Source organism: Bradyrhizobium sp. Ce-3 (assembly GCF_022835695.1).
In the GTDB taxonomy this organism is placed as follows: domain Bacteria; phylum Pseudomonadota; class Alphaproteobacteria; order Rhizobiales; family Xanthobacteraceae; genus Bradyrhizobium.
In genome coordinates, this window is sequence record NZ_BQUV01000007.1 from 1 (window position 1) to 55,330 (window position 55,330).

The following is a 55,330-nucleotide window of genomic DNA, read 5'->3' on the forward strand; positions in this document are numbered from 1 at the left end:
GCTCGCGGTACTGCACCATGTAGCGGCCGTTCGAGAGCTCGATCTTGTCGGTTGCGATCTCCTCCAGCCGGGTGACGAGGCCGAGCGGCACCGCCTTGGGCTGCGATGAACCGGCGCGGAACACCAAGAGCGAGGTGAGCTGCTCGCCGCTGTTGGCGTGGGCGCTCGCGCTGTCGTCGGCCATGTCATGGGCCGAGGAGCCGGACGCGCCCAAGGCTTTTGCGATGCCGTTGGGATCGATGATCATGATCACGGCGCCATCGCCCAGGATGGTGTTGCCGGAGAACATGTCGATGTGCCGCAGTTTTGTGGACATCGGCTTGACCACGATCTCCTCGGTGTGGAACACGCCGTCGACCACGATGCCAAAAGTCTGGCTGCCGACCTGCGTCACCACGATGAAGCCGTTCTCGGCATCCGTGGTGGTCGCGCCGTCGTCGATCTTCAAGAGCTTCTTGAGATGGATCAGCGGCAAGAGCTTGTTGCGCAGCCGCAGCACCGCGGTGTCCTTGATCCGCTCGATGCGGTGCTCGGAGTTGGCGCGGGCCCGCACCAGCTCGACCACGGACAATTGGGGAATCGCAAAACGGTCGCCGCCGGCTTCGACGATCAGCGCGGAGACGATCGCCAGTGTCAGCGGGATCTTGATGGTGACCGAAGCGCCCTCGCCGGCCACGCTCTTGATGTCGATGGTGCCGCCGATCTGGTCGATATTGGTGCGCACCACGTCCATGCCGACGCCGCGGCCGGACACCGAGGTGACTTGCGCTGCGGTCGAGAAGCCCGGCGCGAAGATGAACTTGTGGATCTGGGCCTCGGTCATCTTCTCGAGCTCGGCCTCGGTGACGAGACCGTTCTGGAGTGCCTTGGCCTTGATCCGCTCGGTGTTGAGCCCGCGGCCATTGTCGGCGATGCAGATGATGATGTGGCCGCCTTCGTGATAGGCTGATAGCCGTATGGTGCCCTGCTCGGGCTTGCCGCTAGCGACGCGCTCGGCGGTGGTCTCCAGGCCATGATCGGCGGAGTTGCGCACCATGTGCGTCAGCGGATCCTTGATCAGGTCGAGCACCTGGCGATCGAGCTCGGTGTCGGCGCCGTGCATCTCGAGTTCAATCTGCTTGCCGAGTTCGCCGGAGAGGTCGCGGACGATGCGCGGCAGCTTCTGCCAGGCATTGCCGATCGGCTGCATCCGCGTCTTCATGACGCCTTCCTGCAGCTCGGCGGTGACGTTGGAGAGCCGCTGCAGCGGCACCTTGAACTCGGTGTCCTCGTTGCGGCGGGAGATCTCGAGCAGCTGGTTGCGGGTCAGCACCAGCTCGGAGACCATGGTCATCAGGTGTTCGAGGGTGTCGACATTGACCCGGATCGACTGGTTGGCGATCTTGTCGCCTTCCTGGACGTCCTCAGTGGCGGCCTTGCGGGCCGGCTTCTTCGCGACCTCAGACGCTTCGGCTGCGGGCGCCACAGCGGCGGCCGGCTTCGCGACCGGTGCGGGTGCGGCGACTTCGATCTCGGTCTCGCGGAAGGCGCGCTCGAGCTCGTCGAGCGAGACCTCGCCCGGACGCAGCGGACGCTCCAGCGTCTGCACCACCAGCGTGCCCTCGGTCATATCAGCCTGCACGGACGGAGCCTCAACGACCGGCACATCCTCTTCAGCAACATCAGCAGCCGCCATTGCAGCCATGCCGCGCTCGACCATCGCTTCCAGCTGATCGATCAGGTCGCGGTCATTGCCCTCAGGCTCGGCTTCGGTGGCCTCGAGCCCGCCCAGGATCTCCTTGATGCGGTCGATCGAGGACAGGATCAGCGTCACGGCTTCCGCCTTCACCGGCATGCCGTCGCGGAACTTGCCCATCAACGTCTCGCCGGCATGCGCCAGCGCTTCCAGCCGCGGCAGCCCGAGGAAGCCGCAGGTGCCCTTGATGGTGTGCACAAGCCGGAAAATATTATCCAGGATCTTCGCGTTGTTCGGGTCCTGCTCGAACTGCACCAGCTGGTTGTCGACCGTATCCAGGCTCTCGCTGCTCTCCGTCAGGAACTCGCGCAACAGATCGTCCATCGGAAAAGGCCCCCTCAAAGTGCTACGGAACGCTCGCCTCGCATCGATAACTTGGCCGGCTTCACAGCGACGTTAATTTTGCCGTCCGTGCAAATACGGACGATGAAGCCCATCAAGCACGACGCAGCACGACATCACGGCCAGTCTCACTGGGACAGGCCCTTACCACCCCGACGGGAAAGAGGCCGTTCCATCGGTCATCGCAATTTGAAGCAAATCAGATCGAGCGGCCGTTAAGTCCGGCGAAACGCTCACGACCATGGTATCGGCCCGCGCCAGCGCGCGATCGCCCATGGGTTGAAGACGGCAGAGGGGCTCGGCGCATCCAAAGCAAAGGCGGCGGAGTTTCCTCCGCCGCCTCGATATCAGATGTGTGTTGCGGCTACGCTTAGCGGAGCAGCTGCAGAACGCTCTGCTGCGACTGGTTGGCCAGCGCCAGCGCGGACACCGCGATCGACTGGCGGGTCGACAGCGCCTGGCTGTTGGCCGCTTCCTCGTTGGTGTCGGCCAGCGTCAGGTTGGACGAGCCGGTCTGCAGCACGTTGATCAGGTTCTTCGAGAAGTCCTGGCGGATCTGCACGATCGACAGGTTCGAACCGAGGGTCGAAGCCTGGGTGCGCAGCAGGCCGCTCGCCGAGTTCAGCGTCTTCAGCGTGGCGTTGGCCGAAGCGTTGTCGATGAAGTCCGTGCCGGCAGTCAGCTTGGTGAGGTTGAGGCCGGCGGAATCGAAGGTCACGCCCTGGATCTTCAGCGTCGAGGTGCCCGTCTCGTTGAAGGTCAGCTTGAGCTGATCGCCATTGAGCAGGTTGATGCCGTTGTACGACGCGTCCTGGGCGGTCGTGGTGATCTGGTCCAGGATGTTGTTGTACTGGTTGACCAGGTTGGAGCGGTTCGCCAGCGCGGTCGGGTCCTGCACCGGCGCGCCGCCCGCAAGGCCGTTGAACAGCTTGCCGGCACCAGCCGCGGTGCCGCCGATCGTACCGATGGTCGCCGAAGCGGCATCGTTGGTGGTGCTGATGGTGAGCGCACCACCCGCGCTGAGCGAGGCCTGCAGGTTGTTGGCCGCCAGTGCGGTATTGAGGTCGTTGAGCGACTTCACCTGGCCGGCACCGGTGCCGAAGGTGATGCTGGTGGCAGTGCCGTTGCCGGTCGCGCCGATGGTCAGCGTGAGGCCGCTCAGCGGGCTGCCGGCGGCGGTGCCGTTGGCGGTCGCGGTCGCAGCCGCGAAGCCGAGCTGCGTTGCATCGCCGGTGCTGAAGGTGTCGACGGTGACGGCATCCGAAGCGCCGGCGGTGTTGGTGCTGGTCACGACCAGATCGCCGCTGCCGTTGAGCGTGGCGTTGACCTTGGCGCTGGTGCCGACCTGGGTGTTGATCGCGCTGGTGATCTGGGCCGCGGTGTAGGACGAGCCCTTGGTCAGCGTGACGGTCTGGCTGTTGACCTTGAAGGTCAGGTCAGCCGCAGCAGCCGTCAGGTCGATCGTCGGGAGCGCAGACGTGCCGGTGACGGCGGCGTTGGTCGCAGCGGCGCTGCCGAGGATGTTGTCGGTGGTCGCGCCGGGGATCGCGGCGGTGGTCACCTGCGACTTCGAGGAATAGCCGACCGCGGCCTGCAGGGCCTGGTTGGCAACCGACTTGGCGCTGTCGACGAGCTTCTGCAGCGAGGTGATGCCGGTGTTGGCGGCCTGCAGCACCTGCACGCCGTTGCCGATGCCATCGAGCAGGTTGTTGATGTCGCTGGCGCGGTTGTCGAGCGATTGCGCCGTGAAGAAGTTGGTCGGGTTGTCGAGCGCAGTGTTGACCTTCTTGCCGGTGGACAAGCGGTTCTGCGTGGTGGCGAGCAGGTCGGCCGTCGACTGCAGCGAAAGCAGGTTCTGACGGACCGATGACGAAAGGACGATGCCGGACATACTGTTACCCTTCTGGATGAACACGATTGACGCGACGCCGTAAATTTCACACGGCGACCGGTGCCACACTCGTCCGTCCGCGCTACCCGTTCGTTAAAGGGCTGCTCCGTACAAATACCCAGAGCCGCTTTGCCGGTTATCCTAGAACCGGCGATGCTGCTGCCCGGCCGGCGGCGCATGGCCGTCGCCGGATCAATCTCGCGACAGCGATTTTGTCCTCGCATTTGCGGAACTTGCCGCATCCCGATGCGGCCGATCGGCTGCCTAAAAGCCCGCGACAGCAACCACGACACGGACGGTTAGGCGCGCATTAGAGTTAATGGAAATCAATAAATGCGCGACAATGCCGCAACCGTATCGCCCGCGATGTTCGGCGCTCGAATCGGCATCGATCGCCGCGCAGGCCAGACGCGATGCCGACCGTCTGCCCCCTAGAGGGTATAAGGTTCGCACCACAACCCTTGTGCAATTGGACAGGCAAGCTATGTTCGCACTCCACACGCCAAGAGTAGGTGATGCGAGACCGTAGTGCTCCCGCCCTCGGCAGGAGCTCCAATGTCCGCGGTAACGCGCCCGCCCAATCGATTGTTGCAAGCACTTCCCGCCACGGAATACGCGCAACTTCATCCCCTTCTCGAAACCGTCGACCTGACCAAGGAAACGGCGCTCGCCGATGCCGGCGCACCGGTGCAGCGGGTCTATTTCCCGCACGGCGGCGTGGTCTCGATGATGATCAATCTGTCTGACGGGCAATCTGTCGAGATTGCAACCATCGGTCGCGACGGCGTCGTGGGCGCGGCCGCCGCCTTGCATGAGCGACCGCTGCTGGCCGACGCGATCGTGGTGGTGCCGGGCACGGCATCGATGGTGCGGGCGGAGGATTTCCGCGAGGCGGCGAATCGCAGCACGGCATTCCGGACCCTGGTTGCACTCTACGAGCAGGCGCTGATGGCGCAGACGCAACAATCCGTTGCCTGCAACGTTTCCCATCCGGTGGAGGCGCGGCTGTCACGCTGGCTGCTGCGTGCCCGCGATTTGTGCGGCAGCGAGGCATTGCCGCTGACCCAGGAAATGCTGGCGCAGATGATCGGCGTCCGGCGCAACGCGGTTTCGATCGTCGCGCATGGGTTTCAGCAGGCCGGCATCCTGCGCTACAGCCGCGGTCATATCGAAATCACCGATATCGACGGCCTGCGCAGGGCGGCGTGTGAATGCTATGCGACAGTCAAGGCGCACGCCGAACAATTGATCGGGCCGGAAGAAGATTGATCCGCCCGGACATCACAAACCGAACCGTGCGGCTTATCGGCCTATTCCTATTGGAACCAAGACGTGTTTCCATTGGAACCCGGACGTGCCAGAATAAGTTGTAAGGACGTCCAGCTGCACGCGTCAGCCCTGATGCCCAGAGACAAGCTTTGCCGGCAGGCAGGAGGTTGCTTTGGATACGGTTCCGCGATCACCCAACGGATTCCTGGCGTCGCTCTCGGCGAGCGATTTTGAGCTGATCCGGCCGCATCTGCGGACGGTCGACCTCACGGCCGATTCGGTCCTGGTCGAGACCGACGAGATGCTCAAGCGGATATACATGCCACACAAGGGCGTGATCTCGCTGGTGGTCAAGCTGGCAAGGGGCGAGCGCGTCCAGGTCGCGATGGTCGGCCGCGACAGCATCTATGGCGCCTTCGCCCCGCTCGTCGAAGGGCCCGTGCTGAACAACGCCACCGTGCTGGTCCCCGGCCTGGCCTCGACGATCGAGCGCGAGCCGTTGCGCGCGGCGGCCGGCCAGAGCCCGACGCTTCGCGCCCGACTGATCCGGCACGGGCTCGCCGTCTATGCCCAGATCCAGCAGACGGCCGGCTGCAACGCCGCGCACACCGTGGAATCGCGGCTGGCACGCTGCCTGCTGCACACGCGCGATCTCTCGGGCAGCAACAAGATCGTTCTGACCCAGGAGGTGATGGCGCAGATGATCGGCGCACGGCGCAACAGCGTGTCGCTGGTCGCGCATACCCTGCAACAGGCCAATTTCATCCACTACAGCCGCGGCCACATCGAGATCACCAACGCCGATGGGCTGATCAAGACCGCGTGCGAATGCTACGCCGCGGTGAAGGCGCAGTATGCGGGGCTGTTGAGTTGCCAGGAAGTCGGCGGCTAGAGCCCGTCGTCTCGACGTGTCTTCTTCACGTGCGAATGGCGACGCCGTACTTCTACGGCATACGATTTTCACCGTCGGATAACGCTGTTTCCCCCACATTCACGCGGACGCACGGGGGAGCCGATGTTCACGTACCAAACGACCGACCGGAAGGAAGCCCGGCGCTTCCGCATGGCCCAGTTCAACGGCCGGACCGCCACGGTCCGCTCGGCCGGCGCGACCGTCACGGGGCGCGTGCGTGCGATCGTCGAAAGCAAATCTGGCGCGACGGCGGCATGGGTGGTGACGATCGTGCCGGACGAACCGAAAACGGCTGCCTCGGCCGCGCGGCACGCGCCGCGGCTGTGCTTTGCATCGGAAGATGAGTTCTGAGCACCGGTTTCTGACGAGCCGGTCCCAGCGAACCGGGTTCACCGGTCAGGCGGAATGCAACAAGGCCTTGCGGACGAGATCGGCGGTGTTGCGGGCACCGAGCTTGCGCATGGCCTCGGCACGATGGCTCTCGAACGTGCGCGGGCTGATGTTCATCCGCAGCGCACCCTGCTTGTTTGAATAGCCGTCGCTGATCAGGCTGAGCACTTCACGCTCGCGCTTGGTCAGCGGCTTGCGGCCGGCTTCCGGCGCGAACATGATTTCGGGCGATCGGGAGCCCGCCGGCTTGTCGTCGATCGCCGGCTTGAGATCGGTGGCCGGGACGGCATTCGGATAGAGATCGGAAATCTGCTTGAGCATCGCCGACACCCGCTCGGTCTGCTCGAGGGCGTTTTCGATCACCTGCCGCAGATAGACGCCGTTGCCGGGCGCGTGGGCGAATTGCTGACTGTGCTGCTTGAGCTCATTCATATAGAGCAGCAGCGCCGTCACCGGCCCGTTGAACTGACGGACAATCGCGGCGCCGGCGTCCGCGGCGGCCTGCGGTCGCGACGGGGCGGCGGCCTGGAGCTCAAGCGGCGGGGTCTCGAGCGGCGCGGTTCCACCCATCCATGTCGGAAGGCGCGCTTCGGCCCGATTGTCATGTTGCGTCATAAGTATGGTTTACCAAAGGTGAACTTGTGGCCGCGTTAACACGGGACTCCGTAAAACTACGGGTGACGCAACTGTGACCTCGGGCCCCGACCTGCCAAGGAGGCGCAGATTACCGCTGATTTGGCAACGAATCTCGGATATTTGAGTCGAATTACAGTATTCTTACGGGACCAGCGGGTGACTCGGTCCCCGTGGTCGCGCAGCTGGAAATTTACCGTCCCCGGCTCTCCAGGACCGCCTCGCAGCGCGGATTCCAGATTGGAAATCGCCGGGATGCGGGCCGCGGCCGGGAGTCCCTCGGGGCGTCAGCGGCGGCGGAGCCGAAGGAATTTCTGCAGGAACCGGCCCGAAAGAACGAACCTGAACCACCAATACGCCATTCGCCGGGTCGTCATCGATCCCTCCGGGCATCGGGATGGCATCGGCATACTGCACGCGGGCGGAGAGGCGTATGAGGCGTTTCACACCGTGCCAACCGCATCGATCGATGTCGCGCGTCGGTCACGTCAGGCGAATGTCAATTTACAGCCCCGGCACGTGCCGCAATGATCGCCTCCTCTCGATCACAACAACAAGGGCGCGACAATGCAACGAGGGCGGAACGGGCGGAATCGATCCTGGATGACGATGGCGGCACTCGCCGCGGCACTGCTGTTCGGCGCCGGCGCGCGGGCCCAGACCGCGCCGGCCGGCGATGCGGCGCCGACGTCGGACAACGCGGTCATGATCACGATCTTCTTCAAGCACGATCAGTCGCGCCCGCTCGGCGAACTCAATGCGCAGCTCGAGCGACAGGGTTTCTACAAGGCGTTTCCGCCCGAAGGTGTCGAGGTCGTCAGCTGGTACGTGATGATGGGCGTGGGACAGGTGGTGACCCTGCGGCTGCCGGCATCGCGGCTGCGCGAGGTCAACCGCATCATCGAGAACAGCGCCTGGGGTGCCTACCGCACCGAGTTCTACCCGACTTACGACTACAAGGCGGTCGGGATCGGCAATCATGAGAAGGCGAAGCAGTAGCGATCGCGTCGTGAAGACGAAGCCGCAGGCCGGAGTTGCCGGCTCTGATTCAGTCAGAACCGGCTCACCATTGGACCCGATCCGCCGGCTAGGCGTGCGCCCGCGTGCGCTGGCTCAGCCGCTTGGCCAGGATCCGCAAATCCTCGGCGCGCCCGCTGCACAGCAGGCGACTGAATTCGTCGGGATCGATGGAGGCAGGCGGCAAATCGGCTGAGTTGCGTGCGACGCGACGTAGCCAGGTCAATCGGAAGAGACGCTTGAGCATCTTCATGGTTGTTAGCCCCGATGAGCGTCAGTGTTAAATCGCGGCAATGAAATTTGGTTCCGCTCCTTGTGGTCGCGCGGCGCAAAATTTGGTTCAACGCGATCAGGCGAGCAGCGCCTTGCGCTTTTGCACTCGCGCAATCGAGCGCTGCACCGCGGCCCGATCCAGCGATCCGTCCTGCACTGCACCCGCGACAACAGCGGCGATGCCGGCCATCTCCTGCTCCTGGTCGAACAGATTGTTGCCGATGCAGATCATGTCCATGCCGGCGGCAATCGCCTGCAGGCTGGCCGCGCTGGTGCCGAGCGCCTTCTGCAGCCCCTGCATCTGCATGTCGTCGGTGATCAGCAGCGTCTCGGGCAGCCGCCGCCGAAGCCGGCCGATTCCGGCCGATGACAGTGTCATCGGATGCTGCGCGTCCCATTGGCGGACAATGGCGTGGCTGACCAGCACCGCATCGCCAAAAATCTGCGGCGCCAGTGTGTAGAACAGCTCTTCCTGATCCGGCCGCAGCGCATCGGAGATGTCCATGTACTCCAGGTGTGAATCGACGCGTGCGCCGCCGATGCCCGGATAATGCTTCAGGCAGAGCCCGACGCCGGCCTGGCGCGCCGCGGCATCGACCAGGCGGGCATTGGCCGCGACCTCGCCGATATCGGACGAATAGGACCGCTTGATCTTGCCGATGTTGGGATTGTCAGAATTGAAGTCGACGTCGATGACCGGTGCGAAATTGTAGCGGATGCCGAGCCGGCGCAACTCGCCATAGCTTGCAGCCAGGATCGTCTGCTTGTCCGGATGCGCGAGCCGGTTGAAATCCTTCGCGCTCGGCAGCGGCTGAAAGCCGAGGCCCTCCTTGAGCCGGCGCACCAGGCCGCCTTCCTGATCGATGAAGACCAGCGGCTGGGACGGCAGCGCCGCGATCTCGGCGCAGAGCGACCGCACCTGCGCGGGCGACGCGATGTTGTTGTCGTATTGCCGGGTCTGGCACGAATAATCGAACAGGATCACCCCGCCGAGCCCGAATTGCGCGGCAAACTGCTTCAGCCAGGGCGGAATGACCTTGCCGTAGAAGCCGAGGATGAAAAGTTCGCCGACGGTCATGGCCGCTCGCTATCGGATAGGCATGGAATCAGCCCCGCACCCGAAGCAATAGCACGCGACATCGGCGGTAAGAATATGACGCAAGCTTGCGGCGCGACTGCGTTCCCCGCCCGCGCATCGCTGTGTTAAGACACGACCGCACGCCTCGATCGCGCATGCCACAACACAAGAGATTCCGGAAACGCCCATGACAGCACCTTACGTCCCGCAAATGGCCCTTTACCGCCAATGGCTGAAGGACACACGCGGTCTTGAATTCGCGGATTTCGAGGCGATGCGGCGCTGGTCGGTCACCGATATCGACGGCTTCTGGCAGAGTGTCTGGGACTATTTCGATCTGCGCTCGCCGACGCCGCATTCGGCGGTGCTGGCGAAACGCAAGATGCCGGGCGCGGTGTGGTTTCCCGGCGCATCGGTGAATTATGCCCGCCAGGTGTTCCGCCATGTCGCACCAGCGCATGCCGCCGGCCTGCCGGCGCTGATCGCGAGCGGCGAGGACGGCAAGCTCTCGGAGACCAGCTGGCCCGAACTGCAGCGCAAATCGGCGGCGCTGGCGCTGCATCTGAAGGCCAACGGCGTCCGCGCCGGCGATCGGGTCGCGGCCTACCTGCCGAACATTCCGGAGACGATCATTGCGTTTCTGGCGACCGCGAGCCTGGGTGCGATCTGGAGCGTCTGCGCGCCCGACATGGCGGCGCCCGCGGTGATCGACCGCTTCAAGCAGATCGAGCCGAAAGTGCTGATCGCCTGCGACGCCGTGACCTATGCGGGCAGGCGTCATGACCGGCAAGGCGTGATCGAGGAATTGCGGCGCGCGCTGCCGACGGTCGAGCATGTCATCCTGCACAGCGATGCCGCGCCGGCCGAGACGCAACTGTCGTCCATCCACGCGGGCGAGAGCGCGGAGATCGCCGCCTTCGAGCCGGAATGGCTGCCGTTCGACCATCCGCTCTGGATCGTCTATTCCTCGGGCACCACGGGATTGCCGAAGCCGATCCTGCACAGCCATGGCGGCATCATCGTCGTGGCGCTGCCGCTGTCGACGCTGCACAACGACGTCGGCTGCAGCTACCACCCGAATTCGTTGGGCGAACGTTTCCACTGGTACTCGTCGACCGGCTGGATCATGTGGAATTGCCAGGCCAACGGCCTGCTCAACGGCACCACCTGCTGCATCTTCGACGGCAGCCCCGGTGGCACCAAGGACAAGCCGGACTGGACCACGCTGTGGCGTTTCGTTGCGGATGCCAAGGCGACCTTCTTCGGCGCCGGTGCGGCGTTCTTCGCTAATTGCACCAAGGCCGAAATCGATCTCGCAGAGGTCGGCGACCTCTCGGGCCTGCGCGCACTCGGCTCGACCGGCTCGCCGCTCTCGGCCGACACCCAGGCCTGGTTCAACGAACGCTTCGCCGCGCTGTCTGCACGCAACGGCAACGCCGCGCAGGCCGACATCTGGTGGGCCAACATTTCCGGCGGCACCGACTTCGCCGGCGCCTTCATCGGCGGCAACCGCGAACTGCCGCAGACCCCGGGCATCATGCAATGTCGCCTGCTCGGCTGCGCGGTGGACGCGTTCGACGAGCAGGGCCGCGCCGTGATCGACGAGGTCGGCGAGCTGGTCTGCACCGAGCCGCTGCCCTCGATGCCGCTGCGGTTCTGGAACGATCCCGGCGATGCGCGCTATCTGTCGAGCTATTTCGAGAGCTATCCCGACAATTTCGACGGCACCGGCCGCGGCCCGGTGTGGCGGCATGGCGACTGGCTCAAGATCAACCCCGACGGCTCCTGCGTGATCTATGGCCGCAGCGACGCCACCATCAACCGCCACGGCCTGCGGATGGGCACCAGCGAACTCTATTCGGCGATCGAGGCGCTGCCGGAGGTGCTGGATTCGATGGTCGTCGACCTCGAATATCTCGGCCGCGACAGCTACATGCCGCTGTTCGTGGTGCTGCGCGAGGGCGTTGTCCTCGATGCCGCGATGAAGGCGAAGATCAACAAGGCGGTGGAAGCCGGGCTGTCGCGCCGCTTCCTGCCCAACGACATCTTCGTGGTGGCGGAGATTCCGCGCACGCTGTCCGGCAAGAAGCAGGAGCTGCCGGTCAAGAAGCTGCTGCTCGGCCACGCGATCGAGAAGGTCATCAACCGCGACGCGATGGCCAATCCCGGCTGCCTCGACTGGTATCTCGACTTTGCCAAGGGCTATCTGAGCAGGCAGGCAGGCGCGGCGTAAGCGGTCGCGCCGCCGGTCAGCGCGGCCTGCCGCGCCACGGCGGCGGTGCGAGCGCGGCGCGCAGGTGCTCCACGAAAGCCTGCGTGCGCCGGGCCCGGCCGCCACGGCCCGGATTGAGCAGTGCGACGATGTCGGCCGGCGGCAGGCGGAAGTTCGGCAGCACCCGCACCAGCCGGCCGGCGGCGAGATCCTCGGCGACGTCCCACTCCGATCGCACGATCAGGCCGTGATCCATCAACGCCCAGGCCTTCACGACCTCGCCGTCATTGCTCGACAGCATCGGCTCGATCCTGACGACGTCAGGCTCCGCCGCGGCACGCCGGCGCGCGAACCGCCACAGCGTCACGTCCTCCTCGTTCTCGCGCAACGCGATGCATTGATGCCCGCGCAGCTCCTGCGGGGCCGCCGGCGTTCCGCGGCGCTTCAGATAGGCCAGCGAGGCGCAGAGCAAGCGTTCGTTGGGCGCAAGGCGCAGCAGCCGAAGCGTGGAATCCTTCAATGCGCCGATATGGATCATGACATCCCACGCGCTCGCAGCGGCACGTCCCGGTCGATCGGACAGTTCGAGCTCGACCGACACGTCGGGATGGCGGGATCGGAAGCTGGCAACGACCGGCGCGACGTAGCGGCGTCCGAACCCCAGCGGCGCAAGAATTTTCAGATGGCCGGCGATCGTGCCGCGACGCGCCTGCAGCGCCTCCGTCAACTCCGTCGCCTCGTCGAGCAGCGTGCCGCCGCGCAGCACCAGCAGTTCGCCCTCATCCGTCAGCGTCAACCGCCGGGCCGAACGGCTGACCAGTTGAACGCCCAGGCGCTGCTCGAGGCTCTGCAGCCGCTGCGACACCGCCGATGGCGTGACGTCGAGCGCCCGCGCCGCGGCCGCCAGCGACCGGGCGGCGGCGATGGCCAGGAAGAAGCGGATGTCGTCGGTCGAGAGCATTAAGGCTATCCTTAATATAGGAATGACCTTCGGTAAATTGTACTTAGCATGGAAACGGCTAGTCTTGCCGCATGTCATCAGCCCCCGCCTTGAACGCACCGCATCGGCTTGCCGCCATCGAGACGCCCTGCCTCGTGCTCGACGAAGACCGCATGCTGCACAACATCGCCCGCCTGAAGACGCGGCTGAGGCGGCTCGGCGTGCCGTTGCGCCCACATCTGAAGACCGCGAAATCGATTCCGGCGGCCCGCGCCGTGATGGACGGCCCGGCCGGCCCGGCCGCGGTCTCCACGCTGCGGGAAGCCGAAATGTTTGCCGCGGCAGGCGTCAGGGACATCCTCTATGCCGTCGGCATCGCGCCGCAGAAGCTCGATCGCGTCGCCGCCCTGCGGCGGCAGGGCGTCGACCTCTCGGTGGTGCTCGACAGCCCCGAGCAGGCCGCGGCCATCACCGCGATGGCCCGCACAACCAACGACCGCATCCCCGTGCTGATCGAGATCGATTGCGACGGCCATCGCGCCGGAGTGGGCGCGCACGACCCGCTGCTCGTCGAGATCGGCCGCGCGCTCCATGCCGGCGGCGCCGAGCTGCGCGGCGTCATGACGCATGCCGGCGAATCCTATTCCTGCCGCAGCGTGGCGGCGCTCGAGCAGGCGGCCGAGCAGGAGCGCGCCGCGGCCGTCGCCTGCGCCGAGGCGTTGCGCGCGGCTGGACTGCCCTGCCCCGTCGTCAGCGTCGGCTCGACGCCGACGGCGCATTTCGCGCGCTGGCTCGATGGCGTCACCGAGGTGCGCGCCGGCGTCTTCGTGATGTTCGACCTAGTGATGGCCGGGATCGGGGTCTGCGCGGTCGAGGACATCGCGCTGTCGGTGCTCGCGACGGTGATCGGCCATCGCCCCGACCGCGGCTGGACCTTCATCGACGCCGGCTGGATGGCGCTGTCGCGCGATCGCGGCACCGCGAAGCAGCCGATCGACCAGGGCTACGGCATCGTTTGCGACATCGATGGGCGGCCCTATCCCGATCTGATCGTGACCGAGACCAATCAGGAGCACGGCATCATCGCGCTCCGTCCCGGCAGCACCGCGCCGCAGGTGACGCTGCCGGTCGGCACCAAGGTACGGATCCTGCCGAACCATGCCTGCGCGACCGGGGCCCAGCACGACCGCTACCATGTCGTCGCCGCCGGCTCCGGCGCCGTCAGGCAATGGGAGCGGTTTCGCGGATGGTAGCAGACGGAGCCCAGCCCATGACCCGAGCCTATGACGCCGTTCTGTTCGATCTGCTGACCGCGCTGCTCGACAGCTGGACGCTCTGGAACAAGGTCGCGGGCTCCGATGAGGCCGGGCTGCGTTGGCGCGCCGAGTATCTCAGGAACACCTATGCCACCGGACGCTATCGGCCCTATGAGGATCTGGTGGGCGAGGCGGCGCGCAATGTCGCCCTGCCATTCGAGCGGGCGGCGGAGCTCGGCGCACGCTATGCGGAGCTCGATCCCTGGCCCGAAGTGCGCGAGGTCCTGCAAAGCTTGCACGGTGCCGGCGTCGCACTCGGCGTCGTGACCAACTGCTCGGAGCGGCTCGGCCGCATCGCGGCCGATCGCCTTGGCGTTCCCCTCGCCGTGTTCGTGACGGCCGAGCGCGCCGGCTATTACAAGCCGCAGCCGCAACCCTATCAGCTCGCGCTCGACGAATTGTCGGTCGCGGCCGATCGATGCCTGTTCGTCGCGGGATCGGGCTATGATCTGTTCGGCACGGCACGTGTGCATCTGCCGACTTGGTGGCATAATCGGGCCGCAATGAACCTGCCGGACGGGGCGCCCGCCCCGATCATGGTTCGTGACACCCTTGCGGCCTTGCCGGCTTTCGTGCTCGGCCGCGACGTGCCCGGCCGGACCGCGCCTTGAGGACTGAATAGCGATGCCTTCACCCAGTTACATCGATCCGCTCAACGGAAAGCTCTATCCGCTGGAGGCACCGCGGTGGTGCTCCGACGACGGCAAGCCGTTGCTCATCACGCCGCTACCGGGCATCTCCCGCGACGAGATCGAACGCGGCACCCGCTCGCTGTGGCGCTATCGGGCGGCGCTGCCGGTCGAGATCAGACAGCCGATCACGATGGGCGAAGGCTGCACGCCCGCGGTCGAGAAGGCGTGGGACGATCTGCGTCCGCATTTCAAGCTCGAATGGTTCAATCCGACCGCGAGCTTCAAGGATCGCGGCACCACGGTGATGCTGTCGTTGCTGCGGCAGCTCGGCGTCGACGCGGTGCTGGAGGACTCATCCGGCAATGGCGGCGCGTCGGTCTCGGCCTATGGCGCGGCCGGCGGCATGCGGGTCAAAATCCTCGCGCCGGCGACGACGTCGCCGATGAAGGTGGCGCAGATGCACGCCTTCGGCGCCGAGGTGCAGCTGGTCGAAGGCCCGCGCGAGGAATCCGAGGCGGAGGCGATCCGCCAGTCGAAGCAGATCTTCTACTCCAGTCACAACTGGCAGCCGTTCTTTCTGCAAGGCACCAAGTCGCTGGCCTACGAGATCTGGGAAGATTTCGGCTTCACCGCGCCCGACAACGTCATCATGCCGGTCGGCGCCGGCAGCAGCCTGCTCGGCTGCTACATCGGCTTCAAGGAACTGCTCGCGGCCGGTCAGATCACGAAGCTGCCGCAGCTGTTTGCGGCGCAACCACTCAATTGCTCGCCGGTCGATGCCAGCTTCGCCGCCGGCGTCGACACGCCAATCGATCGCGCGGTCCGCAAGACCATCGCCGAGGGCACCGCGATCAAGCATCCGCTGCGCCTGAAGCAGATGATCGCGGCGCTGAGGGAGAGCGGCGGCGGCACGGTCGCTATACCCGAGGACGGCATCGTCGCCGCATTGAAGCGGCTGGCGCGCAGTGGCCTGTTCGTCGAGCCGACCTCGGCCTCAGCCGCCGCCGCGCTCGACGTGCTGAAGGCACGCGGCGCGATCCAGCCGGCGGAGCGCACCGTCGTCATCATCAGCGGCACCGGGATCAAGGCGGCCGGGCTGATCACGGAGTTGCTGGGCAGCTAGTCAGGCAATCGCTTCCGAGACGGCTGCGCCTGCCGGCATCGCGTGCGCCCGCCCGATATTGTCGAGGAACTGCCGCACGCTCTCCTGCCAGGTAAAGGTCAGGGCGTGGGCGCGGCATTTCTCGCGCGGCACATGGAGCGCACCGAGCGCCGCGCGACGCAGATCGTGATCGAGACAGCCGCAGCCTGACTTGCCGATCACGTCGAGCGGCCCCATCACCGGAAAGGCCGCAACCGGCAGGCCGCTTGCCAGCGCCTCGAGGATCACCATCCCGAACGTATCGGTCAGACTCGGAAACACCATGACGTCGGCGGATGCATAGACATCGGCGAGCGCGCGGCCGGTCCGCGTGCCGAGAAAATGGACCTGCGGAAACCGGGCCTGCAAACTGCTGCGCAGCGGCCCGTCGCCGACCACGACTTTCGAGCCCGGCAGGTCGAGACCGAGAAAGGCGTCGAGGTTCTTCTCGACCGCGACGCGGCCGACATAGAGAAACACCGGTGCCTGGAAGGCAATCGGCCGCTCTGTACGCGGACAAAACAGCTCGGCGTCGACACCGCGCGACCACGGCATCAACTTGCGGAAGCCATGTGCCTTCAACGCCTGCTCGAGCGACGGCGAGCCGACCATGATGCCGTCGCCACTGTTGTGGAAACGGCGCAACGCCGCGTAGCTCCACCGCAGCGGGACCGGCAGCCGCGCGGCGAGATATTCGGGAAAGCGCGTGTGATAGCTGGTGGTGAACGGATAGCCGCGTGTCCGGCAGACATGCCGACTGATCCAGCCGATCGGCCCCTCGGTCGCGATGTGCACCGAGTCCGGGCGCGCCGCCGCGATGGCGCGCGCGATCTGCCCGATCGTCGGCAGCGCGAGCCGGATTTCCGGATAGCCGGGCAACGGCACGGTGCGGAAATCGGCCGGCGTGAGAAATGTAATCTCCGCGCCGAGCGACGGCGCTTCACTGGCGAGATACTCGAGCGAGCGGACCACACCGTTGATCTGCGGCCGCCAGGCGTCGGTTGCCACCAGCACGCGCATCAGGCGACCGCCCGCGCGAGCGGCGCGAGGTCTGCCGCATCCGACGCGCTCCGCGTGTCCGTCCATCGGACGATTTCAAACTGCCCGTTATAGCGTTCGACCACGCCGGTGCAGGATTCCACCCAATCCCCGGTGTTGATATAGCGGACGCCGAAATCGTCGTGCAGTGCCGCATGGTGGATGTGGCCGCAGATCACGCCCTGAACGTTACTGCGCGCGGCCTCCGACGACAGCACCTCCTCGAACCGGCCGATGTAATTGACCGCATTCTTGACCCGCAACTTCGCCCAGGACGAGAACGACCAATAGCCGAAGCCAAATCGGCGCCTGATCCGGTTGAGCCAGACGTTGCAGGCCAATGCGGCCCGATAGCCGACATCGCCGACCAGCGCGAGCCAGCGTGCATGCCGCACCACGAGATCGAAATGATCGCCGTGAACGACGAGATAGTCGCGGCCGTCGATACCGCGATGGATCGCCCGCTCGGCAATCTCGACGCCGCCGAACGCCGCGCCGGCATAGTCGCGCAGGAACTCGTCGTGATTGCCGGGAATGTAGACCAGCCGACGGCCCTGTTGCGCGAGCTCGATCAACTCCCGCACCACCGCATTGTGCGCCGTGGGCCAATACCAGCTCGAGCGCAGACACCAGCCATCGACGATGTCGCCGACCAGGAACACGGTTTCGGCATCATGGTGACGAAGGAAGTCGATCAACCGCTCGGCCTGGCATCCCCGGGTCCCGAGATGGACGTCCGAGATGAACAGGCTCCTGACCTTGACGACATCCCACGGCGCGGCCCGTCGCCCATCCGCGCGATCGCCAGCTGCATGCATCGCAAATTGGGAGCTGGCTTTGCCGCCGTCCGGCCGAAACGCCGCCGCCATGGCCTCGGCCAATCCCGCGAGAACTTTCGTGACATCACGGCTGGCGCATCGCCTGAAAATCGAGCGATGCCAATAGATGCCTGCAATGAGGACCAGTAGCGCGAACTCGGCCGCGCGATATCGCCCGCCGGAAGCAGCGTGACCGAACTGATAGCTTGCGGCCAGCACCAGCAGCGTCGCGGCGGCGCGCTCGAGCGTATCCGAGCCCGGCCGCAGGCGGGACAACAGGGCTCTCATGCGCCTTCCTCCATCGGCAAGCGCGAGGGCAGCGCGCGCGGCTTCCCAAGAGGGCGCGGCGCGAGCGAGCGCTTGTAGAAGCGAAATCCCAGGAAGAGCGCGACCTCCACGGCGATCAGGATGACCACCACCCAGAAGCCGAGGCTGATCGGATCGTGGCCGCTGCCGCGCAGGATATAGCCCAGCGTGAGGAACGGCATGTTCCAGATCACGGTGCCGATCGCCGTCGCCATCACGAAGGCGCGCGGCTCCAGGTGCAACACACCGGCCGGGAGGGCGAGGTAAATCCGCACGGTGGGCAGCGTCTGACCGATCAGCGTCACCCAGAAATGATTGCCGCGATAGGCGTCGGAGAGCTGCCGGTAGAGCGAGGGCCGCAGCAACACGAACTTGCCATAGCGCGTCACCAGCTCTTCGATGCGCCGCGAGCCGAGCGCGCGCCCGAGCCCGTACCAGCCGACGGCACCGACGACGGATCCGGCGCTGGTCGCCAGGATGGTCATCGCGAGCATCGTGCCGTCGGAGACCGTCAATCCGAGCAGCATCAGCAGCACGTAGGACGGCAGCAGCGGAATGAACTTCTCGGCAACGGCGAGGCAGCCGACGCCCACCAGGCCGAAGTGCAGAAACATCGCGATCGTGCTCGACGTGTCCATGGCGCCTCGATCAAGCGTGGGAATGGCGGCGGCTGATCCGGTACACGGAAGCCGGCGGCAGGTTGAAGAACGTCTGTCCGATGCAGCTCGCCTGCAGATCGAGGCGATCCAGGACCGCGTCTGCGATAGGACAACGCGGGCCATAGGTGATCTGGTAGAACGCCCCGCCGGCGCGGAGATAGCCGAAGGCGCCGTGCAGGATGGTGATGACCTTCTCCGGCGGCATCATGAGAAGCCCGAGGCCGCTAACGACCGCACCGACCGGCGCCCCGTCGAACAGCCTCTCCCTGCGCAACCAGGCCGCGTCCATCCAGAGCACCCGCGCGCCCGGGAAGCGCCGCTGCAGCAGCGGGATGAACTCGGAGCCATACTCCACCAGCGTCAGGTCCTGCTGCCTCACACCGCGCTTCAGCAAGGCGCGGGTGAAGACGCCCGTGCCGGGGCCGAGCTCGAGCACGGGGCCGGTATCCGCGGTGATCTCCTGTGCCATGAGCGACGAGATTGCCGGCCCCGACGGCGCGACCGCGGCAACACGCAACGGATTGCGCACCCAGGCGCGGACGAACGGCAGGATGTCAGCGGCCGACATGCCGGAGCTCCCGCACGATAAGCGCATCGCCGATGCCGCGGCGGAAGTTCGTTAACAATGCCATTCACGTGTCTTTCGCATTGCGGGGACCCGCCGTCGTGTGTGGAAGGCTCCCGCCGGTTGAGCAGTGGCGGTCGGTGTCGAGACGATTCGACCGTCCCGATGCACGCCTCTGTCTCATGCGAAGCTTGCGCGAGCCTGTCGTGAGTCCGCGCGCGCGCGATTTTTCACTCCACGACGCATTCAGATTGAGCAAGCCGCAAGGTTGCCGCAATGAACCGGACATAAAACCGGCAAATCGAACGACGAACCGAGGCAGACAACGAAATGCGGGTGCTGTTGGTGGAAGACCAGCCGGACATGGTCGCGGCGCTACGTGCGGCACTCGCGCGCCACGACATGCTGGTCGATCACGCGCCGGACCTTCTGGAGGCCGAGGCGATTGCCGCAGCGGGAAGTTACGATGCGATCGTGCTGGATCGCCAGTTGCCGGATGGCGACGGGTTGTCGCTGATCCCGAAATTGCGCGCGAGCGGCAACACCGTGCCGGTGCTGGTGCTGACCGCCCGCGGCGAGCTCGCAGACCGGGTCTCGGGCCTCGACAGCGGTGCCGACGATTATCTCGGCAAGCCGTTTGCGTTCGAGGAGCTGCTGGCACGGTTGCGGGCGCTGCTGCGCCGGCCCGCCAATGTGCAGCAGCATGCCGCGCGGATCGGCCGCCTGTCGTTCGACTTCACCCATCGCGAGGCCAGCGTCGACGGACGCCCCCTGGAGATGCCGCGTCGCGAACGGCTGGTGCTCGAAACACTGATGCATCGGATGGGACGCATGGTGCAGCGCTCCGCGCTGATGGAGGCGGTCTACGGCCTCGACGACGACGTGCAGCCCAATGCGCTGGACAGTCATGTGTCGCGCTTGCGCCGCAGGCTCACGGAAGCCGACGCCGGCGTCACCATCAACGGCGTTCGTGGCCTCGGCTATATGCTGCGAGAGACACCGTGAGCGTGCTGCGACCGCGATCCCTCACCTGGCGCCTGGTCGGGCGCCTCGCCGGTCTGCAGGCCGTTGCATTGACCCTCCTGATTCTGCTGATCGGGGCCGCCGCGATCGGGCTGCTGTGGGCAGGGCTCCTGATCGGCGAGTACCAGGGCAGCACCCTCGACACGCTGAGGGACGCCATCACACGCGATGAAGCGGGCGGACTGACACTGCGCCAGACACCGGAATTGGGCACCCTGCGCGCCGAGCACGCCGATCTCTGGTTCGTCATCCGCGACGCCGGCGGTCACCAAATCTCCGAGGGCACCGTGCCCGCGCAATTCGCACCGATCGCGTCAAGCCTCGAACATGTCAGCGAGGCGGTGCTCAAGTGGAACGACGCCGAGGCGGCGCGTCCCGCTGGACTCGTCAAATCGGTCGACACGTCGGCTGGATCGGTCCAGATCCTGACCGGAACATACGGCGAGCTCTCGATGTGGCGAGCGCTGCAGATCACACCGCAGCTGTTCCTCAACATGATCCTGCCGATCGTCGTGCTGATGACGCTGGCGACGCTGGTCGCGACCCCGTTCGTGGTGCGCCGGGCCATGAGAGGCCTCGCGCAGGTCGCAGCGCAGGCCGAACGCATCGACATCGACCAGCGCGGCGTGCAGTTGCCGCTCGACGAGGTTCCGGTCGAGATCACCCCGCTGGTCAAGGCCATCAACGCCGCGCTCGACCGCCTCGACAAGGGTTACGAACGCCACCGCCGCTTCCTTGCCGATGCCGCGCACGAGCTTCGCACGCCGATCGCAATTCTCTCGACCCGGATAGCTTCGCTCGACGCCGGTCCGGAGAAGACCCATCTGCTCGAGGATGCAACCCGCCTCAGCGTCATGGCCGGCCAGCTGCTGGACCTGCAGCGGCTCGATCAGCGCGCCGACACCTTCGGCCCCGTCAATCTCGTCGGCAGCGCGCGGCAGGTCGTGCTCGACCTCGCGCCGCTCGCTTTCGCCGCGGGATATGAAATGTCGTTTGAGCACGAGGGCGAGACGGTCATGGTGACCGGCGACCAGACCGCGCTCGAACGTGCCCTCACCAATCTCGTGCAGAACGCCGTCGACCACGGGCAGCGACGCGGCACGATCCTGATTCGGGTGACGAAGGCCGGCCGGATCGAGGTCTGCGACGATGGCGACGGCATTCCGCCCGACGAGCGCGAGCAGATCTTCGAGCCATTCCGCCGGCTGCATCCGGGCGGACGTGGCGCCGGCCTCGGCCTCGATCTCGTGCAATCCATCATGCGCCTGCACGGCGGCCGGATCGAAGTCGATCAGGCGCCGTCCGGCGGCGCCTGCATGCGCATGGTGTTTCCGAAGGTTCAGGGGTGAACTTAGACGACCGGCGGATTCAATCGCGCAAAGCCTTGCTGGATGCGGTAGGGGTAGTACGGATAGGCCGGCATGACCGCGCTTGCCTTGTCGAGACGTGCAATCTGCCCTGCCGTCAGCGACCAGCCGACTGCGCCGAGATTGTCGCGGAGCTGGCCCTCGTCGCGCGCGCCCATGATGACCGACGACACGCTGGGACGCGTCAGCAGCCAGGCGATGGCGACCTGCGCCACGCTGCGGCCGGTCTCGGCGGCCACCGCGTCCAATGCGTCGACGATCGCATAGAGCTTCTCGTCGTCGACCGCCGGCCCGAACTGCGCGGTCTCGTGCAGGCGGCTGTTCGCCGGCAACGGCTGCCCGCGCCTGATCTTGCCGGTGAGCCGGCCCCAGCCGAGCGGGCTCCAGACCAGCGCGCCGACGCCCTGATCGAGCGCGAGCGGCATCAGCTCGGATTCATAGTCGCGGCCGACCAGCGAGTAGTAGACCTGGTGCGCGACATAGCGCGGCCAGCCGTGCCGCTCGGCGATACCGAGCGATTTCATCAGGTGCCAGCCGGAAAAATTCGAGGCGCCGACATAGCGCAGCTTGCCGGCGCGCACCAGCGTATCGAGCGTCGAGAGCACCTCGTCGATCGGCGTGAAGGCGTCGAAAGCATGAAGCTGCAGCAAGTCGATATAGTCGGTGCCGAGCCGGCGCAGTGCGGCGTCGACTGCGGCGACGAGACGATAGCGCGACGTGCCGGCATCGAGCGGGCCGTCGCCCATCGGCAGGCCGGTCTTGGTCGAGATCAGGACCTTGTCGCGGCGGCCCTTGATCGCGGCGCCGAGGATCTCCTCCGATGCGCCGTTGGAATAGACATCGGCGGTATCGAACAGGTTGACGCCGGCCTCCAGACAGATGTCGATCAGCCGCCGCGCCTCGCCGGCGTCGCTCCGTCCCCAGGCCGAGAACAAAGGTCCCTGACCGCCGAAGGTGCCGGTGCCGAAACTGAGCACCGGGACCTTCAGGCCGGATGCACCGAGATTGCGATATTCCATGGTGATACTCCTTCGATTCATTCCGCCGCGCACTGCGTGGCGAGCACGACCGGCCGGTCGAGGCGCAGGCTCCACAGTGCGAGCAGCAGCCCGACCGCGGTGATGATTGCGGCGACCAGCGGCAGTGCACCGAGGCCGAGGCCGCGGTCGATGGTGACGCCGCCGGCCCAGGCGCCGAGCGCGTTGCCGAGATTGAACGCCGCGATGTTCAGGCTGGAGGCCAGCGTCCGCCCTTCGACGCCGGCGGCTTCCAGCACGCGCAGCTGCAGCGGCGCGACGGTTGCAAACGACGCGATGCCGAGCACGAACAGCAGCACCACCGCCAGCGCCTTGATCGAGACCACCGCCGCCAGCACGACGAGCACGGCGGCGAGACCACCGAGCGACACCAGCAGCGCCCGCGCGAGCCCCTTGTCGGCGAGCCGCCCGCCCGCGACGTTGCCGATCGCAAGGCCCGCACCGAACAGCAGCAGGATCGGCGACACCGCGGCGTCGGAGAAACCGGTGAGCCGGGTCAGGATCGGCTGCACATAGGTGAAGACCGCGAACAGTCCGCCGAAGCCGAACACCGTCATGGCAAGCCCGAGCAGCACCTGCGGGCGGCCGAGCACGGCGAGCTCTTCGCGTAGCGGCGCCGGCTTGTCCTTGGCGCCGACATGACCGGGCACCAGCACCGCCAGCACGATGAATGCGATCACGCCGATCACGGCCACCGCCCAGAACGCCGCGCGCCAGCCGAGCATCAGGCCGAACCAGGCGCCGAAGGGAACGCCGAGCAGGGTCGCGACCGTGAGACCGATGAACATCGTGGCGATCGCCGACGCCCGCTTGTCCTCAGGCACGAGGCTGGTCGCCACCACCGAGCCGACGCCGAAGAAGGTGCCGTGCGCCAGCGAGGTCAGGATGCGCGCCGCCATCAGCAGTTCGTAGTTCGGCGCCAGCGCGCAGGCGGCGTTGCCGAGCGTGAAGATCGCCATCAGCGCCAGCAGCACCGCCTTGCGAGGCATCCGCCGCGTCCCGAGCGTCAGGATCGGCGCACCGACGAACACGCCGAGCGCATAACCGGAGATCAAGAGGCCTGCCGCGGAGACCGACACCTGCATGTCGGCGGCGACCTGCAGCAACAGCCCCATGATGAGGAATTCGGTGGTGCCGATGCCAAAGGCACCGGCGGTCAAGGCGAGAACTGCAACAGGCATATGTCGCTCCGGAAGGTAAGGATTCTGCAATGCGAGATAGCGGTCCGGGCGGGGAAGGATTAGAATGGCCGCAATCCAATCATTTGTGACTTGAATTCAAGATGTCCCGATCAGACACCAACCGCTCCGGCGAGATGGATGTGTTCGTCCGTGTCGTCGATCTCGGCGGCTTCACGGCGGCCGCGAACAGCCTGCGCCAGACCCCGTCCGGCGTCAGCAAGCTGGTCTCCCGGCTGGAGACGCGGCTCGGCACGCGGCTGGTCAACCGCACCACGCGCAAGCTCCAGCTCACCGAGGAAGGCCAGGCGTTCTACCAGCGTGCCCAGCGCATCCTCGCCGATATCGACGAGGCCGAGCGCGAGGCCGCCTCCTGCGTGCCGCGCGGCCATCTCACCGTGAACAGCAACATCCCGTTCGGCATGCTGCATGTGATGCCACTGCTGCCGCGCTTCATGCGCGAGCACCCGGACATCACGCTCGACATCGTGCTGACCGACACGCTGGTCGATCTGATGCAGGCGCGCGCCGACGTCGCGATCCGTGCCGGCCCGCTCGGCGCCTCGCGGCTGATCGCGCGCAAGCTCGGCACCAGCCGCATGGCGGTGGTGGCCGCGCCCTCCTATCTCGCTCGCTTCGGTACGCCGAAGACACCGGCCGATCTCGCCGCGCATCGCGGCATCGGCTGGACCTTTCCGCGCAGCATCCGCGGCTGGCCGTTCCGTCGCGCCGAAAAGATCGAGGAGGCGCTGCCGCCGCCGGTGGCGCGCGCCAGCGACGGCGAAACCGCGCGCCAGCTCACGCTTGGCGGCATCGGGGTGGCGCGGCTGGCGTTGTTTCACATCGGCCCCGACATCGAGGCCGGGCGCCTGGTGCCGGTGCTGCAAAATCTCAATCCGGGCGACCGTGAGGACATCCACGCGGTCTATGTCGGTCACGCCGGTCCGCTGCCGGCGCGGGTGCGGGCCTTCATCGATTTCCTGGCGCAACACATCCGGATCGGCGACCCGGCGCTGCGGCGTGGTGCGGACGGGAAATGGAAGATCGTGGGCGCCAAATGAGGATTCGATGACTGACGAACCCCTCGCCTTGCAGACTGTCACAGAAACGATCCGCATCGCCGCGGAGCCGAAGCAGGTGTGGGACGCGATCATGGATCCCAACGCCGGCGAGACATGGCGCAACGCGCATTTCGACACCGATTGGCAGATCGGCGCGCCGATCGAGATCGCGGCGGAGATCGGCGCGAAGCGCTATCGCGACAAGGGCCGTGTGCTCCATGTCGAGCCGCCGTCGCGGCTCGCTTACTCCTACTGGTCGCGGGTTTCCGGCCTGCCGGATGTCCCGCAATCCTATGCGACGATCACGATGACGCTCGCGGCCGAGGCCGGCGAGACGCTGCTGACCGTCACCCAGCAGGTGCCGCCATCGCCGGTCCGCCGCGGCCAGGGGTGGGAGATCGGCGCAGAGTCCGGTGCAAAGCATGTCGCGTTCTACTGGCGCATGACGCTGCCGCGCTTGAAACAGGTCGTCGAGCAAGGACGCTTCGCGCAGTAACCGGTCTAGACCCGCTTCAGCAAGAAGAGCTGCGTGACGTAAGGAAACACCACCTCGTCGGCCTCGCCGAGCCCGGCCTCACGCAGGATGGCGTCGGTCCTGTCGCGAATGGCGGCCTTCTCCGCATCGGGAAGGTTGGCGACGTAGCTGGTCGACACGACGCGCTCATAGACGCCCTGGCGCGGCATCCGATGCGGATGCTCCCGCACGATTTCCTTCTCGAGCACGAAGCGGGAATCCTGCAAGATCCAGCGCCAGTGCCCCGAGCGTTGCCGAGGCGTGTCTTCCGCGTACTTCTCGATCATCACCGACAACGCGTCGACCCACGGCGCGCGGTCATCCCTGTTGTTCCAGACCAGCGCCAGCGTCGCTTCGGGATGCAGCAGCCGCGCGATCTCGGCGACCGAGGCCTCGTTGTCGAACCAGTGGAACGCCTGCGCGCAGGTGACGAGATCGACACTGCCGGTTTCGAGATTGATCGCGTCGGCGCGGCTGTTGATGACCTCGATCCCGGCTTCGTTCGCGAGTTTCGCCGACATCTCGGCGACGGGCTCGATCGCGACCAGGCGAGCCGTCTCGGACAGATGCGGCAGCAGCAGGCGGGTGAATTTGCCGGTTCCGGCTCCGAGATCGACGACACAGCGCGCGTCCCTAAGCGGCAGCGCCGCGACGATCTCCGCCGGATAGCTGGGGCGGCCGGCCTCGTAGGCGGCGACCGCGACACGATAGTTCCTGGCCGTAGGGTTCAGTGTCATGTGTGCTTCTCCTGCGAGCCGGCTCTCTGCGATGAAATCGGGCTGACGCTATAGAGCAGCGCCTGCGCAGAACTGGAAGGGCGCGTCGATTCAAAATTCGCTGAAGCCCGTCACCTTTGCGTCAGCGCCGGGCGCCGGCGCTGCTCCTTCTTGAACGAGGCGCGCGCAGTTTGAAGGATCCTGCTTTGGAAAAGATGCGCAACTTTGCACGCCTGTGTTGCATCGGCCTTGCAGTTCCCGGTTGCAAGTTGCGGTTGATTGAACCACAGTTCTTGAAAGCGGACGCGGTCTGTTGCGCTTGCGCGGGACAAGCCCGGTGCCTCTTCCGCACTGGTGCAGCCATGCAGCGATCCGGCGCCGTCTTTGTCACGGGTATCGTCTACGCCTTGATCGGCCTGGTCCTCGCCGGCGGCGGCATCTGGCTCGCCGCCCTGGGTGGATCGATCTCCTACATCGTCATCGGCGTCGGCATTCTCGCGACAGCTGCGCTGTTGCTGGCGCAGCGCCGTTCCGCGCTCCGGCTGTTTGCGATCGTGCTGGTCGGCACGCTGGCATGGGCGGTCTACGAGGTACGATTCGACTGGTGGCCGCTCGCAGCGCGCGGCGACATCATCTTCCCGATGGCGCTCTGGCTGCTGACGCCGGTGATCGTCCGCGGCCTCTCGCGCAACGAGCCGGTGTCGTATGCGCGCGCGACCGCGCCGCTCTGGGTCGGCGTCGTGGCGGCGGCAGTCGTCCTCGTCGCCGGGCTGCTGTCGAGCTATCACGACATCAACGGCACGATTGCCGAATCCGGCCCTGCCGTGCCGCAAAGCGAAGCCGACCCGCAACCCGACGGCGATTGGCGCGCCTACGGACGCACGCAATTCGGACAGCGCTATTCGCCGTTGAAGCAGATCACGCCGGACAACGTCGGCAAGCTCAAGGTCGCCTGGACCTTCCGCACCGGCGACGTGAAGACGCCGGAGGATTCCGGCGAAACCACCTTCGAGGTCACCCCGATCAAGGTGCGCGATACGCTCTATCTCTGCTCGCAGCATCAGGTGCTGTTCGCGCTCGACGCCAGGACCGGCACCGAGCGCTGGCGCTACGACCCCAAGCTCGTGCACAACAAGACGTTCCAGCACATGACCTGCCGCGGCGTCTCCTATCACGAAGCCGCGCAGGGCGCCGTCGACTCCGGCGGCAATCCGGCGCCGACCGAATGCCCGCGCCGCATCTTCCTGCCGGTCAATGACGGCCGCATGATCGCGCTCGATGCCGACAGCGGCAAGCTGTGCGACGGTTTTGCCGACCACGGCATCCTCGACCTGCAGCAAGGCATGGGGATCACGACCGCAGGATTCTTCGAGCCGACGTCGCCGCCTGTGGTCAGCGACAAGATCCTGGTCGTGGCCGCCGCGGTGATCGACAATTACGCGGTCGAGGTGCCGTCGGGCGTGATCCGTGGCTTCGATGTCTACACCGGCAAGCTGGTCTGGGCCTGGGACTCCGCCGCCGCCGACGAGAACGCGCTGCCGTCGCCGACGCGGCATTACACCAACGGCTCGCCGAATTCCTGGATCACGGCCTCGTTCGATCCGAAATTGAATCTGGTCTACATCCCGACCGGCAACAACGGACCCGATATCTGGGGCGGCAATCGCGACGCACTGGTCGAGCGCTATTCCAGCTCGATCGTCGCGCTCGACGTCAACACCGGCAAGCGCGCCTGGTCGTACCAGACCGTGCATCACGATCTCTGGGACATGGACATCCCCTCGCAGCCGAGCCTGGTCGACGTGACGACCGCCAAGGGCGTCGTTCCCGCGATCATCCAGCCGACCAAGGTCGGCAACATCTTCGTGCTCGACCGCAGGACCGGCGAGTTGATCGTGCCGGCGCCGGAACGTCCGGTACCGCAGGGGCCCGCGCCCGGCGACCGAACCGCGCCGACCCAGCCGTTCTCCGAACTGACGTTCCGGCCGGAAGCAAAGCTGACCGGCGCCGACATGTGGGGCGGCACGATCTTCGACCAGCTGCTGTGCCGGATCATGTTCCACCGGTTGCGCTACGAGGGCACGTTCACGCCGCCGTCGTTGCAGGGCACGCTGGTGTTCCCGGGCAATCTCGGCATGTTCGAGTGGGGTGGCATCGCGATCGATCCGGTCAGGCAGATCGCGATCGCCAATCCGATGTCGCTGCCGTTTGCGTCACGGCTGATTCCGCGCGGCCCGCAGAATCCACCGGCGCCGACCGCCGAGAAGCCGGTCGGCAGCGAGGTCGGAACGCAACCGATGTACGGCACGCCGTTCGGGGTGGATATTTCGAGCTTCCTGTCGCCGCTGTCAGTGCCGTGCTACCGGCCGCCATGGGGCTCGATGGCCGCGATCGATCTGAAGACGATGAAGATCGTCTGGCAGCATCCCAACGGCACCATCCGTGACACCACGCCGCTGCCGCTGCCGTTCAAGATGGGCGTGCCGATGCTGGGCGGGCCGATCACGACCGCCGGCGGCGTCGCGTTCTACACCGGGACCTATGAGTACGTGATCCGCGCCTATGACGTACGCGACGGCAAGGTGCTCTGGGAAGATCGTCTGCCCGCGGGCGCGCAATCGACCCCGATGAGCTACGAGGCCGGCGGCAAGCAATACATCGTCACCGCGGCCGGCGGCCACGGCTCGTTCGGCACCAAGCGCGGCGACTACGTCATCGCTTACGCATTGAAGGATTGAACCGCTCATCGGGGCCATCAACGTCCTTCTCCTTCCCCCTGAAAGGGGGAAGGTCGGGATGGGGGTCAGCCGCAGGCGACGCTCTGCGGAGGGAGCGGATCCCCACCCGCTTTGCTCTGGCGAGCAAAGCGACCTCCCCTTTTCAAGGGGAGGTGGAACCGGGCCAACTCGGATAGCGTCAGCAAGGGTTGGCAAGTCAGGCCAAAGCCGCTAAAGGTCCGCCCCCTTTCACATCATATCCGAGCAGAACATGTCGAGCGCCCCGCCCGCCGTCTCGATTGGCGTCGATTTCGGCACCAGCAACACCGTGGTCGCGCTGTCCGATGCCGACGGCCGCGTCGAGGCCATCAGGTTCGACCATGGCGGCCGCACGCATAGCGTCTATGTGTCCGCGCTGTGCTTCTGGGAGGACCGGCCGGGCGCCGGTCTGCATCCGCGCGCCGAGGGCGGCCCGTGGGCGATCGAGCAGTTCCTCGAAGGGCGCACGATCCATCGCTTCATCCAGTCGTTCAAGACGTTTGCGGCGAGCTCGGCCTTCAACACCACCCAGATCTTCCGGCAGCGCTACAAGTTCGAGGATTTGCTGGCGGCATTCCTGCGCACGCTGACGCGCCATGCCGGCGAGGGTTTCGATCTGGGCGCACCGACCATCATGGTCGGCCGCCCGGTGAAATTTGCCGGCGGCAATCCCAATGACGAGCTCGCGATGCAGCGCTACCGGGCGGCATTCGAACGGCTCGGCGCCGGCCACGCGCGCTATGTCTACGAGCCGGTCGGCGCGGCGTTCTCCTTTGCGCGCAGCCTCGACCACGACGCCACCGTGCTGGTCGCCGATTTCGGCGGCGGCACCAGCGACTTCTCCGTGATGCGGTTCTCGCGCAAGGGCGGCGTGCTGCGCGCCGAGCCGCTCGGACATTCCGGCATCGGCATCGCCGGCGACACCTTCGACTACCGCATCGTCGACCACATCGTCTCGCCGCGGCTCGGCAAGGGCACCAACTACCGCTCGTTCGACAAGGTGCTGCCGATCCCCAACCACTATTATTCGAGCCTGGCGCGCTGGCATCAGCTCGCGATGATGCGGGGCAATGGCGATCTCCGCGAGTTGCAGCAGCTGGCGCGCACCGCGATCGATCCGGCGCCGCTGAACGATTTCATCGCCATCGTCGACCACGATCTCGGCTTCGCGCTGTACCGCGCCGTCTCCGATACCAAGGTCGCGCTGTCGAGCCGCGACCGCGTCGAATTCCGCTTCGCCCGCGCAGGCATCGATATCGGCGCGACCGTGACGCGCGACGATTTCGAATCCTGGATCGCCGACGACATCGAGCGGCTCGGCGCGACGGTGGACGAGGCGCTGGCCAAGTCCGGCATCACCGCGCGCGACGTGGAGAAGGTGTTCTTGACCGGCGGCACCTCGTTCGTGCCGGCGGTGCAGCGCCTGTTCGCCGAGCGGTTCGGCGAGAGCCGGCTGACCTCGGCGGACCAGTTCGAATCGATCGCCTACGGTCTCGCTCTGATCGGCCACACGCCGGATCCGGACCGCTGGACCTTCGCCGAAGCGGCGTGACGAGAAACTGCGCGCCTTGATCCCGGCTCATTACGGGATTACATCGGTTCAATCATCAATCCCTGAGGATGCCGACGACCATGGATTTCACTCTGACCGCAATGCCCGTTAGCCTTGCCCTCGGGGATATCCATGCCTGCATCGATCACGCTCTCCCATCTGACCCTGTCCGCGCCTGACGGCCGGGTTCTCCTTTCCAACATCGACCTCAATTTCGGACCCGAGCGCACCGGCCTGGTCGGCAGGAACGGCGTCGGCAAGACGACGCTGCTCTCTCTGATCGCAGGCCACCGCGCGCCGCAATCCGGCGCGGTCTCGGTTCAGGGCCGCGTCGCGATGCTGCATCAGACGGTTCAGGTGCAGCCGGACGCATGCGTCGTCGATCTGTTCGGCGCGCGGCAGGCGCTGGCCGCATTGCGCCGCGCCGAACAGGGCGTTGCGAGCACCGAAGAGCTTGCGGACATCGACTGGACGCTCGATACGCGCATCGCGTCGGCGCTGGCGGACGTCGGACTGAACGATGTGCTCGACGCGCCGCTGACGATGCTGTCGGGCGGACAGGCCACAGGGGCGCGCCTCGCCGCGCTGACTTTCGCGCAGCCGGACTTTCTGCTGCTCGACGAGCCCACCAACAATCTCGACCGCGCGGGACGCCTGGCGGTGATCGACCTGCTCGCCGGCTGGCGGCATGGCGCCATCATCGTCAGCCACGACCGCGCGCTGCTGGAGACCATGGATGCGATCGTCGAGCTGACCTCGCTGGAAGCCAGGCGCTATGGCGGCAATTGGAGCGCGTATCGCGCGCGCAAGGCCGTCGAGCTGTCGGCGGCCCGGCACGATCTGGCGGATGCCGAGAAGCGCGTCGCCGAGATCGACCGCAACGCAAGGGAAGCCAACGAACGCAAGGCGCGCAAGGACGGCGCCGGCGCCAGGAAGGGCGCCAAGGGCGACCTGCCGCGCATCGCCGCCGGGTTGCGCAAGGATCGCAGCGAGGACAGCGGCGGCGAGAATGCCCGCCTCGCCGAGCGGCGGCGGACGCAAGCGCTCGAACTGGCCACCGCGGCGCGCCAGCGCATCGAGGTGCTGCAGCCGTTCTCGGTGCAACTGCCGTCGACCCAGCTGCCGGCGGGCCGGATGGTGCTGCGGATCGAAGCCGCCGATGCCGGCTACGCTGCTGAAACGCCGATCCTGCGCGGTCTCACCTTCGCCATCTCGGGTCCGGAGCGGGTCGCGATCACCGGCCCCAACGGCGCGGGCAAGACGACGCTGCTCAAGCTCGTCAGCGGCGAGCTGAGCGCGGCGCGCGGCAGCGTCGAGGTGATGACCCGCTTTGCGATGTTCGATCAGGCCGTCAGCCTGCTCGATGCCTCGGCCTCGATCCTGGATAATTTCCGGCGCATCAATCCGGAGGCGAACGAGAACGCCCGTCGAGCCGCGCTGGCGCGGTTCATGTTTCGCGCCGATGCGGCCCTGCAAATCGTCGCGAGTCTCAGCGGCGGCCAGTTGCTCCGCGCCGGCCTCGCCTGCGTGCTGGGCGGCCCAACGCCGCCGCCGCTCCTGATTCTCGACGAGCCGACCAATCACCTCGACATCGAATCGATGGAAGCGGTCGAGGCCGGGCTGCGCGCCTATGACGGCGCGCTGCTGGTCGTCAGCCACGATGAAGCCTTCCTCGAGGCGATCACGATCACCCGCAGGTTGGATCTCGCCGCGTGGAGATGATGCGGAGAGGTCAACCGACGAAGGTTGGCCAGGAAATGAACAGCCGAGCACGCGTCGCCTTGGGGTAGGTTGTAAGGCGCGGTGCCCGGCTGTCAGGCCGCGCGGCGGTGCGGCCATCCTCCCGGCCTCGCTCGTCCCCCTGAGCAAGGCCGTCGGAGCTGAATTTCGCCTGTTGCTAGATCCGCGCCGTCGAATGTAGTGCGTTTCGCCAAAGGGCAAATGCGACGAAGCTTGCCAGCAGCAAAAAGCCGCCGCCGACCGCGATCAAAAAATACGCGAACGTCATCTTGGAACATCCCAATGAGGAGCATCATGCGGCGCGATATGCGCCGCAACCTGGCAATCACATGCACTTCAAAATGGATTTGCCCCGCCGGCCGCCGCCGGACAGCCCGAAAGGTGGCTGGCACTGCGCTCTGCCCACCCTTCGATTCCAGAGAGGTCGTCAAGCCACTCGGCTGTTGCCCCTCATCGTGCGGTTCGTCACACCGCTCAAGTGTCACGAGGATAATCGATAAAATTTTATCGACAATCGAAACGGAAAATTAAGGTTACCGGCGGCCGCGGCACCCGCCAAAATATCGAAAACAACCCCATGCACAGTAGCCGGCGGCCGCCGCTCCAGCCTGAGCGGAGGTCAATTGGCGCAATATCCTCCGGAGGAAAGTTCCGAGGGCATGTCACGTTTCGACGCGCTGCCTTGTCTTAGCTTCGGCAATGGCAGCAGCAGAGGACACCATGCAAACTATCAGAACCGGAGGCGATCGCACGCTGATCGCAATCGTCTATCATAGCGCCTACGGCCACGCCCGGCGTCAGGCGGAGGCCGTCGGGTCCGGCGTTGGCGATGTCGACGGCGCGGAGGCGCTGCTGGTGCCGGTCGAGAGCGTCGAGCAGAACTGGGATCGGCTGATGGCCGCGGAAGCCTTGATCTTCGGTACGCCGACCTACATGGGCGCTGCGTCTGCAGCCTTCAAAGCCTTCCAGGAAGCAACGTCGCGCGCCGTGATGTCCAAGGGCTATCGCTGGAAGGACAAGCTCGCGGCCGGCTTCACCAATTCGGGAGCGCACGCCGGCGACAAGCTCTCCACATTGATCCAGCTCGCATTGTTCGCCGCCCAGCATGGGATGCACTGGGTCAGTCTCGACCTGCCGCCCGGCAACAACTCCGCATCGGGATCAGAAGCCGATCCGAACCGGCTCGGATTCTGGCTCGGCGCCGGCGCCCAGTCGAACACCGACGAGGGGCCGGACACCGCGCCGCCTGAAGCCGATCTCGCAACCGCCCGTCATCTGGGACAACGGGTGGCGAAGGCAGCGCTGCAGTTTGCGCGCGGCCGGGACGTGGCTGCGATGGCGGTTCGGGCAGCGTCATGACAGATGCGGCCGAAACATCGGCGGCAAGAATCTTCGCCGAGCTGCGGCCGCGCCTGATCCGGCTGGCCTATCGGATGCTGGGCTCGGTCGCGGACGCGGAGGATGTCGTGCACGACGCCTGGCTGCGCTGGCTCGCGGCCGACCGCGATCAGACCCGCGATCCCAAGGCCCTGTTGCACACCATCGTCACGCGCCTTGCCCTCAACGAACTGAAATCCGCGCGGCGCCGTCGGGTGGCCTATGTCGGACCGTGGCTCCCCGAACCCTTCTTCGATCCTGAAGACGAGGACGCGGCCGACGATCTGACCCTGCCGTTGATGATCGCGCTGGAACGGCTGTCGCCGTTGGAACGCGCAGCCTTTCTGCTGCACGACGTGTTCGGCTTGGGGTTCGAAGCCGTTGCCGAGACGATCGGACGTGAGGCTGCGACCTGCCGAAAGCTTGCCAGCCGCGCCCGCGCGCACATCCACGATGCGAGGCCTCGGTTCGTCGTCGGCAACGAAGAAGGCCTGCGGCTCGCAAACGCCTTCTTCACGGCCACACGGACCGGCGACCTCGCCGCGCTCCGCGCGATGCTCGCCGAAGATGTCGTGGTCTATGCCGACGGCGGTGGCCAGGTCCCGGCGCCGACGCGACCTCTGGTCGGACTGGAAGCCGCGATGGAGCGTTTCACGGGGCTCGCCCGCCTCTTCGCGACGCATCCCTCACGCTTGATCCGCTACGCCATCATCAACGGATTGCCGGGCTTCATCACCATCGAGGGCGACCTCGTTCAGACGACAGCGTTGCATGTCGAAGAACAAAAGGTCGTCGCTGTTTATGTGACCCGCAATCCGGACAAGCTGCACAATCTGCCTGATGCCTGATGTGACGGGCTGGCAGAACTGACCGCGCGCCTCACGCGTCCCCGCTCAGCGCGGCCGATAGCGATAGACGAGATCGTCCGGGTCGGCCCGCGGCGCTGACGGGTCGAGCACGCCGCCCAATCGCTTCGCCACCGCGGCCGACATGGCATTGTCGGGCGCCATGTAGCTGACGAGCGAGGGCAGCTTCAGCGTCGCAAAGGCCCAGTCGCGCAAGGCAAGCGCGGCTTCGGTGGCGTAGCCGTGTCCCTCGTGTCCGTCATAGAGCAGCCAGCCGAGCTCCTGCTCCGGAAACAGCGGCCCATGGTTGATGCCGACCTGGCCGACGCACTGCTCCGTCGCGGTGAGCTCGATCATCAGCGCGCCATGACCGAACAAGCGCCAGCACGCCAAGTCGTGGCAGAACATCCCCCACGCCGCGCGCAGATCGAACGGCCCGCCCATGCCGGCGGACCGGGGCGAGACCAGGAACGCATGATAGGCGGCAAAATCCTCGACAACCTGCGCACGAAGCGTCAGGCGATCAGTCGTGATCGTTGGAATGTCGGGGGTCATCGGCCGGTCGTCACGTGATGCGGACCGGGTCGCGGCCAGCCGCGTTCTCCTGGTCCGGAGCAGCCGGATGGCTCTGGCGGGCTTGGAACTGATTGAGGGTGGCGGAGAGGGGGGGATTCGAACCCCCGATAGGCTTGCACCTATGCCGCATTTCGAGTGCGGTACAATCAACCACTCTGCCACCTCTCCAGCGGCCCAGGTGATTTGCACCACCCGCGGTCGGGCGTGTTCTAGGCGAGGATGGCGGGACAGACAAGGCGCTGCAATAATATTTCCGTCGCTGGGGCCGCGCCCCAGCGAGGCACCGGGTAGCGCAAGAAAACGCACGGAAACAAAGCGCTAGCGGGACGGTTCTGGTTCGACCGGCGTGCGGGCGAAGCAAAATGAGCAGGAGCGGCCCATGGACCATGTGACGATTCGAGCCAACGGCGCGGCGTTCCACGTCGCGCGGACCGGCAACGGCCCGCCGCTGCTGCTGTTGCACGGCTGGCCGGAGTTCTGGCTGACCTGGAAGCCCGTCATGGCCCGCCTCGCCGACCGCTACAGCCTGATCGCGCCCGACCTGCGCGGCTTCGGCGACAGCGACAAGCCGCTGGGCTCCTTCGGCCCCGATCAACATACCGACGACATGCTGGCGCTGCTGGACGCACTCGGCATCGAGAAGGCCGGCGTGGTCGGCCACGACGTCGGCGGCGCCGTGATGCAGCCGCTCGCCCGCAAGGCGCCGGAGCGCATCGCCGGATTGTTTTTCTTCGATTTCGTCTATCCCGGCATTGGCCCGCGGATGGCCGCGCCCGACCGGCTCAATCACATCTGGTACCAGTCGTTCCACCAGATGGAGATGGCGCCCGCGCTGGTCGGCGCCAGCAGAGAGAGCTGCCGGATTTATATCGGCCATTTCCTGCACGACTGGACCCACCGCAAGGCCGCGTTCGACGACGTGATCGAGGATTTCGCCGACAACTTCTTCAAGCCCGGCAACCTCGCCGGCGGCTTCGCGCATTATCGCGCGTCACATGCGGGGCGCGTGAAGATGATGCAGGGCGAGGCGCCGGCGCTGCCGCCGATCACCGTGCCGACCTGCATCCGCTGGGCCGAGCACGACCCGCTGTTTCCCTATGCCTGGACCGACCGGCTGGGCGAGACCTTCTCGAACCTGGATCTGAAGATGTTTCCCGATGTCGGGCATTTCCCGCATCGCGAGGACCCCGACCACGCGGCCGCCGAGATCGCCGGCTTCTTCAGGCGGATCAATTGGAAGTAGAAAATGGTGGGACCGCCAGGACGCGACAAAAACTGGCGGTCCCGTGCCGCTTTTCAATATTGCTGGCCGGGAAGTGCGGCTTCGCCGGTCGGCGGGAGCGACACGGTTCACGGTAGCGGCCGGAGCCCAAACGGCAACGCGAAGCCGATCTTAACCTAACCGATCAACCTTACCGCGCGTAATCCGGCGCTGCGCCTGCTTACCTCCCCTTGAAAAGGGGAGAGGGAAGAGAGACCCGTAGCCCGGATGGAGCGCAGCGAAATCCGGGACAGCATCGCCGCGCCAAGACCGCCCCCGGATTGCGCTTCGCTTCATCCGGGCTACAGGTTAACCGATCAACCTTACCGCACGATCGCCCGAACACGTCGGGCTCAGGCGTCGGCCTTCCTGGCTTTTTTGGCCTTTTTCTCGTCCTTGTCGCCGTCGTCGTCCTTGGCCTTTTTCTCGGCCTTCTTGTCGTCCTTGCCGTTGTCCTTCTTGCGGTTGGTGTAGCGGGCATTGCCAAGCCCGGTGCCGATCGTCAGCACGCCCCAGCGTGCGACATCCTGCATGAACGGGACCTCGGCCAGTCCCTGCGCCACGCCGTCATTGTGCATCACGATCGCGGTATCATGGTCGCCGATCTGCGGAATCGCCTCGACCAGGCTCGCCGGCAGGTTGAATTTGCTGCTCTCCCAATTGCCGGGCAGGTTCTGCGCGCCCTTCTCGATCGAGCCGTCCTCCTTGATGACGCCAGGACAGGCGATCCCGATGAACGGCGCGAGCCTGAGATTGTCCTTCTCGGCGGCGGCGATCAGATCCTTCAGCAACTTCACCAGCCGCTTCACCGCGCCCTCGCGGGTCGGCTCGTCATCGGCGTGACGCCACAGCTCCGATTTCCAGACCGCTGCCTTGGACAGATCGGGCGCCTTCTTCCAGCGCGTCTCGACGATGCCGCAGCGGATATTGGTGCCGCCGATATCGACCGCGAGCACGCCGTCATGGGCCTCGAAGATCCACGACGGCGCCAGATGCAGCGTGCCGATCAGCCCGGCATCATCAGGGTGAAAGCGGATCGGCACCATGTCGACCTTGAAATCCTCCGCCTTCAGGATGATGTCGGTGCGCGCGATCGCGAGCTCGCCGAGCCTGGAGTCGCGGAAGCCACCGCCGACCACGATGCGCTCGGTCTTGGCCCAGGCCTTGGTGTTGAGGAAGCGCCGCGTCACATAGGCGAGCTCCTGGGCAAACTCCTCGATCGCGCTGTGCACGACCGCGGAGGCCTCGGTGTCGTCGCCGACCAGCATCTCATCGAGCTTCTTCTTGCTGATCTTGTCCGACGGCTCGTCGCCGAACGGATCCTCGCCGGATTTGCGCAGCGGCTTGCGCCAACGGTCGAAGATCTTGCGGAACGCGCCCTTGGAGGCGCGATCGCCGAGAAAACCCTCGTCGTCCTTCAACTCGATGTTGAAGCTGTCGATGTCGACAGATGGCAGCCGCGCAGCACCGTGGTGCGCGATGCCCGTGGTCAGTCCAGCGTCTTCAGCCATTCGTCGTTGCCCTGCCCACTTGAGATTCCCCGTACTAACGACGCGGAACCCAAATGGTTGCTTCCCGCGCCGCGGCGCTGGGGCCGGGCGCGGGAAACAGTTTCGCGAAGAGCTCGAATGGCCTCAGGCGGCCTTCACGCCGTAGCGCGCCGCGGGCTTGCTGCGCGACAGGTTCGGTATCAGCTTCTGGCGGGCCGCCTCGTAGGCCTGCCAATCGGCGGCCTCCGGCAGCGACGGCACGGTGAAGACCTCGCCCTGGTCAAAACCGGCCAGCGCAGCGTCCACCATGTCCTCCGCCTTCATCACGATCTCGCCGGGCAGATGCGCGACCGGCGTGCCGGCGATGTCCCAGAACTCGGTGGCCGTGGCGCCCGGCAGCACGGCCTGAACGCGAATGTTCTTGTCCTTCAGCTCGTGCTGCAGCGAGTGGGTCAGCGCCAGCACGAAGGCCTTGCTGCCTCCGTAAACGCCGTTGAGCAGTTCGGGCTGCACGCCGACGACCGAGGCGATGTTGATGATGGTGCCGCCGCCGCGCGTAACCAGCCCCGGCACCGCCGCGTAGGTCAGGCGCATCAGCGCGTCGACATTGAGCGCGATCATGTCGCTCATCTTGTCGATATCGGATGCGAGCAGCGGCGCGGTGGCACCGACACCGGCGTTGTTCACCAGCACACTGATGCCGGCGTTGCTGCGCAGAATGGACTCGATCCGCGACACGTCCGCGCGCTTGGTGAGGTCGGCGGCAACGATCTCGATCGATCGGCCTGTCTCCGCGGCAATACGCTTGGCGAGCCCATCGAGGCGCTCGCGGTTACGTGCGACGAGGATCAGATCGTAGCCACGCCGTGCGAGCCGGTCCGCATAGATGGCACCGATTCCGGACGACGCACCGGTAACGAGCGCCGTTCCTTTGGCTGACTTGGTCATGTTGGTCTCCTGTTTGACCTTGGACGGCCGATTTTGGCCGCAGGTCAGGTTCTACAGGCCCCCTTGCATGTCTCAAATGTCATATATACACCTTTTTAGGACACAAGTTGCCGTCGGAGGGTTCCATGCAGGAGATCGGCTTCGTCGTCTTCCCGGAGTTCCAGGTGATGGGCTTCACCGCCATCACCGCCTTCGAAGTCGCCAATTTGATCGCGGGCCAGCGCTTCTATGAGGTCACGCTGCTGTCGGAGGATGGCGGCCCGGTGCGGTCATCCGCCGGCTTCAATGTCGAAACCGAAGCCTTTGGCGAGCGCAGCTTCGACACGCTGTTCATCGGCGCCGGCCACGACCTTTATCCGGCATCGGCGAAGTTGATCGCCTACATGCGCCGCGCCATGACGACATCGCAGCGGATCGCCGCGCCCTGCATCGGCGCCTTCTCGCTGGCCGAAGCCGGCCTGCTCGACGGCCGGCGCGTCTCCACGCATTGGCAATTCGCCCCGGAATTGCAGGCGCGATTCCCCGGGCTCAAGGTCGAGCAGGACCGCATCTACATCGTCGACGGGCCGATCTGGACCTCGGCCGGCATGACCGCGACGATCGATCTGGCGCTGGCGATGGTCGAGCATGACCTCGGCGTCGAGGTCGCACGGTCAGTGGCGCGCAAGCTCGTGGTCTATCACCGCCGCACCGGCGGACAGTCGCAATTCTCCGCGCTGCTCGAGCTCGACCCGAAATCCGACCGCATCCAGAACGCCCTGCACTACGCCAAGGCCCATCTGCGCAACGAGCTCTCGGTCGAGCAATTGGCCGAGGTGGCGCGGCTCAGCCCGCGCCAGTTCAGCCGCGCCTTCCGCGCCGAGACCGGCCAGTCGCCGGCCAAGGCGATCGAGCAGCTCCGGGTCGAGGCCGCGCGCGAACTGATCGGCGACGGCCGCCATTCGATGGACGAAATTGCCGGCGAGACCGGCTTTGCCGACCGCGAACGGATGCGGCGGGCCTTCCTGCGGGTGCTGGGCCAGCCGCCGCAGAGCATCCGCCGGCACGCCCGGGCCGCCGCGCAAACCGCGGCCTGACGCCGAAACCGGGACCAAAACCGCGCCAAACCCTTCATTTTTGGCCGGTTTTTGCCCTGCTTTACCTTGACTCTCGGTCGATTGCGGCTATAAGTCCGCCCATCCGGCGCGGGGATTTCTCGCGCCGATCGTTTTTGTGCGATCCAGTTTGGGAATTCATTCCCTTCGCACGAGACACATAACCCATAGCGACTGAACAAAAAGCCGACCCGGGCTATTCGTCCGAGGCCGGAACCGAACACGAAGGAATCAAACGATGTTCGCAGTCATCAAAACCGGCGGCCGGCAATACCGCGTCGTTCCGAATGATGTACTCGAGATTGGCAAGATCGCCGGCGATGTCGGCACGATCGTGCAGCTAGGCGAAGTTCTGGTGCTCGGCGGTGACACGCCGGTGCTGGGAACGCCCACCGTGGCAGGCGCCACCGTTGCGGCCGAAGTGCTGCAGCACAAGCGCGGCGCCAAGGTGATCGCGTTCAAGAAGCGTCGCCGCAAGAATTCACGCCGCAAGCGCGGCTATCGCGACGAGCTCACGGTGCTTCGCATCACCGAGATCCTCGCCGATAACGCCAAGCCGACCATCGGCCCGCGGCCGAAGAAGGAAAAGGTCGTCGCAGCGCCCGCCGAGGATGGCGAGGACGCAGCGCCGAAGGCGGCCAAGAAGAAGGCGCCCGCAAAGGCGCCGGCCGCGAAAAAGGCTCCGGCCAAGAAGGCCGCTGCCAAGGCTTAAGAAGAAGTGATCGTCGCGCTTCATGATGTGAAGCGTGACAAAATGTGAAATGATTCCGTCAAGGAATTGATCTAGAGATCAAAGCGAAGTCGGAGACGAGCTATGGCTCATAAAAAAGCAGGCGGTTCATCGCGCAACGGACGTGATTCCAAGGGCAAGCGCCTTGGCATCAAGGCGTTCGGTGGCGAGCGCGTGATCCCCGGAAACATCATCGCGCGTCAGCGCGGCACCACCTGGCATCCCGGCCTTAATGTAGGCATGGGCACCGACCATACTCTCTTCGCCAAGGTCGAGGGTCATGTCGAGTTCCGTGCCAAAGCCAATGGCCGCACATTCATCTCGGTTATTCCGATGGCAGAGGCGGCCGAGTAGACGGTGGACATACATGAGTCCGCCGGGTCCTGTTGAACCGGCGGAGTCGCAAAGGGCTCCAAGGGGAGGCGGGATGACCGGCCTCCCCTTTTTGTTGCGCGCGATCCGCTTCGACCGCGCGTGACGTTCCAAGCGTTGCGTACCGATTGTCGCATCACAGGAGCTCGACATGTTGCAGGATATCCCGACGCCGACCTTGCGCGAGGCAAGAGCTTGCGTCCTCGAGACCGAACGGCTGACATTGCGCAAGCCGACGCTCGCGGACGTAAAAGCAATCGCACGCCTCGCCAATGATCGCCGCATCGCGGAGAACACCCGCCGCCTGCCGCATCCCTATACCCAGGACGACGCCATCGACTTCGTGCGCGCACTCGGCGCCGGCGGCCGCGAGACCGTTTTCCTGATCGAGAACAACCACACGCCGATTGGCATGGTCGGCGTCGACTGGCGCGAGGAGACATCGGCCGAGCTCGGCTACTGGCTCGGCGTCGACCATTGGGGCCAGGGTTTCGGCACCGAGGCCGCGCGCGCGGTGATCGATTACTTCTTCGAGGAGTTCGATCTCGACCAGCTGATCGCCGGCGCCCGCGTCGTCAACCCGTCGTCGCGCAACATCCTCGAGAAGTGCGGCTTCCAGTGGAGCGGCGTCGAGCTGCACCGCTTCGAGGCGCTGGGCTCATCGAGCCCGGTCGACGCCTTCCGCCTGTCGCGCGGCGTCTGGGCCTCGCTGAAGAGCTGGAACAACTCGACGAGGCGGGAGAGCTGAGGGTTCTGATCTTCACCCTCCCCTGGAGGGGGAGGGTCGGATCACATTGAGCGCAGCGAAATGTGAGACGGGGTGGGGTGATCTCTCAACTCGGGCACTGTTGGATGTGGAGAGACCTTCACCCCACCCCGCCGCTCATTGCATTCGCGTCGACCCTCCCCCTCCAGGGGAGGGTAAGAATCAGGCCGGCGGATTGACCGAGGTCTCCGTACGTCCGAGCTGCTGCTCGCGCACGAAGATGTAGAGGCCGGCCGCGATGATGATGGCGGCGCCGACGATCGTGGCCCAGGACGGCACGTCGCCGAACACCACGAATCCGAAGATCACCGCCCAGACGATCATCGAATATTGGTACGGCACCACCACGCTGGCCGGCGCGAGTTTCAGCGAACGGTTGACGCAGAGCAGCGCCGCGACCGAGATGATGCCGGCGGTGAAGAACAGCACGAGGCTGCCGGCTGTCGGCGTCACCCAGCCGATCGGCGAGAGCACCGCGCCGAGGACGAACGTGCCGCCGAACTGCGTCGTCGCCAGCACGATATCGGGTGTCGCGCGCAGCGAGCGGGTGATCAGCATCAGCACCGCAAACGACAGGCTGCCGCCGAGCGCGATCATCGCCGGCCAGCTGATGGTCTGCGCCGACGGCCGCAGCGCGATCAGCACGCCGCAGAAGCCGACCAGGATCGCGGTCCAGCGCCGCCAGCCGATATGCTCGCCGAGCACGAGGCCCGACATCGCGGTGACGAAGATCGGCCCGGCCAGATAGTAGGTGATGACGTCGGCGAGCGGCAGATAAACCGTTGCCAGGAAGAACGCCGCGACCTCCAGCGTCGACAGCGTGACCCGCAGCAATTGCAGCCACGGCCGCTCCAGATGCAGGAAATCCGCGCGCCGCTGCCACACGATCGGCAGCAGCACGAGCAGCGCCGCGCAGGCGCGCAGCCACAGCAATTGCCCGACCGAATAGGTGGCGACGATGAATTTGCCCATCGCATCGCCGAACGAGAACATGAAGATCGACAGCAGCATCAAACCGATGCCGGCGAGCCGCGCCGATCGATCGTCGTAGGAGGACAGTTTTGCGAACAGGCTCATGGTCGTCTTGTTGTCGCCGCCTCTGAATCGGGCGGTGCTGTCGCCGGTTTTACCGGCGTGGCCGCGCAGGACAACCCCGGCGTGGGCATATCGACCCAATTGTCGCAGTCGGGCGCCTGCGCTACCGGTAGCTCGGCATTCAAGAAGCAGAGCAGGAAACGCCGCATGAGCGAATTCGACCCCACCCAGCATCGCATGGTCCCCGCGCAGCGCTGGTTCGAGGATTTCGTGCTCGGCGAGCGCTTCGTGATCCCGAGCCGGACCCAGACCTCGGCGGTGTTCGCCGCGTTCCAGGCCGCGAGCGGCGACACCCATCCGATCCATTACGACGTCGAATATTGCCGCACCCGCGGCATGCCTGACCTGCTCGCCCACGGCTTCCAGACCCTGGTGCACACCGCGCCCGGCGCCGGGTTGTTTCCCTATGTCGTCGAGGAGTCGCTGGTCGGCTTCCTGGAACAGTCGAGCAAGTTCCTCAAGCCGGTCTATGCCGGCGATACCATCTACCCCGCGCTGGAGGTGATCGAGCTCGCGCCGGGCCGGACCACGGGCGTCGTGACCTTGCGCTCGACCGTGCACAACCAGCGGCGCGAGCTGGTGCTGGAAGGCATGCAGAAATTCCTGGTCCGAAGGCGACCGAACTAGCCTCAAGGGCCGTAAAAAGGCCCGAAAATTAAGGCTCTTCGCCGAAGTCAGGGCCTTTCCGGGTTGCCGCCGCGGCCCCCCTGCCCTAACTAGTACGCATCATGAAATTCCTCGATGAAGCCAAGGTCTATATTCGCTCGGGCGACGGCGGCAACGGCTGCGTCGCGTTCCGGCGCGAGAAGTTCATCGAGTTCGGCGGTCCCTCCGGCGGCAATGGCGGGCGCGGCGGCGACGTCATCATCGAGTCCGTCGACGGACTGAACACGCTGATCGACTACCGCTATCAGCAGCACTTCAAGGCGCAGAAGGGCACCAATGGCATGGGCAAGGACCGCCATGGCGCCAACGGCAAGCCGATCGTGCTGAAAGTGCCGGTCGGCACCCAGGTGTTCGACGAGGACCGCGAGACGCTGCTGCACGACTTCACCGAGCTCGGCGAGAAATTCGTGCTGGCTGAAGGCGGCAATGGCGGTTTCGGCAACGCGCATTTCAAATCCTCCACCAACCGCGCACCGCGCAACGCCAATCCCGGCGCGCCGGGCGAGGAGCGCTGGATCTGGCTGCGGCTGAAGCTGATCGCCGATGCCGGCCTGGTCGGCCTGCCCAACGCCGGCAAATCGACCTTCCTGTCGGTGGTCAGCGCGGCACGGCCGAAGATCGCCGACTATCCGTTCACGACGCTGCATCCGCAGCTCGGCGTGGTGAATTACGGCGGCCGCGAATTTGTGCTGGCCGACATCCCCGGGCTGATCGAAGGCGCGCATGAAGGCGCCGGCCTCGGCGATCGTTTTCTGGGCCATGTCGAGCGTTGCCGCGTGCTGCTGCATCTGGTCGATGCGACCTGCGAACATGCCGGCAAGGCCTACAAGACGGTGCGCACCGAGCTCGAGGCCTATGAGGGCCAGCTCGCCGACAAGATCGAGATCGTCGCGCTCAACAAGATCGACGCGGTAGAGCCGGACGAACTGAAGAAGCAGAAGGACCGCCTCAAGCGGGCGGCGAAGAAGACCCCGCTGTTGCTGTCAGGTGCGACCGGCGAAGGCGTGCCGGAGGCATTGCGCGCGCTGGTCGAGGTGATCGGTGAAGCACCGGTGTCGAACAAGGCCAAGGCTCAGTCGGAACCGTGGGCGACGCCGCTGCCGCAGAGCTGACGGCACAGTTCGACTTTCCAGGCCACCTCGTGGCGCCTCCTGCTTCCACCTTCCTGCCAGACCGAACCCATGAAACGCCCCGCGCTCAAGAACTTTCGCCGCATCGTCGTCAAGGTCGGCTCGTCGCTGCTGGTCGACTCGCAAGCCGGCGAGGTACGCGCATCCTGGCTCGCCGCGTTGGTCGACGACATCGCCAAGCTTCACAAGCGCGGCTGCGAGGTCATGGTGGTGTCGTCGGGCTCGATCGCGCTCGGCCGCAGCCGCCTGAAGCTGCCGCGCGGGCCGCTGAAGCTCGAGGAGAGCCAGGCAGCCGCCGCGGTCGGCCAGATCGCGCTGGCGCGGATCTGGTCGGAGGTGCTCGGCCATCACGGCATCGGCGCCGGGCAGATCCTGGTGACCTTGCAGGATACCGAGGAGCGCCGCCGCTATCTCAATGCGCGCTCGACCATCGCCAAGCTGCTGGAATGGGGCGCGGTGCCCGTGATCAACGAGAACGACACCGTCGCCACGACAGAGATCCGCTACGGCGACAATGATCGCCTCGCCGCCCGCGTCGCCACCATGGCGAGCGCGGATCTTCTGATCCTGCTGTCCGATATCGACGGCCTCTATACTGCGCCGCCCGCGGTCGATCCCGATGCCAAGCTGATCCCGGTGGTGGAAAGCATCACCTCCGAGATCGAGGGCATGGCGGGCTCGGCCGGGTCCGAACTGTCGCGCGGCGGCATGACCACCAAGATCGAGGCCGCGAAGATCGCGACCACCGCCGGCACCCACATGCTGATCGCCTCCGGCAAGATCGAGCATCCGCTGCAGGCGATCGCCGACGGCGGCCGCTGCACCTGGTTCCTGACCCCGGCCAATCCGGTCACCGCGCGCAAGCGCTGGATCGCGGGCTCGCTGGAGCCGAAGGGCACGCTGACCATCGATGCCGGCGCCGTGGCCGCGCTGCGCGCCGGCAAGAGCCTGCTGCCGGCCGGCGTCGTCAGGGTCGACGGCCAGTTCGCCCGCGGCGATGCCGTCGTGGTGCGCGGCCCCGACACCCATGAGATCGGCCGCGGCCTGGTCGCCTACGACGCCGAGAATGCCGAGAAGATCAAGGGCCGCTCCTCGCCCGACGTGATGGCCATTCTGGGTATCAGCGGCCGCTCCGAGATGATCCACCGCGACGACCTCGTGATCGGCCCGGCCGGGGCGATCCCGCCGAAATAGGCCATTGGATAGGCCATTGGCCGAGCGGGGCGGCCCGCCGCCCACCTGCCATGCCGGTTCCGCGCCTCGCCACCCCTCAATTGCCATGCTAGAACATGGCCTTAGTCCAAAGCTGGTAGTTTCATGAGCGCCCCCCTGAAGGCGATCGACGGCAACGCCGATCTCACTGTCCTGATGACCGACCTCGCCGCCAAGGCGCGAGCCGCTGCGCGTGTGCTGGCGCTGGCGCCGCCGGAGCAGAAGAACCGGGCGCTTGCCGCGATCGAACGCGCGATCCGCAGCCATGCACCGGCGATCCTCGCCGCCAATGCCGAGGACGTCGCCGAGGCGCGCGCGGGCGGCATGACCGCGGCCTTCGTCGACCGCCTGACACTGACGCAGGCGCGCGTCGACGGCATGGCCGATGGCGTCGCCACCGTGCGCGAGATCATCGATCCGGTCGGCGCCGTCACCGAGAGCTGGCAGCGGCCGAACGGCATGACCATCGAGCGCGTCCGGGTGCCGCTCGGCGTCATCGGCGTGATCTTCGAAAGCCGCCCCAACGTTGCCGCCGACGCCGGCGTGCTGTGCCTGAAATCCGGCAACGCCGTGATCCTGCGCGGCGGCTCCGACAGCTTCCGCTCCTGCCGCGCGATCCATGAGTGCCTGGTGCAGGGCCTGCGCGAAGCCGGCCTGCCCGAGGCCGCGATCACGCTGGTGCCGACCCGCGACCGCGCCGCCGTCGGCCTGATGCTGACCGGATTGAACGGCGGCATCGACGTGATCGTGCCGCGCGGCGGCAAGAGCCTGGTCGCACGCGTCGAGGCGGAGGCGCGCGTGCCGGTGTTCGCGCATCTCGAAGGCGTCAACCACATCTACGTCGATGCCAGTGCGAAGCTCGACATGGCCAAGTCGGTGGTGCTGAACGCCAAGATGCGCCGTCCCGGGGTCTGCGGCGCCGTCGAGACCCTGCTGATTGATCGCACCGCGGCCGCGACCAAGCTGAAGCCGCTGGTCGAGCTGCTGCTCGATGCCGGTTGCGAGGTACGCGGCGACGACATCGTGCAAGGCGCCGACGCCAGGGTGAAGCCCGCGTCCGACGAGGACTGGAACACCGAATACGAAGACGCGATCATCTCGGCGAAGATCGTCGACGGCCTCGATGCAGCAATTACGCATATTCACAATCACGGCTCGCATCACACCGATGCGATCGTGACCGAGGATTCCGCTGCCGCGCAGCGATTCCTCAACGAGGTCGACTCGGCGATCGTGCTGCACAACGCCTCGACTCAATTCGCCGACGGCGGCGAGTTCGGCTTCGGCGCGGAGATCGGAATTGCCACCGGCAAATTCCACGCCCGCGGACCTGTCGGCGCCGAGCAGCTGACGAGCTTCAAATACCGCGTCCACGGCACCGGGCAGACACGGCCGTGATCATTGTCGCACGCGCACGGTAGACCCTTGCAGCAAGCATCCACCGTGCCGCACTCCGCAGCCCAGGCGCTTCCGTTCTACACCAACGGCATGCGCATCGGGCTGCTCGGCGGTTCGTTCAACCCGCCGCACGCCGCGCATCGCGCCATCAGCCAGTTCGCGCTCAAGCGATTGCAGCTCGACCGCGTGTGGTGGCTGCTGACGCCGGGCAATCCGCTGAAGAACCACGACGGCCTGCATGCGCTCAAAGAGCGCGCCGCCGCCGCGCGCCGCGTTGCCGACGACCCGCGGATCGACATCTCCTGTCTCGAAGCTGTCATTGGCACGCGGTACACTGTCGACACGATCATCCACTTGCGCCGTCGTGTCTCCGGCGTGCACTTTGTCTGGATCATGGGCGCTGACAATCTCGCGCAATTTCATCGCTGGAAAGATTGGCGGCGCATCGCGTCCGATGTGCCGATTGCCGTGATCGACCGACCGCCCCAGAGTTTCCGCGCCCTCGCCGCACCGGCGGCGCAGGCACTCGCGCGCTATCGCATGCCCGAAAATCAGGCGATCCGGCTGGCCGACCAACAGGCGCCGGCCTGGGTCTTCCTGACAGGAATGAAATCCAATTTGTCTTCGACCGGACTGCGGAACCCGGACGGGAGCTGGAGAACGGCGTGAGGCGCAAAAGGGTTACTGGAATATTGAAACCATTAACCCCACATGCGTAGAATGGTGCGTGGGGCCGAGGATTCGGCACCCGCGATACAGTGAAAGGAATGGTCCCTGGCCACATCTGTATTGTCAAAGTCTGTTTTACCCAAGGTTCCAAAGACTGCGCGTAAAACATCGACGAAAACCGCGGCCTTGCAGGCGCAACCGGACGCCGACAAACCGGATGCCAACAAGACGCTGAGCCTGATCCTCTCCCGCCTCGAGGACATGAAGGCGGAAGAGACGGTCACCATCGACCTTCGGGGCAAATCCGCATATTCCGACTACATGATCGTCACCACCGGCCGGGTGAACCGGCACGTTGGCGCGATCGCGGAAAATGTGACGAAGAGCCTCAAGGAAAACGGGGTCAAGAACATCCACGTCGAGGGCTTGCCCAATTGCGACTGGGTGCTGATCGATTCCGGCGAGGTGATCGTGCACGTGTTCAGGCCTGAGGTGCGCGAGTTCTACAATCTCGAACGGTTGTGGACTCAGAACCCGGCGGTCGCGGCGGTCTAAGGGGTATCGAAGCCGATGCGAATCGGCTGCAGCGCATATAGCTTGCGCTGATGCGCCTTGTCGTCATCTGCATCGGCCGCCTGAAACAGGGCCCTGAACGGGAGCTCGCCGAGCGTTACCGCGAGCGCTTCGAGGATATCGGCCGCAAGCTCGGATTTCGCGGCCTCGACGTCCATGAGATCGCGGAGAGCCGCGCGCGCGACACGGGAGCGCGGATCGCCGAAGAGGCTGCTTCGATCTCGGCACTATTGCCCGACAAGCACGCGCTGGTCGCGCTCGACGAACGCGGCAAGAGCATCGACAGCGCAAGCTTCGCCCAGCAGCTCGGCCGCTGGCGCGACGAGGGAACAGCGCATACTGTCTTCGTGATCGGCGGCGCCGACGGACTTTCGCCTGAATTGCAGCGCAAGGCTTCGTTGCGTATTGCATTCGGCTCCGCGACCTGGCCGCACCAAATGGTCCGCGTCATGCTTCTGGAACAGATTTATCGGGCCGCGACCATTTTGGCCGGCCATCCCTATCATCGCGTCTGAGATGCGGTGACGGACAGTCGAAAGCGCCAAGCGCCAAGCGAATGCAGCACAAGCGGGACATAGCATCGTATCTCGGCACCGCGCGCCGCGGCTGGTTGCCGGCGTCGCTGTCGATCGCGATGTTCGCCGCCGCTCCGCTGGCCGCATTGCATGCGCAAGCGACACCACCCGCACAACAGCCCGCGCCGCCGGCACAGCAGGCCGCGACCGCGGAGACATCGCCCGACGCCATCAAGCAGCGCGAGCAGGAGCTGGAGGCCGCGCGCGAACAGCAGCGCAAGGCGACCGAGCTGCAGGAGAAGCTGAAGGCCGACATCGCCACGATCGGCCAGGACCGCAGCAAGCTCAATCAGCAGCTGATCGACATTGCCGGCCAGGTGCGCGGCGTCGAAACCCGGATCGCCGACGCCGAAGCACGGCTGCAGACGCTCGACGGCCGCGAGCGCGAGATCCGCAGCTCGCTCGATTCACGCCGCTCCGAAGTGATCGAGGTGCTGGCAGCGTTGCAGCGCGCCGGCCGGCGCACCCCGCCGGCGCTCCTGGTGCGGCCCGAGGATGCGCTGCAATCGCTGCGCACCGCGATGCTGCTCGGCGCCGTGGTGCCGGAATTGCGCGTCCGTGCCGAGAAGCTTGCCGCCGATCTCGGCGAGCTGGTCGCGCTGCGCAAGACCATCTCGACCGAGCGCGACGCGCTGGCGGCCGACCGCGACAAGCTGAGGGAAGACCAGACCCGGCTGGCCGCACTGGTCGACGAACGGCAGCGGCAGCAGAGCGCGGCCGAGAAGGACATGGAAGCGGAAGGCGCCCGCGCCATCGCGCTGTCGAAGCAGGCCGCCGATCTGCAAGGCCTGATCGCCAAGATGGAGCAGGACCTCAAGAGCGCCGCCAAGGCCGCCGCCACGGCAAGCCTCCAGGGGGCTCCCGCGACGGTTAACGGCAAGCCTAATCTGGGGGCCCTGAAGGACCCGGCCCGGATGAGCCCGGCGGTCGCCTTCGCCTCGGCCAAGGGCCTGTTCTCCTACCCCGTGAATGGCACCAAGATTCGCGAGTTTGGCGGTTCCGACGGCGCGGGGGGCGTACAAAAAGGCATTTCTTTGGCGGCCAAACCGGGCGCGCAGGTCACAACCCCGTGTGACGGCTGGGTTGTTTACGCTGGTCCTTTCCGCAGCTATGGACAACTCTTGATCCTCAATGCCGGGGGCGGGTATCATGTCCTGATCGCCGGGATGGAGCGTATTTCGGTAAACATCGGCCAGTTTGTACTTACGGGGGAGCCGGTTGCGACCATGGGGTCGACGTCCCAAGTTGCATCCATTCTCGCGACCAATGCGAGCCAGCCAGTGCTCTATGTCGAGTTCCGGAAAGACGGCACTCCAATCGATCCAGGTCCATGGTGGGCCGCAAATGAAGGCGAAAAGGTTCGCGGATGATGCGCAAGACTTCGGTAATTCTCCTTAGCGCCGCCACCGGCGCGGCCCTGACGCTTTTCGTCACGCAGCCCCGCGCGGTGCTGATGGGATCGAGCGCGCGCGCCGCGACGTCGGACACCTACCGCCAGCTCAATCTGTTCGGCGACGTCTTCGAGCGCGTGCGCAGCGACTATGTCGAGAAGCCGGATGACTCGAAGCTGGTCGAATCCGCGATCTCGGGCATGCTGTCCGGCCTCGACCCGCATTCGAGCTACATGGATGCCAAGAGCTTCCGCGACATGCAGGTGCAGACCCGCGGCGAGTTCGGCGGCCTCGGCATCGAGGTCACGATGGAAGACGGCCTGATCAAGGTGGTCTCGCCGATCGACGATACCCCGGCCTCGAAGGCCGGCATCATGGCCAACGACATCATCACCAATCTCGACGACGAGGCCGTGCAGGGCCTGACCCTGAACCAGGCGGTCGAGAAGATGCGCGGTCCGGTCAACACCAAGATCAAACTCAAGATCATCCGCAAGGGCCAGGACAATCCGATCGACGTCACGCTGGTGCGCGACAACATCCGCGTCCGCTCGGTGCGTGCGCGCGTCGAAGCCGACGACATCGCCTATATCCGCATCACCACCTTCAACGAGCAGACCACCGAAGGCCTGAAGAAGGAAGTTGCCAATCTGCAGGGCCAGATCGGCGACAAGCTGAAGGGCTACATCATCGACCTCCGCAACAACCCCGGCGGCCTGCTCGAGGAAGCGGTCACGGTTTCCGACTCCTTCCTGGAGCGCGGCGAGATCGTCTCGACCCGCGGCCGCAACGCCGAGGAAACCCAGCGCCGTGCCGCCCATCCGGGCGACCTGACCAAAGGCAAGCCGGTCATCGTGCTGATCAACGGCGGCTCGGCCTCGGCCTCCGAAATCGTCGCCGGCGCGCTGCAGGACCACAAGCGGGCGACGCTGGTCGGCACCCGCTCGTTCGGCAAGGGCTCGGTGCAGACCATCATCCCGCTCGGCTCGGGCAACGGCGCGCTGCGCCTGACCACCGCGCGCTATTACACGCCGTCGGGCAAGTCGATCCAGGCCAAGGGCATCGTGCCCGATATCGAGGTGCTGCAGGACGTGCCGGAAGAGCTGAAGGCGCGCACCGACACCAAGGGCGAAGCTTCGCTGCGCGGCCATCTGAAGAACGATGGCGACGAGAAGACCGGCTCGCAGTCCTACGTCCCGCCGGACGCCAAGGACGACAAGGCACTGAAGATGGCCGACGACCTCCTGCACGGCATCAAGTCGACCTCGAACGCCACGCCGGCACCGGCCGCCGACAAAGCGCCCGGCGACAAGGCCGCCGCCGACAAGCCGGCCAACAAGTCCGCGAACTGATCCAATCCAATCGATTCGGAGAAAGGGCGGCCCTCGGGCCGCCCTTTCTGCTTTCGGCGTCCACCCGTAACCGTGCTTTGACGGGGCGGCCGGCGCGCGGGAATGCACCGCATCGTGCTATCGTTCGCGCTGTTGATTCGGGGAGGGTCATGGCAGAAGCGGCCGACGAACTGAGCACGCCGCTTGGGCAGCAGACCGTGGGCAGGACGCGCCGTTTCCGCCTGCCGTTCACGGCGATGCAGGCGCTCGCCGTGCTGCTGGGCCTCGTGCTGGTCGGCTTTGCCGGCGTCGTGCTGTTCAACGACAACCCGCTCGGCGGCGAACCGATCGCCCGGATCACGCTGCGCAACGCCCCGCCTGCAGCCACCGATGAGAAGCACGCCCCGGCCGGCCAGCCGGCTGAGCCGGCGGTCAAATCCGCCGCCAAGGCGCCGGCCGCAGCCGGCGACGCCAAAACCGTCACCATCATCGACGGCTCCAGCGGCAAGCGCCAGGACGTCGTGATCGGCGCCGGCGATCCCGCCGAAAAGACAATGGATGGCGATGCGGCCCCGCTCGCAATGGCCGGGATCGACCCGCGCCTGCTGGAAAAGTCCCGCTACGGCATGATCCCCGTGGTCGCCGACGGCCTGAAGCCGTTCACGGTCTATGCGGCCGAGGCCGACCGCGCCAAGGCGGCCCGGATGCCGGTGATCGCCATCGTGGTCGGCGGCCTCGGCGTCGGCGCCGCCAAGACCACTGACGCCATCATGAAGCTGCCGCCGGCCGTGACGCTGGCCTTCACGCCGTATGGCGCCGACCCCGGCAAGCTCGCGGAACGCGCCAGGGGCCAGCGCCACGAGATCATGCTGCAGATCCCGATGGAGCCGTTCGACTATCCGGACAACGATCCGGGCCCGCAGACCCTGCTGACCACGTTGAGCAGCGAGCAGAACCTCGACCGGCTCTATTGGCACCTCAGCCGCCTGCAGGGCTATGCCGGGATCGCCAACTTCATGGGGGCCCGCTTCGTCGCCACCGATCCGGTGATGCAACCCATCGTCCGCGAAGCGGCCAAGCGCGGCCTGAGCTGGTTCGACGACGGTTCCACCCCGCGCAGCGTCGCGCAGAGCCTCTCCGCGGGGCAGTCGCTGCCGTTCGCCAGGGCCGATTTCGCCATCGACGCGGTGCCGACCTCTGCGGAGATCGACCGCGCGCTGGTCAAGCTGGAAACCATCGCCAAGGAACGCGGCACCGCGGTGGGGGTCGCCTCGGCGCTGCCGGTCTCGATCGAACGGCTCGGCGCCTGGCTCAAGACACTGGACTCCAAGGGCATCATGCTTGTGCCATTGACAACGGCGATGCTGAAATCAAAATCGGGCTAAAGATTCAATCCGTTGGTGCAGCTTGAGACCTTGCCGGGGGGCCGGGTCGGGCGGCACCAGAAAATGTGCGAGGTAGCGGCAGCATGGCACGTTATGAAGACCTGCCCTATCGAACCTGCGTCGGCATCATGCTGCTGAATACCGCGGGGCTGGTTTTCATCGGACGCCGCGCGGGTGGCATCGAGCATGTCGACGACGCGCATGTCTGGCAGATGCCGCAAGGCGGCGTCGATCCCGGCGAGGATACATTCCAGGCCGCCCGCCGCGAGCTCTATGAAGAGACCAGCATCAAGTCGGTGGAGAAGCTCGGCGAGGTCTCGGACTGGCTGATCTATGACATCCCGCGCACCGTCGCCGGCCGTGCCTGGAAGGGCCGCTATCGCGGCCAGCGGCAAAAGTGGTTCGCGCTGCGCTTCACCGGCAACGAGAACGAGATCAACGTCGCCCACCCCGGCGGCGGCCACAAGGCCGAGTTCGTCACCTGGCGCTGGGAGCCGATGAAGAATCTGCCGGAGCTGATTGTGCCGTTCAAGCGTCCGGTCTATGAGCGCGTCGTGAAGGAATTCGCCGGTCTCGCGGCCACATAAGCGGCCCGACGACCGGCCACGCACGACGCACGTATCAGGATGTCATCAGATAAGCCCTATCGCCCCAATGTGGGCATCGCGCTGTTCAACGCCGACGGCCGCGTGCTGATCGGTCACCGCATCAAGGACGACGGTCCGGAGATCGTGTTGCCCGGCCTCGAATGGCAGATGCCGCAGGGCGGCATCGACGAAGGCGAGGACCCGCGCCAGGCCGTGATGCGCGAATTGTGGGAAGAGACCGGTGCGGTCAACGCCGACTATCTCGGCGAGACCGACTGGATGACCTACGAATTCCCGGCCTATGACGGACCGGCATCACACCGGCTGGCCAAATTCCGTGGCCAGCGCCAGAAATGGTTTGCGCTGCGCTTTACCGGACGTGACGACGAGATCGATCCGTTGACGCCGCGCAACGGACAGCCCGCCGAATTCGATCGATGGCGCTGGGAGCGCCTCGATCGCGTCGCCGAGCTCGTGGTGCCGTTCCGCCGCGAGGTCTATCGCGCGGTTGCGACCCGGTTCGCCGAATTCGCCGGCTGAACGCGCCGCGCATCGCCCGGCGTCATGCCATAGGTCGTGCGGAACACGCGATAGAAGGTCGCGATGCTGTCGAAGCCGCAGGAGAATGCGATCTCGTCGATGCCGCGATCCTGCATCGAGGAGAGCAGCCGCTTCGCCTCCTTCAACCTTGCTGCCGTCAGCGTCCGCGCCAACGACAGGCCGGTCGGCTCGAACAGAGCATGCAATTGCCGCAGCGAGATGCCGAGCTCGACGGCGACCGCGGCCGGCGTGAGCGAGGCGCGATGCAGATCGCGCAGCAGAATTTCGCGCGCGGCATGCAGATAGCCGGCATGCAGCGCCGCGCGGATCTCATCCTGGCGCGGCCGCAAGCGTCCCCGCGCAAGCAGCGCCAGGCGCACCATATGCGTGACCTCGCCGGCGAACTGCCCGGCCTGCGTCGGATCGCGCGTCAAGGAGCGGAACATGGCGCCGACCAGCCGGGTCAGGCTCGCATCACGCGCCAGCGCGACCGGCGGCGCATCCTCGATTCGCGCGCCGAGCACGAGCTCGCTGGTGACCGGGATCTTGAGGCTGAAGAAATGAAAACCGTCGGTCCGCTCGGGCGTCGAGAAAAACGGCAGGTTGGAGTGGCCGAACACCAGATCTCCGTTGTGCACGTAATGAACGCGATCGCGACCGATGTTCAGGTGGCCGGGGCCGCGCACCTGCCAGGCGAGTTGCAGGCTGTTGCTCGGGACGCGCGCGATGTCGGATGACGTCCGGCTGACGCGGTAGGAGGATGCCGACATCTCCGCCAGCACGGCGTCACCGACCGGCGTCGCGGAAAAGCGCCCGCGAAATTCAGGTCGCTTGTCACGATCGAGCTCGATCGTGACCCCGAACAGGCTTTTGCCGCGGACGTCGCACCAATGCTCAAAGCGGTCCTGCGGGCGGAGAGCATCGGTCGAGAAAGTCAGCACTGGTTATTGTCCATTACGTCGAGGTGAAATCGCGATGCGGCTGGCCGGTTCGTCATCACGCCGCAGCTTGTCATGTGCGCATGATCCCTGCTGTAAGCTGCCTCACAATTTCCGGATCGTATCCTTGTTTGAACATGCTCTGCACAAATGTCTTCGCGTTTGGCGCACGGAAAACTGCTTCGCGCACGTCCGGATCATGCGCTAGTTCGGGCTGACCGTGAACGGACCGATCGCGATGACGTGGCAATCGCTGTCGCGCTTGCCGC

General features: G+C 65.9%; 53 protein-coding genes and 1 tRNA gene (1 of these 54 cut by a window edge). 34 read left to right on the forward strand and 20 right to left on the reverse strand.

The annotated features are described in order from the left end of the window. Together BRSPCE3_RS23435 and BRSPCE3_RS23440 are read right to left on the reverse strand one after the other, a co-directional pair. Positions 1 to 2,059, reverse strand: a 2,059-nt coding sequence (locus tag BRSPCE3_RS23435; RefSeq protein ID WP_244068663.1) for a chemotaxis protein CheA, incomplete at its 3' end; no start/stop codon positions are given. Between the two features lie 388 nt (positions 2,060 to 2,447). Continuing rightward, positions 2,448 to 3,968 (reverse strand): flagellin, encoded by a 1,521-nt coding sequence (locus BRSPCE3_RS23440; RefSeq protein ID WP_244068664.1) that lies wholly within the window; start codon positions 3,966 to 3,968, stop codon positions 2,448 to 2,450. Positions 3,969 to 4,523: 555 nt separating this feature from the next. Here BRSPCE3_RS23440 and BRSPCE3_RS23445 point away from each other — a divergent pair. From BRSPCE3_RS23445 to BRSPCE3_RS23455, 3 genes are all read left to right on the forward strand, one after another. Then, a complete protein-coding gene (locus BRSPCE3_RS23445) occupies positions 4,524 to 5,237 on the forward strand; it encodes a Crp/Fnr family transcriptional regulator (RefSeq protein WP_244068665.1) in 714 nt (237 codons plus the stop codon). 172 nt (positions 5,238 to 5,409) lie between these two features. After that, the gene (locus BRSPCE3_RS23450) at positions 5,410 to 6,129 is read left to right on the forward strand and encodes a Crp/Fnr family transcriptional regulator (protein WP_244068666.1); all 720 of its coding nucleotides are present in this window, start codon (positions 5,410 to 5,412) and stop codon (positions 6,127 to 6,129) included. Between the two features lie 123 nt (positions 6,130 to 6,252). After that, positions 6,253 to 6,501: a hypothetical protein gene (locus BRSPCE3_RS23455; protein WP_375709953.1), complete on the forward strand. Its 249-nt coding sequence runs from the start codon at positions 6,253 to 6,255 to the stop codon at positions 6,499 to 6,501. A gap of 45 nt (positions 6,502 to 6,546) precedes the next feature. Here BRSPCE3_RS23455 and BRSPCE3_RS23460 read toward each other — a convergent pair whose 3' ends face one another. Then, positions 6,547 to 7,110, reverse strand: coding sequence for a helix-turn-helix transcriptional regulator (locus tag BRSPCE3_RS23460; protein WP_244068668.1), 564 nt, complete (start codon positions 7,108 to 7,110; stop codon positions 6,547 to 6,549). Positions 7,111 to 7,776: 666 nt separating this feature from the next. On the opposite strand from BRSPCE3_RS23460, the gene BRSPCE3_RS23465 reads away from it, so the two are divergent. Then, positions 7,777 to 8,172: a hypothetical protein gene (locus BRSPCE3_RS23465; RefSeq protein WP_244068669.1), complete on the forward strand. Its 396-nt coding sequence runs from the start codon at positions 7,777 to 7,779 to the stop codon at positions 8,170 to 8,172. An 88-nt stretch (positions 8,173 to 8,260) separates the two neighbouring features. Here the strand turns inward: BRSPCE3_RS23465 and BRSPCE3_RS23470 are convergent, their stop codons facing one another. Together BRSPCE3_RS23470 and BRSPCE3_RS23475 are read right to left on the reverse strand one after the other, a co-directional pair. Continuing rightward, the gene (locus BRSPCE3_RS23470; RefSeq protein ID WP_244068670.1) at positions 8,261 to 8,443 is read right to left on the reverse strand and encodes a hypothetical protein; all 183 of its coding nucleotides are present in this window, start codon (positions 8,441 to 8,443) and stop codon (positions 8,261 to 8,263) included. Positions 8,444 to 8,539: 96 nt separating this feature from the next. Then, positions 8,540 to 9,541, reverse strand: a complete 1,002-nt coding sequence (locus BRSPCE3_RS23475; RefSeq protein WP_244068671.1) for a glycoside hydrolase family 3 N-terminal domain-containing protein — start codon at positions 9,539 to 9,541, stop codon at positions 8,540 to 8,542. 187 nt (positions 9,542 to 9,728) lie between these two features. Here BRSPCE3_RS23475 and BRSPCE3_RS23480 point away from each other — a divergent pair, with 187 nt between their 5' ends. After that, positions 9,729 to 11,774, forward strand: coding sequence for an acetoacetate--CoA ligase (locus tag BRSPCE3_RS23480; protein WP_244068672.1), 2,046 nt, complete (start codon positions 9,729 to 9,731; stop codon positions 11,772 to 11,774). A gap of 16 nt (positions 11,775 to 11,790) precedes the next feature. On the opposite strand, the gene BRSPCE3_RS23485 is transcribed toward BRSPCE3_RS23480, so the two are convergent. Continuing rightward, on the reverse strand, positions 11,791 to 12,714 hold the full coding sequence (locus BRSPCE3_RS23485) for a LysR substrate-binding domain-containing protein (protein WP_244068673.1): 924 nt from the start codon (positions 12,712 to 12,714) through the stop codon (positions 11,791 to 11,793). A 71-nt stretch (positions 12,715 to 12,785) separates the two neighbouring features. Between BRSPCE3_RS23485 and BRSPCE3_RS23490 the strand changes: the two genes are divergently transcribed. Genes BRSPCE3_RS23490 through BRSPCE3_RS23500 form a run of 3 tightly spaced genes read left to right on the forward strand, consistent with a single transcriptional unit; the run spans position 12,786 to position 15,764 of the window. Beyond that, on the forward strand, positions 12,786 to 13,946 hold the full coding sequence (locus BRSPCE3_RS23490; RefSeq protein ID WP_244068674.1) for a DSD1 family PLP-dependent enzyme: 1,161 nt from the start codon (positions 12,786 to 12,788) through the stop codon (positions 13,944 to 13,946). A 17-nt stretch (positions 13,947 to 13,963) separates the two neighbouring features. Next, the gene (locus BRSPCE3_RS23495) at positions 13,964 to 14,620 is read left to right on the forward strand and encodes an HAD-IA family hydrolase (RefSeq protein ID WP_244068675.1); all 657 of its coding nucleotides are present in this window, start codon (positions 13,964 to 13,966) and stop codon (positions 14,618 to 14,620) included. 13 nt (positions 14,621 to 14,633) lie between these two features. Then, on the forward strand, positions 14,634 to 15,764 hold the full coding sequence (locus tag BRSPCE3_RS23500) for a threonine synthase (protein WP_244068676.1): 1,131 nt from the start codon (positions 14,634 to 14,636) through the stop codon (positions 15,762 to 15,764). On the opposite strand, the gene BRSPCE3_RS23505 is transcribed toward BRSPCE3_RS23500, so the two are convergent. The 4 genes from BRSPCE3_RS23505 to BRSPCE3_RS23520 all read right to left on the reverse strand — a co-directional run bounded on the left by BRSPCE3_RS23505 (position 15,765) and on the right by BRSPCE3_RS23520 (position 19,171). Continuing rightward, entirely contained in the window at positions 15,765 to 16,802 is a 1,038-nt protein-coding gene (locus BRSPCE3_RS23505; RefSeq protein ID WP_283843164.1) for a glycosyltransferase family 1 protein, read from the reverse strand. It abuts the gene before it with no gap. Then, positions 16,802 to 17,638, reverse strand: a complete 837-nt coding sequence (locus BRSPCE3_RS23510; RefSeq protein WP_244069040.1) for a UDP-2,3-diacylglucosamine diphosphatase — start codon at positions 17,636 to 17,638, stop codon at positions 16,802 to 16,804. Before BRSPCE3_RS23510 ends, BRSPCE3_RS23505 begins: the two co-directional genes overlap by 1 nt. Before the next feature lie 284 nt (positions 17,639 to 17,922). Further along, on the reverse strand, positions 17,923 to 18,582 hold the full coding sequence (locus tag BRSPCE3_RS23515; protein WP_244068677.1) for a DedA family protein: 660 nt from the start codon (positions 18,580 to 18,582) through the stop codon (positions 17,923 to 17,925). Between the two features lie 10 nt (positions 18,583 to 18,592). Continuing rightward, positions 18,593 to 19,171 (reverse strand): class I SAM-dependent methyltransferase, encoded by a 579-nt coding sequence (locus tag BRSPCE3_RS23520; protein ID WP_244068678.1) that lies wholly within the window; start codon positions 19,169 to 19,171, stop codon positions 18,593 to 18,595. A gap of 327 nt (positions 19,172 to 19,498) precedes the next feature. On the opposite strand from BRSPCE3_RS23520, the gene BRSPCE3_RS23525 reads away from it, so the two are divergent. Together BRSPCE3_RS23525 and BRSPCE3_RS23530 are read left to right on the forward strand one after the other, a co-directional pair. After that, on the forward strand, positions 19,499 to 20,173 hold the full coding sequence (locus BRSPCE3_RS23525) for a response regulator transcription factor (RefSeq protein WP_244068679.1): 675 nt from the start codon (positions 19,499 to 19,501) through the stop codon (positions 20,171 to 20,173). A gap of 5 nt (positions 20,174 to 20,178) precedes the next feature. Further along, positions 20,179 to 21,540 (forward strand): HAMP domain-containing sensor histidine kinase, encoded by a 1,362-nt coding sequence (locus BRSPCE3_RS23530; protein ID WP_244069041.1) that lies wholly within the window; start codon positions 20,179 to 20,181, stop codon positions 21,538 to 21,540. A 2-nt stretch (positions 21,541 to 21,542) separates the two neighbouring features. On the opposite strand, the gene BRSPCE3_RS23535 is transcribed toward BRSPCE3_RS23530, so the two are convergent. Then, entirely contained in the window at positions 21,543 to 22,577 is a 1,035-nt protein-coding gene (locus BRSPCE3_RS23535; RefSeq protein ID WP_244068680.1) for an aldo/keto reductase, read from the reverse strand. A gap of 17 nt (positions 22,578 to 22,594) precedes the next feature. After that, a complete protein-coding gene (locus BRSPCE3_RS23540) occupies positions 22,595 to 23,776 on the reverse strand; it encodes an MFS transporter (protein WP_244068681.1) in 1,182 nt (393 codons plus the stop codon). Positions 23,777 to 23,877: 101 nt separating this feature from the next. On the opposite strand from BRSPCE3_RS23540, the gene BRSPCE3_RS23545 reads away from it, so the two are divergent. Both BRSPCE3_RS23545 and BRSPCE3_RS23550 read left to right on the forward strand, forming a co-directional pair. Beyond that, positions 23,878 to 24,834 carry a LysR family transcriptional regulator gene (locus tag BRSPCE3_RS23545; RefSeq protein WP_244068682.1) on the forward strand — a complete coding sequence of 319 codons (957 nt, stop codon included), beginning with the start codon at positions 23,878 to 23,880 and terminating at the stop codon, positions 24,832 to 24,834. Positions 24,835 to 24,841: 7 nt separating this feature from the next. Then, a complete protein-coding gene (locus BRSPCE3_RS23550; RefSeq protein ID WP_244068683.1) occupies positions 24,842 to 25,330 on the forward strand; it encodes an SRPBCC domain-containing protein in 489 nt (162 codons plus the stop codon). Positions 25,331 to 25,335: 5 nt separating this feature from the next. Here the strand turns inward: BRSPCE3_RS23550 and BRSPCE3_RS23555 are convergent, their stop codons facing one another. Next, positions 25,336 to 26,085: a class I SAM-dependent methyltransferase gene (locus BRSPCE3_RS23555; RefSeq protein ID WP_244068684.1), complete on the reverse strand. Its 750-nt coding sequence runs from the start codon at positions 26,083 to 26,085 to the stop codon at positions 25,336 to 25,338. Positions 26,086 to 26,426: 341 nt separating this feature from the next. On the opposite strand from BRSPCE3_RS23555, the gene BRSPCE3_RS23560 reads away from it, so the two are divergent. The 5 genes from BRSPCE3_RS23560 (at position 26,427) to BRSPCE3_RS23580 (ending at position 34,337) form a co-directional block, all read left to right on the forward strand. Beyond that, positions 26,427 to 28,802: a glucose/quinate/shikimate family membrane-bound PQQ-dependent dehydrogenase gene (locus BRSPCE3_RS23560; RefSeq protein WP_244068685.1), complete on the forward strand. Its 2,376-nt coding sequence runs from the start codon at positions 26,427 to 26,429 to the stop codon at positions 28,800 to 28,802. Between the two features lie 250 nt (positions 28,803 to 29,052). Beyond that, positions 29,053 to 30,372: an Hsp70 family protein gene (locus BRSPCE3_RS23565; protein WP_244068686.1), complete on the forward strand. Its 1,320-nt coding sequence runs from the start codon at positions 29,053 to 29,055 to the stop codon at positions 30,370 to 30,372. Positions 30,373 to 30,504: 132 nt separating this feature from the next. Then, complete coding sequence (locus BRSPCE3_RS23570; RefSeq protein WP_244068687.1) at positions 30,505 to 32,094, forward strand: ABC-F family ATP-binding cassette domain-containing protein; 1,590 nt, start codon at positions 30,505 to 30,507, stop codon at positions 32,092 to 32,094. A 738-nt stretch (positions 32,095 to 32,832) separates the two neighbouring features. Then, positions 32,833 to 33,471, forward strand: coding sequence for a flavodoxin family protein (locus BRSPCE3_RS23575; RefSeq protein WP_244068688.1), 639 nt, complete (start codon positions 32,833 to 32,835; stop codon positions 33,469 to 33,471). Then, positions 33,468 to 34,337 (forward strand): sigma-70 family RNA polymerase sigma factor, encoded by an 870-nt coding sequence (locus tag BRSPCE3_RS23580; protein WP_244068689.1) that lies wholly within the window; start codon positions 33,468 to 33,470, stop codon positions 34,335 to 34,337. The genes BRSPCE3_RS23575 and BRSPCE3_RS23580 overlap by 4 nt, the downstream gene beginning before the upstream one ends. 45 nt (positions 34,338 to 34,382) lie before the next feature. Here BRSPCE3_RS23580 and BRSPCE3_RS23585 read toward each other — a convergent pair whose 3' ends face one another. Beyond that, complete coding sequence (locus BRSPCE3_RS23585; RefSeq protein WP_244068690.1) at positions 34,383 to 34,889, reverse strand: GNAT family N-acetyltransferase; 507 nt, start codon at positions 34,887 to 34,889, stop codon at positions 34,383 to 34,385. A gap of 99 nt (positions 34,890 to 34,988) precedes the next feature. After that, positions 34,989 to 35,078 (reverse strand) — tRNA-Ser (locus BRSPCE3_RS23590). A gap of 211 nt (positions 35,079 to 35,289) precedes the next feature. On the opposite strand from BRSPCE3_RS23590, the gene BRSPCE3_RS23595 reads away from it, so the two are divergent. After that, positions 35,290 to 36,153: an alpha/beta fold hydrolase gene (locus BRSPCE3_RS23595; protein ID WP_244068691.1), complete on the forward strand. Its 864-nt coding sequence runs from the start codon at positions 35,290 to 35,292 to the stop codon at positions 36,151 to 36,153. A gap of 371 nt (positions 36,154 to 36,524) precedes the next feature. Here the strand turns inward: BRSPCE3_RS23595 and BRSPCE3_RS23600 are convergent, their stop codons facing one another. Then, entirely contained in the window at positions 36,525 to 37,682 is a 1,158-nt protein-coding gene (locus BRSPCE3_RS23600; protein ID WP_244068692.1) for an ROK family protein, read from the reverse strand. A gap of 123 nt (positions 37,683 to 37,805) precedes the next feature. Continuing rightward, positions 37,806 to 38,609, reverse strand: coding sequence for an SDR family oxidoreductase (locus tag BRSPCE3_RS23605; protein ID WP_244068693.1), 804 nt, complete (start codon positions 38,607 to 38,609; stop codon positions 37,806 to 37,808). A gap of 125 nt (positions 38,610 to 38,734) precedes the next feature. On the opposite strand from BRSPCE3_RS23605, the gene BRSPCE3_RS23610 reads away from it, so the two are divergent. The 4 genes from BRSPCE3_RS23610 (at position 38,735) to BRSPCE3_RS23625 (ending at position 41,553) form a co-directional block, all read left to right on the forward strand. Beyond that, the gene (locus BRSPCE3_RS23610; protein WP_244068694.1) at positions 38,735 to 39,685 is read left to right on the forward strand and encodes a GlxA family transcriptional regulator; all 951 of its coding nucleotides are present in this window, start codon (positions 38,735 to 38,737) and stop codon (positions 39,683 to 39,685) included. A gap of 256 nt (positions 39,686 to 39,941) precedes the next feature. Next, positions 39,942 to 40,415: a 50S ribosomal protein L21 gene (gene rplU, locus BRSPCE3_RS23615; RefSeq protein ID WP_244068695.1), complete on the forward strand. Its 474-nt coding sequence runs from the start codon at positions 39,942 to 39,944 to the stop codon at positions 40,413 to 40,415. A gap of 102 nt (positions 40,416 to 40,517) precedes the next feature. Next, complete coding sequence (rpmA, locus tag BRSPCE3_RS23620; protein WP_024583287.1) at positions 40,518 to 40,787, forward strand: 50S ribosomal protein L27; 270 nt, start codon at positions 40,518 to 40,520, stop codon at positions 40,785 to 40,787. A 169-nt stretch (positions 40,788 to 40,956) separates the two neighbouring features. After that, positions 40,957 to 41,553, forward strand: a complete 597-nt coding sequence (locus BRSPCE3_RS23625) for a GNAT family N-acetyltransferase (protein WP_244068696.1) — start codon at positions 40,957 to 40,959, stop codon at positions 41,551 to 41,553. 180 nt (positions 41,554 to 41,733) lie between these two features. Here the strand turns inward: BRSPCE3_RS23625 and BRSPCE3_RS23630 are convergent, their stop codons facing one another. Beyond that, positions 41,734 to 42,648 carry a DMT family transporter gene (locus BRSPCE3_RS23630; protein WP_244068697.1) on the reverse strand — a complete coding sequence of 305 codons (915 nt, stop codon included), beginning with the start codon at positions 42,646 to 42,648 and terminating at the stop codon, positions 41,734 to 41,736. A 165-nt stretch (positions 42,649 to 42,813) separates the two neighbouring features. Between BRSPCE3_RS23630 and BRSPCE3_RS23635 the strand changes: the two genes are divergently transcribed. The 12 genes from BRSPCE3_RS23635 (at position 42,814) to BRSPCE3_RS23690 (ending at position 54,123) form a co-directional block, all read left to right on the forward strand. Continuing rightward, a complete protein-coding gene (locus tag BRSPCE3_RS23635; RefSeq protein ID WP_244068698.1) occupies positions 42,814 to 43,293 on the forward strand; it encodes a MaoC family dehydratase in 480 nt (159 codons plus the stop codon). 101 nt (positions 43,294 to 43,394) lie between these two features. After that, positions 43,395 to 44,444 carry a GTPase ObgE gene (obgE, locus tag BRSPCE3_RS23640; RefSeq protein WP_244068699.1) on the forward strand — a complete coding sequence of 350 codons (1,050 nt, stop codon included), beginning with the start codon at positions 43,395 to 43,397 and terminating at the stop codon, positions 44,442 to 44,444. Positions 44,445 to 44,513: 69 nt separating this feature from the next. Beyond that, positions 44,514 to 45,656, forward strand: coding sequence for a glutamate 5-kinase (gene proB, locus BRSPCE3_RS23645; RefSeq protein ID WP_244068700.1), 1,143 nt, complete (start codon positions 44,514 to 44,516; stop codon positions 45,654 to 45,656). A gap of 123 nt (positions 45,657 to 45,779) precedes the next feature. Further along, positions 45,780 to 47,072, forward strand: coding sequence for a glutamate-5-semialdehyde dehydrogenase (locus BRSPCE3_RS23650; protein WP_244068701.1), 1,293 nt, complete (start codon positions 45,780 to 45,782; stop codon positions 47,070 to 47,072). A 45-nt stretch (positions 47,073 to 47,117) separates the two neighbouring features. Further along, a complete protein-coding gene (locus tag BRSPCE3_RS23655; RefSeq protein WP_283843167.1) occupies positions 47,118 to 47,741 on the forward strand; it encodes a nicotinate-nucleotide adenylyltransferase in 624 nt (207 codons plus the stop codon). 186 nt (positions 47,742 to 47,927) lie between these two features. After that, on the forward strand, positions 47,928 to 48,296 hold the full coding sequence (gene rsfS / locus BRSPCE3_RS23660) for a ribosome silencing factor (protein ID WP_016847840.1): 369 nt from the start codon (positions 47,928 to 47,930) through the stop codon (positions 48,294 to 48,296). A gap of 50 nt (positions 48,297 to 48,346) precedes the next feature. After that, the gene (gene rlmH / locus BRSPCE3_RS23665; protein ID WP_244068702.1) at positions 48,347 to 48,829 is read left to right on the forward strand and encodes a 23S rRNA (pseudouridine(1915)-N(3))-methyltransferase RlmH; all 483 of its coding nucleotides are present in this window, start codon (positions 48,347 to 48,349) and stop codon (positions 48,827 to 48,829) included. Positions 48,830 to 48,870: 41 nt separating this feature from the next. Continuing rightward, positions 48,871 to 50,259, forward strand: coding sequence for a murein hydrolase activator EnvC (locus tag BRSPCE3_RS23670; protein WP_244068703.1), 1,389 nt, complete (start codon positions 48,871 to 48,873; stop codon positions 50,257 to 50,259). Further along, positions 50,256 to 51,632, forward strand: a complete 1,377-nt coding sequence (locus BRSPCE3_RS23675; RefSeq protein WP_244068704.1) for a S41 family peptidase — start codon at positions 50,256 to 50,258, stop codon at positions 51,630 to 51,632. The genes BRSPCE3_RS23670 and BRSPCE3_RS23675 overlap by 4 nt, the downstream gene beginning before the upstream one ends. Positions 51,633 to 51,781: 149 nt before the next feature. Continuing rightward, positions 51,782 to 52,996: a divergent polysaccharide deacetylase family protein gene (locus BRSPCE3_RS23680; protein WP_244068705.1), complete on the forward strand. Its 1,215-nt coding sequence runs from the start codon at positions 51,782 to 51,784 to the stop codon at positions 52,994 to 52,996. 83 nt (positions 52,997 to 53,079) lie between these two features. Further along, complete coding sequence (locus BRSPCE3_RS23685; RefSeq protein WP_244068706.1) at positions 53,080 to 53,583, forward strand: RNA pyrophosphohydrolase; 504 nt, start codon at positions 53,080 to 53,082, stop codon at positions 53,581 to 53,583. Between the two features lie 39 nt (positions 53,584 to 53,622). Continuing rightward, positions 53,623 to 54,123, forward strand: coding sequence for an RNA pyrophosphohydrolase (locus tag BRSPCE3_RS23690; RefSeq protein ID WP_244068707.1), 501 nt, complete (start codon positions 53,623 to 53,625; stop codon positions 54,121 to 54,123). Here BRSPCE3_RS23690 and BRSPCE3_RS23695 read toward each other — a convergent pair. After that, entirely contained in the window at positions 54,081 to 55,064 is a 984-nt protein-coding gene (locus BRSPCE3_RS23695) for an AraC family transcriptional regulator (RefSeq protein ID WP_244068708.1), read from the reverse strand. The genes BRSPCE3_RS23690 and BRSPCE3_RS23695 overlap by 43 nt on opposite strands. Positions 55,065 to 55,265: 201 nt before the next feature. Continuing rightward, positions 55,266 to 55,330 carry the 3' portion of an adenylate/guanylate cyclase domain-containing protein gene (locus tag BRSPCE3_RS23700; protein WP_244068709.1) on the reverse strand. The gene runs 1,600 nt beyond the window's last position, so 65 of the gene's 1,665 nt are visible here — the last part of the coding sequence; the start codon falls outside the window, past its right edge — the gene reads right to left on this strand; its stop codon occupies positions 55,266 to 55,268.

What these genes read in the sequence shown, in the direction of transcription:
- BRSPCE3_RS23540 (WP_244068681.1), bottom strand. Translation starts at nt 23,776, where the DNA reads ATGCCTGTTGCAGTTCTCGCCTTGACCGCCGGTGCCTTTGGCATCGGC.
- BRSPCE3_RS23490 (WP_244068674.1), top strand. Translation starts at nt 12,786, where the DNA reads ATGTCATCAGCCCCCGCCTTGAACGCACCGCATCGGCTTGCCGCCATC.
- rpmA (WP_024583287.1), top strand. Translation starts at nt 40,518, where the DNA reads ATGGCTCATAAAAAAGCAGGCGGTTCATCGCGCAACGGACGTGATTCC.
- BRSPCE3_RS23445 (WP_244068665.1), top strand. Translation starts at nt 4,524, where the DNA reads ATGTCCGCGGTAACGCGCCCGCCCAATCGATTGTTGCAAGCACTTCCC.
- proB (WP_244068700.1), top strand. Translation starts at nt 44,514, where the DNA reads ATGAAACGCCCCGCGCTCAAGAACTTTCGCCGCATCGTCGTCAAGGTC.
- BRSPCE3_RS23675 (WP_244068704.1), top strand. Translation starts at nt 50,256, where the DNA reads ATGATGCGCAAGACTTCGGTAATTCTCCTTAGCGCCGCCACCGGCGCG.
- BRSPCE3_RS23560 (WP_244068685.1), top strand. Translation starts at nt 26,427, where the DNA reads ATGCAGCGATCCGGCGCCGTCTTTGTCACGGGTATCGTCTACGCCTTG.
- rplU (WP_244068695.1), top strand. Translation starts at nt 39,942, where the DNA reads ATGTTCGCAGTCATCAAAACCGGCGGCCGGCAATACCGCGTCGTTCCG.
- BRSPCE3_RS23535 (WP_244068680.1), bottom strand. Translation starts at nt 22,577, where the DNA reads ATGGAATATCGCAATCTCGGTGCATCCGGCCTGAAGGTCCCGGTGCTC.
- BRSPCE3_RS23510 (WP_244069040.1), bottom strand. Translation starts at nt 17,638, where the DNA reads ATGCATGCAGCTGGCGATCGCGCGGATGGGCGACGGGCCGCGCCGTGG.
- BRSPCE3_RS23470 (WP_244068670.1), bottom strand. Translation starts at nt 8,443, where the DNA reads ATGAAGATGCTCAAGCGTCTCTTCCGATTGACCTGGCTACGTCGCGTC.
- BRSPCE3_RS23585 (WP_244068690.1), bottom strand. Translation starts at nt 34,889, where the DNA reads ATGACCCCCGACATTCCAACGATCACGACTGATCGCCTGACGCTTCGT.
- BRSPCE3_RS23680 (WP_244068705.1), top strand. Translation starts at nt 51,782, where the DNA reads ATGGCAGAAGCGGCCGACGAACTGAGCACGCCGCTTGGGCAGCAGACC.
- BRSPCE3_RS23595 (WP_244068691.1), top strand. Translation starts at nt 35,290, where the DNA reads ATGGACCATGTGACGATTCGAGCCAACGGCGCGGCGTTCCACGTCGCG.
- BRSPCE3_RS23690 (WP_244068707.1), top strand. Translation starts at nt 53,623, where the DNA reads ATGTCATCAGATAAGCCCTATCGCCCCAATGTGGGCATCGCGCTGTTC.
- BRSPCE3_RS23575 (WP_244068688.1), top strand. Translation starts at nt 32,833, where the DNA reads ATGCAAACTATCAGAACCGGAGGCGATCGCACGCTGATCGCAATCGTC.
- BRSPCE3_RS23600 (WP_244068692.1), bottom strand. Translation starts at nt 37,682, where the DNA reads ATGGCTGAAGACGCTGGACTGACCACGGGCATCGCGCACCACGGTGCT.
- BRSPCE3_RS23515 (WP_244068677.1), bottom strand. Translation starts at nt 18,582, where the DNA reads ATGGACACGTCGAGCACGATCGCGATGTTTCTGCACTTCGGCCTGGTG.
- BRSPCE3_RS23460 (WP_244068668.1), bottom strand. Translation starts at nt 7,110, where the DNA reads ATGGGTGGAACCGCGCCGCTCGAGACCCCGCCGCTTGAGCTCCAGGCC.
- BRSPCE3_RS23440 (WP_244068664.1), bottom strand. Translation starts at nt 3,968, where the DNA reads ATGTCCGGCATCGTCCTTTCGTCATCGGTCCGTCAGAACCTGCTTTCG.
- BRSPCE3_RS23495 (WP_244068675.1), top strand. Translation starts at nt 13,964, where the DNA reads ATGACCCGAGCCTATGACGCCGTTCTGTTCGATCTGCTGACCGCGCTG.
- BRSPCE3_RS23480 (WP_244068672.1), top strand. Translation starts at nt 9,729, where the DNA reads ATGACAGCACCTTACGTCCCGCAAATGGCCCTTTACCGCCAATGGCTG.
- BRSPCE3_RS23570 (WP_244068687.1), top strand. Translation starts at nt 30,505, where the DNA reads ATGCCTGCATCGATCACGCTCTCCCATCTGACCCTGTCCGCGCCTGAC.
- rlmH (WP_244068702.1), top strand. Translation starts at nt 48,347, where the DNA reads ATGCGCCTTGTCGTCATCTGCATCGGCCGCCTGAAACAGGGCCCTGAA.
- BRSPCE3_RS23630 (WP_244068697.1), bottom strand. Translation starts at nt 42,648, where the DNA reads ATGAGCCTGTTCGCAAAACTGTCCTCCTACGACGATCGATCGGCGCGG.
- BRSPCE3_RS23455 (WP_375709953.1), top strand. Translation starts at nt 6,253, where the DNA reads ATGTTCACGTACCAAACGACCGACCGGAAGGAAGCCCGGCGCTTCCGC.
- obgE (WP_244068699.1), top strand. Translation starts at nt 43,395, where the DNA reads ATGAAATTCCTCGATGAAGCCAAGGTCTATATTCGCTCGGGCGACGGC.
- BRSPCE3_RS23610 (WP_244068694.1), top strand. Translation starts at nt 38,735, where the DNA reads ATGCAGGAGATCGGCTTCGTCGTCTTCCCGGAGTTCCAGGTGATGGGC.
- BRSPCE3_RS23485 (WP_244068673.1), bottom strand. Translation starts at nt 12,714, where the DNA reads ATGCTCTCGACCGACGACATCCGCTTCTTCCTGGCCATCGCCGCCGCC.
- BRSPCE3_RS23650 (WP_244068701.1), top strand. Translation starts at nt 45,780, where the DNA reads ATGAGCGCCCCCCTGAAGGCGATCGACGGCAACGCCGATCTCACTGTC.
- BRSPCE3_RS23685 (WP_244068706.1), top strand. Translation starts at nt 53,080, where the DNA reads ATGGCACGTTATGAAGACCTGCCCTATCGAACCTGCGTCGGCATCATG.
- BRSPCE3_RS23580 (WP_244068689.1), top strand. Translation starts at nt 33,468, where the DNA reads ATGACAGATGCGGCCGAAACATCGGCGGCAAGAATCTTCGCCGAGCTG.
- BRSPCE3_RS23545 (WP_244068682.1), top strand. Translation starts at nt 23,878, where the DNA reads ATGTCCCGATCAGACACCAACCGCTCCGGCGAGATGGATGTGTTCGTC.
- BRSPCE3_RS23465 (WP_244068669.1), top strand. Translation starts at nt 7,777, where the DNA reads ATGACGATGGCGGCACTCGCCGCGGCACTGCTGTTCGGCGCCGGCGCG.
- BRSPCE3_RS23555 (WP_244068684.1), bottom strand. Translation starts at nt 26,085, where the DNA reads ATGACACTGAACCCTACGGCCAGGAACTATCGTGTCGCGGTCGCCGCC.
- BRSPCE3_RS23505 (WP_283843164.1), bottom strand. Translation starts at nt 16,802, where the DNA reads ATGCGCGTGCTGGTGGCAACCGACGCCTGGCGGCCGCAGATCAACGGT.
- BRSPCE3_RS23625 (WP_244068696.1), top strand. Translation starts at nt 40,957, where the DNA reads ATGTTGCAGGATATCCCGACGCCGACCTTGCGCGAGGCAAGAGCTTGC.
- BRSPCE3_RS23670 (WP_244068703.1), top strand. Translation starts at nt 48,871, where the DNA reads ATGCAGCACAAGCGGGACATAGCATCGTATCTCGGCACCGCGCGCCGC.
- BRSPCE3_RS23475 (WP_244068671.1), bottom strand. Translation starts at nt 9,541, where the DNA reads ATGACCGTCGGCGAACTTTTCATCCTCGGCTTCTACGGCAAGGTCATT.
- BRSPCE3_RS23550 (WP_244068683.1), top strand. Translation starts at nt 24,842, where the DNA reads ATGACTGACGAACCCCTCGCCTTGCAGACTGTCACAGAAACGATCCGC.
- BRSPCE3_RS23635 (WP_244068698.1), top strand. Translation starts at nt 42,814, where the DNA reads ATGAGCGAATTCGACCCCACCCAGCATCGCATGGTCCCCGCGCAGCGC.
- BRSPCE3_RS23500 (WP_244068676.1), top strand. Translation starts at nt 14,634, where the DNA reads ATGCCTTCACCCAGTTACATCGATCCGCTCAACGGAAAGCTCTATCCG.
- BRSPCE3_RS23525 (WP_244068679.1), top strand. Translation starts at nt 19,499, where the DNA reads ATGCGGGTGCTGTTGGTGGAAGACCAGCCGGACATGGTCGCGGCGCTA.
- BRSPCE3_RS23565 (WP_244068686.1), top strand. Translation starts at nt 29,053, where the DNA reads ATGTCGAGCGCCCCGCCCGCCGTCTCGATTGGCGTCGATTTCGGCACC.
- BRSPCE3_RS23520 (WP_244068678.1), bottom strand. Translation starts at nt 19,171, where the DNA reads ATGTCGGCCGCTGACATCCTGCCGTTCGTCCGCGCCTGGGTGCGCAAT.
- BRSPCE3_RS23605 (WP_244068693.1), bottom strand. Translation starts at nt 38,609, where the DNA reads ATGACCAAGTCAGCCAAAGGAACGGCGCTCGTTACCGGTGCGTCGTCC.